General features: G+C 69.7%; 49 protein-coding genes and 1 tRNA gene (1 of these 50 cut by a window edge). 27 read left to right on the top strand and 23 right to left on the bottom strand.

What is annotated here, in order from left to right; translation table 11 throughout:
- Positions 1-562: 562 nt before the first annotated feature.
- The gene (locus AHOG_RS22345; protein ID WP_093943095.1) at positions 563-979 is read left to right on the top strand and encodes a very short patch repair endonuclease; all 417 of its coding nucleotides are present in this window, start codon (positions 563-565) and stop codon (positions 977-979) included.
- On the opposite strand, the gene AHOG_RS28860 is transcribed toward AHOG_RS22345, so the two are convergent.
- The 4 genes from AHOG_RS28860 to AHOG_RS22330 are packed head-to-tail and all read right to left on the bottom strand — an operon-like array spanning position 945 to position 6,788.
- Positions 945-1,550, bottom strand: coding sequence for a hypothetical protein (locus AHOG_RS28860; protein ID WP_157736998.1), 606 nt, complete (start codon positions 1,548-1,550; stop codon positions 945-947). The two genes, AHOG_RS22345 and AHOG_RS28860, sit on opposite strands and share 35 nt — an antisense overlap.
- A complete protein-coding gene (locus AHOG_RS22340; protein ID WP_093943094.1) occupies positions 1,550-3,202 on the bottom strand; it encodes a helicase-related protein in 1,653 nt (550 codons plus the stop codon). Before AHOG_RS22340 ends, AHOG_RS28860 begins: the two co-directional genes overlap by 1 nt.
- Complete coding sequence (locus AHOG_RS22335) at positions 3,199-5,490, bottom strand: ATP-binding protein (RefSeq protein WP_157736997.1); 2,292 nt, start codon at positions 5,488-5,490, stop codon at positions 3,199-3,201. The genes AHOG_RS22340 and AHOG_RS22335 overlap by 4 nt, the downstream gene beginning before the upstream one ends.
- 53 nt (positions 5,491-5,543) lie before the next feature.
- Entirely contained in the window at positions 5,544-6,788 is a 1,245-nt protein-coding gene (locus AHOG_RS22330; RefSeq protein ID WP_093943092.1) for a DNA cytosine methyltransferase, read from the bottom strand.
- Positions 6,789-7,636: 848 nt separating this feature from the next.
- Between AHOG_RS22330 and AHOG_RS22325 the strand changes: the two genes are divergently transcribed.
- Both AHOG_RS22325 and AHOG_RS22320 read left to right on the top strand, forming a co-directional pair.
- A tRNA-Ile gene (locus AHOG_RS22325) sits at positions 7,637-7,710 on the top strand.
- A 151-nt stretch (positions 7,711-7,861) separates the two neighbouring features.
- Entirely contained in the window at positions 7,862-9,121 is a 1,260-nt protein-coding gene (locus tag AHOG_RS22320) for a site-specific integrase (protein WP_245856388.1), read from the top strand.
- Here the strand turns inward: AHOG_RS22320 and AHOG_RS22315 are convergent.
- Positions 9,095-10,339, bottom strand: coding sequence for a helix-turn-helix transcriptional regulator (locus AHOG_RS22315; protein WP_093943090.1), 1,245 nt, complete (start codon positions 10,337-10,339; stop codon positions 9,095-9,097). The genes AHOG_RS22320 and AHOG_RS22315 overlap by 27 nt on opposite strands.
- A gap of 236 nt (positions 10,340-10,575) precedes the next feature.
- Between AHOG_RS22315 and AHOG_RS22310 the strand changes: the two genes are divergently transcribed.
- Genes AHOG_RS22310 through AHOG_RS22300 form a run of 3 tightly spaced genes read left to right on the top strand, consistent with a single transcriptional unit; the run spans position 10,576 to position 11,679 of the window.
- Entirely contained in the window at positions 10,576-11,118 is a 543-nt protein-coding gene (locus AHOG_RS22310) for a bifunctional DNA primase/polymerase (protein WP_157736996.1), read from the top strand.
- Positions 11,118-11,303 carry a hypothetical protein gene (locus AHOG_RS22305; RefSeq protein WP_211290479.1) on the top strand — a complete coding sequence of 62 codons (186 nt, stop codon included), beginning with the start codon at positions 11,118-11,120 and terminating at the stop codon, positions 11,301-11,303. Before AHOG_RS22310 ends, AHOG_RS22305 begins: the two co-directional genes overlap by 1 nt.
- Positions 11,304-11,313: 10 nt before the next feature.
- Positions 11,314-11,679, top strand: coding sequence for a hypothetical protein (locus AHOG_RS22300; RefSeq protein ID WP_093943088.1), 366 nt, complete (start codon positions 11,314-11,316; stop codon positions 11,677-11,679).
- A gap of 273 nt (positions 11,680-11,952) precedes the next feature.
- Here the strand turns inward: AHOG_RS22300 and AHOG_RS22295 are convergent, their stop codons facing one another.
- The 6 genes from AHOG_RS22295 to AHOG_RS22270 form a co-directional block, all read right to left on the bottom strand.
- Positions 11,953-13,593 carry an FtsK/SpoIIIE domain-containing protein gene (locus tag AHOG_RS22295; RefSeq protein WP_245857054.1) on the bottom strand — a complete coding sequence of 547 codons (1,641 nt, stop codon included), beginning with the start codon at positions 13,591-13,593 and terminating at the stop codon, positions 11,953-11,955.
- A 258-nt stretch (positions 13,594-13,851) separates the two neighbouring features.
- Positions 13,852-14,466: a hypothetical protein gene (locus AHOG_RS22290; protein ID WP_157736994.1), complete on the bottom strand. Its 615-nt coding sequence runs from the start codon at positions 14,464-14,466 to the stop codon at positions 13,852-13,854.
- Positions 14,463-15,158: a DUF2637 domain-containing protein gene (locus AHOG_RS22285; protein ID WP_093943085.1), complete on the bottom strand. Its 696-nt coding sequence runs from the start codon at positions 15,156-15,158 to the stop codon at positions 14,463-14,465. Before AHOG_RS22285 ends, AHOG_RS22290 begins: the two co-directional genes overlap by 4 nt.
- A gap of 2 nt (positions 15,159-15,160) precedes the next feature.
- On the bottom strand, positions 15,161-15,367 hold the full coding sequence (locus AHOG_RS22280; RefSeq protein ID WP_093943084.1) for a hypothetical protein: 207 nt from the start codon (positions 15,365-15,367) through the stop codon (positions 15,161-15,163).
- Positions 15,364-15,717: a WhiB family transcriptional regulator gene (locus tag AHOG_RS22275; RefSeq protein ID WP_093943083.1), complete on the bottom strand. Its 354-nt coding sequence runs from the start codon at positions 15,715-15,717 to the stop codon at positions 15,364-15,366. Before AHOG_RS22275 ends, AHOG_RS22280 begins: the two co-directional genes overlap by 4 nt.
- Positions 15,714-15,962, bottom strand: a complete 249-nt coding sequence (locus tag AHOG_RS22270; protein WP_245856387.1) for a helix-turn-helix domain-containing protein — start codon at positions 15,960-15,962, stop codon at positions 15,714-15,716. Before AHOG_RS22270 ends, AHOG_RS22275 begins: the two co-directional genes overlap by 4 nt.
- Before the next feature lie 205 nt (positions 15,963-16,167).
- Between AHOG_RS22270 and AHOG_RS22265 the strand changes: the two genes are divergently transcribed.
- Both AHOG_RS22265 and AHOG_RS22260 read left to right on the top strand, forming a co-directional pair.
- Complete coding sequence (locus AHOG_RS22265) at positions 16,168-16,554, top strand: transcriptional regulator (RefSeq protein ID WP_093943081.1); 387 nt, start codon at positions 16,168-16,170, stop codon at positions 16,552-16,554.
- Between the two features lie 143 nt (positions 16,555-16,697).
- Positions 16,698-17,837 carry an NsdA family TPR-like regulatory protein gene (locus tag AHOG_RS22260; protein ID WP_093943080.1) on the top strand — a complete coding sequence of 380 codons (1,140 nt, stop codon included), beginning with the start codon at positions 16,698-16,700 and terminating at the stop codon, positions 17,835-17,837.
- On the opposite strand, the gene AHOG_RS22255 is transcribed toward AHOG_RS22260, so the two are convergent.
- Positions 17,820-18,374: an NUDIX hydrolase gene (locus tag AHOG_RS22255; RefSeq protein WP_093943079.1), complete on the bottom strand. Its 555-nt coding sequence runs from the start codon at positions 18,372-18,374 to the stop codon at positions 17,820-17,822. The two genes, AHOG_RS22260 and AHOG_RS22255, sit on opposite strands and share 18 nt — an antisense overlap.
- An 83-nt stretch (positions 18,375-18,457) precedes the next feature.
- Between AHOG_RS22255 and AHOG_RS28855 the strand changes: the two genes are divergently transcribed.
- The 8 genes from AHOG_RS28855 to AHOG_RS22220 all read left to right on the top strand — a co-directional run bounded on the left by AHOG_RS28855 (position 18,458) and on the right by AHOG_RS22220 (position 30,609).
- Positions 18,458-19,645 (top strand): hypothetical protein, encoded by a 1,188-nt coding sequence (locus AHOG_RS28855; RefSeq protein WP_157736993.1) that lies wholly within the window; start codon positions 18,458-18,460, stop codon positions 19,643-19,645.
- Positions 19,646-20,504: 859 nt separating this feature from the next.
- Positions 20,505-22,334, top strand: coding sequence for a gamma-glutamyltransferase (ggt, locus tag AHOG_RS22250; RefSeq protein ID WP_093943078.1), 1,830 nt, complete (start codon positions 20,505-20,507; stop codon positions 22,332-22,334).
- 213 nt (positions 22,335-22,547) lie between these two features.
- A complete protein-coding gene (locus tag AHOG_RS28850) occupies positions 22,548-22,718 on the top strand; it encodes a hypothetical protein (RefSeq protein ID WP_157736992.1) in 171 nt (56 codons plus the stop codon).
- A 180-nt stretch (positions 22,719-22,898) separates the two neighbouring features.
- Complete coding sequence (locus tag AHOG_RS22240) at positions 22,899-23,732, top strand: carbohydrate ABC transporter permease (protein ID WP_245856386.1); 834 nt, start codon at positions 22,899-22,901, stop codon at positions 23,730-23,732.
- Positions 23,733-23,736: 4 nt separating this feature from the next.
- Positions 23,737-24,666 (top strand): carbohydrate ABC transporter permease, encoded by a 930-nt coding sequence (locus AHOG_RS22235; RefSeq protein WP_093943075.1) that lies wholly within the window; start codon positions 23,737-23,739, stop codon positions 24,664-24,666.
- Positions 24,663-26,069: an ABC transporter substrate-binding protein gene (locus AHOG_RS22230; RefSeq protein ID WP_211290478.1), complete on the top strand. Its 1,407-nt coding sequence runs from the start codon at positions 24,663-24,665 to the stop codon at positions 26,067-26,069. The genes AHOG_RS22235 and AHOG_RS22230 overlap by 4 nt, the downstream gene beginning before the upstream one ends.
- 306 nt (positions 26,070-26,375) lie before the next feature.
- Positions 26,376-28,460: a beta-galactosidase gene (locus tag AHOG_RS22225; RefSeq protein ID WP_093943073.1), complete on the top strand. Its 2,085-nt coding sequence runs from the start codon at positions 26,376-26,378 to the stop codon at positions 28,458-28,460.
- A gap of 97 nt (positions 28,461-28,557) precedes the next feature.
- On the top strand, positions 28,558-30,609 hold the full coding sequence (locus AHOG_RS22220) for a glycoside hydrolase (protein ID WP_093943072.1): 2,052 nt from the start codon (positions 28,558-28,560) through the stop codon (positions 30,607-30,609).
- A 772-nt stretch (positions 30,610-31,381) separates the two neighbouring features.
- Here AHOG_RS22220 and AHOG_RS22215 read toward each other — a convergent pair.
- From AHOG_RS22215 to AHOG_RS22195, 5 genes are read right to left on the bottom strand one after another with little or no spacing between them, the layout of a single operon-like run.
- Positions 31,382-33,559: a DUF2264 domain-containing protein gene (locus AHOG_RS22215; protein WP_093943071.1), complete on the bottom strand. Its 2,178-nt coding sequence runs from the start codon at positions 33,557-33,559 to the stop codon at positions 31,382-31,384.
- Positions 33,556-34,572, bottom strand: coding sequence for a hydroxyacid dehydrogenase (locus tag AHOG_RS22210; RefSeq protein WP_093943070.1), 1,017 nt, complete (start codon positions 34,570-34,572; stop codon positions 33,556-33,558). The genes AHOG_RS22215 and AHOG_RS22210 overlap by 4 nt, the downstream gene beginning before the upstream one ends.
- The gene (locus AHOG_RS22205; RefSeq protein WP_093943069.1) at positions 34,569-35,423 is read right to left on the bottom strand and encodes a carbohydrate ABC transporter permease; all 855 of its coding nucleotides are present in this window, start codon (positions 35,421-35,423) and stop codon (positions 34,569-34,571) included. Before AHOG_RS22205 ends, AHOG_RS22210 begins: the two co-directional genes overlap by 4 nt.
- The gene (locus tag AHOG_RS22200; RefSeq protein ID WP_093943068.1) at positions 35,420-36,340 is read right to left on the bottom strand and encodes a carbohydrate ABC transporter permease; all 921 of its coding nucleotides are present in this window, start codon (positions 36,338-36,340) and stop codon (positions 35,420-35,422) included. The genes AHOG_RS22205 and AHOG_RS22200 overlap by 4 nt, the downstream gene beginning before the upstream one ends.
- A complete protein-coding gene (locus tag AHOG_RS22195) occupies positions 36,337-37,662 on the bottom strand; it encodes an ABC transporter substrate-binding protein (protein WP_093943067.1) in 1,326 nt (441 codons plus the stop codon). Before AHOG_RS22195 ends, AHOG_RS22200 begins: the two co-directional genes overlap by 4 nt.
- Before the next feature lie 102 nt (positions 37,663-37,764).
- Between AHOG_RS22195 and AHOG_RS30115 the strand changes: the two genes are divergently transcribed.
- Both AHOG_RS30115 and AHOG_RS22185 read left to right on the top strand, forming a co-directional pair.
- A complete protein-coding gene (locus AHOG_RS30115) occupies positions 37,765-40,092 on the top strand; it encodes a heparinase II/III domain-containing protein (protein ID WP_245856385.1) in 2,328 nt (775 codons plus the stop codon).
- Complete coding sequence (locus tag AHOG_RS22185; protein WP_093943066.1) at positions 40,089-41,180, top strand: substrate-binding domain-containing protein; 1,092 nt, start codon at positions 40,089-40,091, stop codon at positions 41,178-41,180. The genes AHOG_RS30115 and AHOG_RS22185 overlap by 4 nt, the downstream gene beginning before the upstream one ends.
- 250 nt (positions 41,181-41,430) lie before the next feature.
- On the opposite strand, the gene AHOG_RS22175 is transcribed toward AHOG_RS22185, so the two are convergent.
- Both AHOG_RS22175 and AHOG_RS22170 read right to left on the bottom strand, forming a co-directional pair.
- Positions 41,431-42,450 (bottom strand): LacI family DNA-binding transcriptional regulator, encoded by a 1,020-nt coding sequence (locus AHOG_RS22175; protein ID WP_245856384.1) that lies wholly within the window; start codon positions 42,448-42,450, stop codon positions 41,431-41,433.
- Between the two features lie 219 nt (positions 42,451-42,669).
- On the bottom strand, positions 42,670-43,098 hold the full coding sequence (locus tag AHOG_RS22170; RefSeq protein ID WP_211290477.1) for a PPOX class F420-dependent oxidoreductase: 429 nt from the start codon (positions 43,096-43,098) through the stop codon (positions 42,670-42,672).
- A 271-nt stretch (positions 43,099-43,369) separates the two neighbouring features.
- Between AHOG_RS22170 and AHOG_RS22165 the strand changes: the two genes are divergently transcribed.
- From AHOG_RS22165 to AHOG_RS22140, 5 genes are all read left to right on the top strand, one after another.
- The gene (locus tag AHOG_RS22165) at positions 43,370-44,068 is read left to right on the top strand and encodes a TetR/AcrR family transcriptional regulator (protein ID WP_093943064.1); all 699 of its coding nucleotides are present in this window, start codon (positions 43,370-43,372) and stop codon (positions 44,066-44,068) included.
- Positions 44,065-44,955 carry an alpha/beta fold hydrolase gene (locus AHOG_RS22160; protein WP_093943063.1) on the top strand — a complete coding sequence of 297 codons (891 nt, stop codon included), beginning with the start codon at positions 44,065-44,067 and terminating at the stop codon, positions 44,953-44,955. The genes AHOG_RS22165 and AHOG_RS22160 overlap by 4 nt, the downstream gene beginning before the upstream one ends.
- 815 nt (positions 44,956-45,770) lie before the next feature.
- Positions 45,771-46,172, top strand: coding sequence for a VOC family protein (locus AHOG_RS22150; protein ID WP_245856383.1), 402 nt, complete (start codon positions 45,771-45,773; stop codon positions 46,170-46,172).
- A 274-nt stretch (positions 46,173-46,446) separates the two neighbouring features.
- Positions 46,447-47,433 carry an SDR family NAD(P)-dependent oxidoreductase gene (locus AHOG_RS22145; protein ID WP_157736991.1) on the top strand — a complete coding sequence of 329 codons (987 nt, stop codon included), beginning with the start codon at positions 46,447-46,449 and terminating at the stop codon, positions 47,431-47,433.
- 182 nt (positions 47,434-47,615) lie between these two features.
- Positions 47,616-48,437, top strand: a complete 822-nt coding sequence (locus AHOG_RS22140; protein WP_093944698.1) for a tryptophan-rich sensory protein — start codon at positions 47,616-47,618, stop codon at positions 48,435-48,437.
- A gap of 89 nt (positions 48,438-48,526) precedes the next feature.
- Here AHOG_RS22140 and AHOG_RS22135 read toward each other — a convergent pair whose 3' ends face one another.
- Together AHOG_RS22135 and AHOG_RS22130 are read right to left on the bottom strand one after the other, a co-directional pair.
- Positions 48,527-49,276 (bottom strand): SDR family NAD(P)-dependent oxidoreductase, encoded by a 750-nt coding sequence (locus AHOG_RS22135; protein WP_093944697.1) that lies wholly within the window; start codon positions 49,274-49,276, stop codon positions 48,527-48,529.
- A 232-nt stretch (positions 49,277-49,508) separates the two neighbouring features.
- The gene (locus tag AHOG_RS22130) at positions 49,509-50,411 is read right to left on the bottom strand and encodes a LysR family transcriptional regulator (RefSeq protein WP_093943059.1); all 903 of its coding nucleotides are present in this window, start codon (positions 50,409-50,411) and stop codon (positions 49,509-49,511) included.
- A 167-nt stretch (positions 50,412-50,578) separates the two neighbouring features.
- Here AHOG_RS22130 and AHOG_RS22125 point away from each other — a divergent pair, with 167 nt between their 5' ends.
- The 4 genes from AHOG_RS22125 to AHOG_RS22110 all read left to right on the top strand — a co-directional run bounded on the left by AHOG_RS22125 (position 50,579) and on the right by AHOG_RS22110 (position 55,850).
- Positions 50,579-51,829 (top strand): serine hydrolase domain-containing protein, encoded by a 1,251-nt coding sequence (locus AHOG_RS22125; RefSeq protein WP_093943058.1) that lies wholly within the window; start codon positions 50,579-50,581, stop codon positions 51,827-51,829.
- Between the two features lie 80 nt (positions 51,830-51,909).
- The gene (locus tag AHOG_RS22120; protein ID WP_093943057.1) at positions 51,910-52,509 is read left to right on the top strand and encodes a TetR/AcrR family transcriptional regulator; all 600 of its coding nucleotides are present in this window, start codon (positions 51,910-51,912) and stop codon (positions 52,507-52,509) included.
- A gap of 566 nt (positions 52,510-53,075) precedes the next feature.
- Positions 53,076-54,386, top strand: coding sequence for a cytochrome P450 (locus AHOG_RS22115; RefSeq protein ID WP_093943056.1), 1,311 nt, complete (start codon positions 53,076-53,078; stop codon positions 54,384-54,386).
- A gap of 1,098 nt (positions 54,387-55,484) precedes the next feature.
- Positions 55,485-55,850, top strand: coding sequence for a hypothetical protein (locus AHOG_RS22110; protein WP_157736990.1), 366 nt, complete (start codon positions 55,485-55,487; stop codon positions 55,848-55,850).
- 65 nt (positions 55,851-55,915) lie between these two features.
- Here AHOG_RS22110 and AHOG_RS22105 read toward each other — a convergent pair whose 3' ends face one another.
- Positions 55,916-57,370 (bottom strand): WGR domain-containing protein, encoded by a 1,455-nt coding sequence (locus AHOG_RS22105; RefSeq protein ID WP_093943054.1) that lies wholly within the window; start codon positions 57,368-57,370, stop codon positions 55,916-55,918.
- 46 nt (positions 57,371-57,416) lie between these two features.
- On the bottom strand, positions 57,417-57,494 hold the end of the coding sequence (locus AHOG_RS22100) for a hypothetical protein (protein WP_157736989.1). Its footprint extends 1,026 nt past the window's final position; the window shows 78 of its 1,104 coding nt (coding positions 1,027-1,104); the start codon falls outside the window, past its right edge; it ends in the stop codon at positions 57,417-57,419.

Here is a 57,494-nt window from a genome sequence, read left to right as displayed (position 1 = left end):
GGCGGCCAGGCTGTCTTCGATGGCGGCGAGGCGTTTCGTCCACGGTGCGCGGCCCCGCCGTGTCGTCGACCTGCGGCGGGGGTGCCTAGGAGCACGACGGCCAGGCGACGCGGATGCCATTCCAGGCGGTAGAGAGGCCCTCTAGAGTGCGGGCCGCCGTGCCCGCGGCGGATGGTGTCGTAGTGGGGGTTCGCGGATGATCGCCTGTGAGATTCGCTGACGCTCGGCGACCCCGCGTTGCCTTTCCAACTCGTGCATGCGGTCATCGGGGCCCAAGCGACCGCCGCCCAGTCTTCGGCCGTGCGCTTCTCCGCGTTCCGGGCTTGAAAGCTGACACCGGCGTCGGGAGCCGAGGTGCGTAGGACCACGAACAACGTGGCAGTCGTTCCATGGTGACAGAGCACATCCGCCCGCCTTCCATGAAGACGAGCATGGACTCAGGTGGATCAAGTACTGGTAGTCATGACCTACAACACGAGTCTGCTGAGCCCGTGTCGGTGCGGTGGTGCACCATGGCCTGGTGAGTGTGCCGCCAGTCATCGACCCCGCCGTGAGCGCACGGATGTCCAACACTCGCGGGCGCGACACCGCTGCGGAGATGGCGATCCGTCGCGAACTTCATAGGATAGGGATGCGGTACAGGGTGCACTACCGTCCGATCCCAGGGCTTCGGCGGACAGCTGACATCGCGTTCACCAGGCAGCGGATCGTGGTACTGATCGACGGATGCTTCTGGCATGCGTGCCCTGAGCACTACCGCCCAGCTACGGGCAGTCGGAGTCGATTCTGGGCGGACAAGATCGAGCAGAATAAGCGCAGAGATCTCGAAACGTCAATGGCTTTCGGTGCCGCTGGCTGGTCAGTACTTAGGTTCTGGGAACATGAAGATCCTGCCGTAGTGGTTGGTCGGATATCTTCGGCGGTCAACGAAGCCTCCTGTCGGACTACAAGACAGGCTTCCGGCTCGCCGCGTAGGTGATCTGTTTGCATTCAGCCCCGACGATGTGGCTCAGTGCCACCACTAGATCCCATTCGTTGGCGGGCAGCGGTGCGCTGTTCGGCTTTGTGATGACCACGGTAATTGGCTTCGATGAGTCCTCGGCGCGGACAAGGCACGAGTTCCAAATCAGCCCCTGAAGGGCGCTCAGTGGGCCCCAGATCACGAACATCGACGCGCCTTCGGGGCCTTCGGCGAAGCACCTCATGGGCTTCTCCTTGATGGTATTTGTTTTAGTTATCCATCGATCTCCGAGCGCTAGACGCACCACGGACTCGGGTCCGGGATATGCACGCCTTGTATAGGGCGCGATCGGACCAATTCCTTCTAGTGCTCGGCGATATTCCTTTGCGGGGCCGTCCTTAATCCAGACCCTGATCTTCTCCGCTGCCATGTACGGTGAAAGTCGGCCGCCGATCTTCGGGTCCTTCACGAAGCGGTCGTACATCTCGCTGGCGGTGCTCGGGGATGTTTCCTCCCATCGCGCCACGTCTAGCCTCCGTACCACTTCCTCGATGACTGCGGTACGCACGTCGGCCGGGATATTGCCCACTAAGCCCCCTTGATCGGTGGAAACTCAAGTCGTACGCTGTCGTCGGCGTTGCCTAGATCACCGATGTCAGCCATCCATTGTTCGAGAAGATCGCGCACGTGGAGATCCTCGAAAAGAAACTGGTTGCGGCCGATAGACAACTGTTCGATCTCACGTTCCGGCACCTGTTTATGCATATCGTAGACTTCTGCGAGTCGTCTTATGTCGCTCACGAAGTCAAGTACCTCTACGTGAGTCTTCCCCTTTCGGAGGCGTAGGCCGCGCCCGAGTTGCTGGACGAAGATCCGTCGGCTGTGGGTGACTCGTGCGAAGCACAAGATATTCACGTCAGGGACGTCGACACCCTCATTGAGGATGTCCACCGCCACGAGGATAGGTACCTCACCAGAGCGAAATTTGAGAAGCCTCTCTCGCCGGTCTCGACCTTTCAAGTCCGCGTGCAGAGTCGCGGCACTCTCCCAGCCGGGGCGCCGTGCGATGAGATCGCGCATCCGCTCGGCGTGCTCGATGGTTTGGCAGAATATGATCGCCCTCGGTGCGGTCGTCTTATCCCAGGTCTCCTCTAGGCGCCTTTGGATGGCATCGTCCCGCTCGGCGATGAATAAGCGTTTGTTCAGGTCCTTGATGGAATAGCCATGCTCCGATGCGTGCCGGACGAAATCCCAGTCGATGTTGTCTGCGAACACCCGATACTTTACATCCACTAGGTAGCCGAGTTTCATGCCTTGTGATATCGATACTCGGACAACCGGCTCGCCGAACGTCTGCTCGATGTCATACTTGTCTCCTCGCCATGGCGTCGCGGTCACACCAAGTCGCTTCGCACCCGGCAGGAGATCAAGCATCGTGGCGTAGTTGCCGGTCTCACCCACGTGGTGCGCCTCATCGACGATCACCAGTTTGGGGGAATAACCGGTCTCGATGTAGTCGCGAGAGGTCGGGGCGACACCGAAGGTCACTCCCGGGAGCGCATTTGGCTTAGAGGCTCCGTGCAGGAGTCGGGTGGGGACGTGCTTCGGAATGTCACGCCACATGGCGCGTTCGAGTTGTTCGACAAGCTCAACCATGTGCGCTGTGACCAGCACCTGAGCACCTGGGTTGGCCAGTAGGAACCGCCTGAGCACGCGCCCTGCGACGACCGTCTTACCGAGCCCGGTAGCGAGGTAGACTAACGCCTCGCCCGTGTCACCGAGCGCTTTCCATGACGCGTCGACCGCGTTTTCCTGATACAGATGGAGATTGAAAGGATCGGCGCTGTCCGGGACACGTTCGTAGAGCGCGGACAATTGGCTGCCGCCCCAGAGCGTGATATTTACCCCAGTGTCCCGCAACGCACTGGCGCGTTCTTGCGCCTTCCGGGTGTGGACTCGATTCGTGACCACCACCGCTCGATGGATGCCGTAGTAGTTCATCGCCGTGTGAGCCTGATCGACCGCGTCTACGTCGACGGCACCCGACTTCTTCCATTTCGCCTGGAAGATCCAATCCACGCCCGCAAGTCGGCCGATCACATCGGCCCCCTTGTCGCCGGGACCGTCGATGTTGACCACATCGGTAAAGGCCATCAGACCAAGCAACCGCTCCAACTGCCGTGTGAACCCCTTCGGTCCCTCCTCGATCAAGAAGGTGGGGTCGAGAAACGAAGTCGTCACGTGGCTGCGATCTCAGCTTCGAGTAGGTCAGCCGTCAGTAGTAGTCGGGACAGCTCCAGAGTCTGGAACACCGGTGTGCCTCCGGTCATTCGCCGTAGGTCGGCGAGAAGCGCTCCAAGTCGTGCAACCTGGTCCGCCCGTGTGTCCTCGCCGAGGGACGTGTAGGTAGTCTTGAACAGGGCTCCATCCAGAACGAGATCAGGGCTGTCCGTCACCAGGTCCAGGATGCCCTGAGCGCTCAGATACCGTGCGTACTCCCCGTTCTCGACGGCGCCGCTCCAGTCGACATATGGTGCGATGCTCACCGCGTTGGCTTCAGCAGCTCGCCGGGACTCACTAGACAGCGTGTTCCAGTACGTGCTCGGATCCTTTGCGGTCAGGTCGGCGAGACGCTCACGGATGTCGTCAAGCAGTGAGTCTGCGCGTGCACGCACCGCAGTAGCGTCGACACGACGGTCGGGGAACTGTCCGAGAATCATTGTGATGAGTTGATCGATCGGCTCTTCGACGCGGTACACGTTCTTCAACTGAGGTGCCGCGCATACCAAAGCGACGTTCATCGGTGACCAGCCATAGCGGGCGATCAGGGTAGCGCTTCGATCCACGTATATCTCGATCTCGCCAGCGACGATTCGGACCACGTATGCTTGCTTCTGGCCGTCCTTGGTCAATTCGACGCCGGATGTGACGTAAACGCGTAGGACTGGCTGCGCGTCTCCGATCCGCACGTGGCGGTCGGTGTCGGACAGCAGGGTCGCGGCCGACTGGTACCGCGTGAAACGCTCTTGTTCTGTCTCCGGTCTGATCAGCTCGGGTTCATCAGATTTATCGTCCTTGTCGGACATGTCAAGGGATCCCATGCCCCTTTCGCTCAGATGGGACAGCCCTTCGTCCTGCAGCCAGGCGTCATCATCCTGCAGTTTGGCAGCTGGGGTAGGTCCGCTTTGAAACCGATCATGATCCACTGCGGCTTGATACCATTTTTCGTCGGTCAGGTAATCGGGATCTCCATTCCGAAACTTTGCGCCCCACGCCTTGGTCGCCTCATGTATCGACGACTCGCCGTTTCCCGGCACGAGGTACCGAAGTCCAGCCTTGTTTTCGCGGTAGGCATTGAAGAAACGGCTCATTGGCGAGGTGTTTTCGTGTCCGACTAAACGCTTCGCGTGCTGGGGCCGGAGGGGCTCCGGGCCGCGGACCTTATCAACCATGAAGCGCCATTCGTGCGAAGATGTATCGAAGTTGCTCTTCCGCACGTTGACTGGTGCGTGGTCGAGGTGTATCTCGCCGACGATTCTCCCCATTCCGAGTTCGATCGGGTACTCGAGCTCGTAGTCGCCGTCTGGGGTCTCCCAGCTGAACAGTGATTTGTCCTGATAGGTGATCGCTCGGCCATGTCGTAAGAACGTCAATCCAAAGTCTGATTTGTCCGCGTAGCGTTGGATTCCGAGCCAGCCCAAAATCCGTCGTTCGCGCTCTTCAATATCTGTGCTCTCGCACTCGATGCAAACATTGTAGGCCGAGGTGTACCAACGGCCGCAATTCATGCAGGCATGTGCATTAGTAAGCGGAATGTTGATTCTGGTAGCAGCTTGTGTCGCACTGCCCTTGTAGGTGACCGAGCGATTTGGATCCCAGATGCACGGAAGGTGAGGACTCACGGCGCGTTTATTAACGTACAGGCGTTGGTTGGCGCCGCCCATCAGCTCTGCGCCTGAATGGCCGCCCTGGGGATCGCGGAGCATATATGTATAGATCCGGCCGAGATGGCCCGATGTCTCCTTGATCGCTCGCGTGGACTTTAGTCGTATGACCATATCCTCACGAAGTCCGGTGACTGTCACGAGCGTGCCATGTTCCTCGCGTGCCTTGCGTTCGTAACGCAGTGGAACCTCATAGGTGGACTGACGTCGCATCGCCGTGAGGTCGAGCGTCGCGATGACCCACCGATCGTCGCCGCTCCGGCCTGTCCGGACCTCCGTGATGGTCCCCAAGCGCGCGGTGGCGATATTGAAACCCATGCCGAAGAGACCGAGGCTGCCGAAGCGCTGCTTGCCCGATGTGCCGGCACTCAGCGCTTCTTGTAGTTGGGTTGGAGACATACCCCGCCCATTGTCCTCGACCGAGATCGCCGAGGACCTTCCGACGGTGCGGGAGACTGGCAGTGTGATATCGATGCGGGGTTCTAGTGTCCGATCTTCAGTGGACGCCTCGACCAGCTCGTCTAGGGCATTGTCGATCAATTCGCCGAGGCACTGATGCAGTTGCAAGTCAACCTCGGCGATCATCTCCAAGATTCGTGGAGACGGCATGACGTTAATCGTGCTAGGTCGAGCGCCGATCACGGCTTGATCCCCTCTCTGATCAACGCCTTGTATACGCTCTCCGCGACGACTTGTCCTAAGAGCACAGGGACGGCATTGCCAAGCTGGCGCATCGCTTCTCCCCAGGAACCGTGAAGTTCGTAGTCATCGGGGAATGTCTGGAGACGAGCGCTCTCGCGGACAGTGAAGTATCGAATCGAGCCGTCGACGTTCCGAAGCATGTTTTCACCGCCGGGGACGCCGTGACCGCCTGCCTTGAGCGCCTTGGCAGGCATGTCTAACGGGCTGCCGGTGTGACCGGGGTATGACCGCGCGCCCGGTTGAAACTCGTGGTTGAGGACCTTCCGTGACGGTCGGACCATTGGTTCGGGTAGGCCTGCGAAAGCATCGCGAACTGTACGCCAGCGTTGCTGCGGTTCATCGGTGATGAGGTATTCAGGGATTCGCTGCTTAGGCTGTTCCGGCCTTTTACTCGATGGAACCTCATGCTCTTCCCAATAATCGCCTGTGACCCATTGTGAATGAAGAAGCGCATGTTTCGAGTGGCTGGTGGCAGGGAAGCTCCACTCGATATCGAGGTCCCCTCGGAAGCCCACGATGAACACCCGATGCCTTTGCTGGGGCACGCCGTAGTCCGCCGCGTTCACTAGTGTTGGCACAACCCGATAGTTCAGTTCGTGATGTTGTCGGTCTCCGATCGCCGCCCGAAGCCTTTCTAGGTGATCGAACCATTTCTCGCCTGGATTGCTTGTCAATCTCGGAAGCGCGAGCCTGTGCTGAATATACTCGTAATAGTCGGAGAAGGCCGTCCGCGTGAGTCCGCGCACGTTTTCGATGATGAATGCCTGCGGCGCCAGTCCGGAAATGATCTCAGCCGTCACCGGAAACATGTCCCGAGGGTCGTCAGATGCTTTGGCGAGACCTCCTGTGGAGAACGGCTGGCAAGGAGGGCCCCCCGCTACTAGAGTGACGTCTTCTGTGACCTTTGACCATTCGAATTTTCGTACATCGCATTCGTGGACATTCCAGTTGGCGACCAGCTCGTGACCGCGGTGCTTGTTCTGTCTGACCGTGTCGCACGCCCACTTGTCGCGTTCCACCGTGGCCAGCGACTCGAACCCGGCCATCTGGCATCCAAGAGCCAGTCCGCCAGCACCAGCGAAGAGCTCCACGCTGGTGAGTCGCGTTGCCGTATCCCCGATGACAGGTAACTTGGGCGGGTCTGCGGACAGGACGCCGGAGGCGACCGCAGTCTTGGACATGCGCTTCCTTCATTCCTGGGTGTGGCTGCGGACATCATGCCCGACTTGACCGCCACTCTGGTAGCGATCACGGGTGAACTTCGAGCCTGATCGCGCCGACGAACGATCCTACTGGCGATGGAACTAGCCTTCGGCGTGCTTGAACAATACGGTGCGCGAGCAGCGCGGGCTCTCAGGGCCGTTGAGCCATGATGCGTGGTGTCGGCGTACAACCGCCTTCATGGGGTCTCGAGTTGGTACCTGTCCACCCCGTCACGGCCGCTACCAGCGCGGTTACGCTTCTGATCGCTCCGCACGAGCCTTAAGTTTTTGCATAATGGGCGCTCACCGCGCCGCGGTCGGGCCTGACGTCCAGCACGGCTTTTACGCCGCCGAAGTCACGCGGTGAGCTCACGGGGCGCGGAACTCCTCGGTCGCGGGCGGCTCCTGAGTCCTGAGGAGCAGGTCGCGGGCCTGACGAGTCCAGAGTCTTGGGGGATGTTGAGCGGACCGCTCTGGCGAAGACGGACGATAAGACCGACGTTATCGTCAATGACAGGCGACTGAGTCGATCGAGCTGATCGCGCCGGGTCCCTCGACCGTATGAATGTCGAGGTGGACACGGCGTGACGTGGACGCATGTCACCAGACTGGATCGGGTCTCTCTGTCTGAGGAGATGCACGCAGCCTCCTGCTGGACACGCTGCAGTCAGCCAGGATCCCGACGGCTGCTCGGGTCAGTCGACGAACCAGGGTCGCCAGCCGCTCTGTCCGGGCGCCGAAAACCGTTGCTCAGGGACTCGCTAGGATCACGACTGCCTGATCCGCGCGCCGGTGCCGCCGTCGGAACGCAGCGGACGACGGCACCGGGGGCGGTAGCTCAGTCGGTTAGAGCAGGGGACTCATAATCCCTTGGCCGTGGGTTCGAGCCCCACCCGCCCCACCGAGCCTGACCAGCCAAAACAGCCCGACCACGTTCCAGATGTTGATTTATGGGTGCCGTTGCGGGTGCGAGTAGCGTCGCTGACATGGCTACCGCACGGACCGACGGCCGGGCTCGCGGCCGAATCGAGACCAGGGGCGACACGCTTCGCGTGGTCGTCTACGCCGGGCTGGACCCTGTCACGGGCCGACGCACCTACCTCCGCGAGAAGATCGAGGGAACCGACAAAGCCGCGCACCGCCGTGCACAGAAGGCGTTGACCCGCCTCGCCGCCGAAGTCGACCGCGCTCGAACGCCCACCACGGCAGTGAGCTTCGCCCACACCCTCGACGAATGGATGCGCACGGCGGACTTAGAGCAGAGCACCAGAGACGGCTACCAGGGCTATATCGACCGCACCATCAAACCCGCGCTCGGGGACGTCGCGGTCAACAAGCTGAACGCCCGGAACCTGGAGACGCTCTACTCGGAACTGCGGCGCTGCCGGAAGCGATGTGACGGCTCGCCGTCGATCGATCACCGCCGGAAGGCCGAACACGACTGCCAGAAGGCAAAGTGCAGGCAACATGAATGCACTCCGATGGCGGCATCGACCATCCGACAGGTGCACTCCATCATCGCTCGCGCACTGAACACCGCCGTCCGATGGGACTGGATCGCCACGAACCCCGCCGCCGTCGCTGCCAAACCACGCCAGACGGCACCCGAACCCAAGCCGCCGTCGCCAGCAGAGGCAGCGAAGCTGATCGATCGGGCGTTCGAGCTTGACTCGGCCTGGGGCGTGCTCGTCTGGCTCGTCATGACCACCGGTATGCGACGTGCCGAGGTGGCCGCGCTCCGGTGGTCCCGCATCGACTTCAACGGAGAAATGATCGAGATTCGGCGAAGCTACGTCATGAGCAAGGGCGAAGGGCGGGAGAAAGACACCAAGACACACCAGATTCGCCGTCTGGCCCTGGACAGCGAGACCGTGGCGGTATTGCGCGAGCACCTCGCGGCCTGCGAAGCACGGTACGCGGAGCTGGGAATCGAGTTCGACCCCGAACACTTCGTCTTCAACAGCGCCCGCAACCCTGACCCGCGACGGCCCTACTCACCCGACGCGATCTCGCATCGCTACAAGAAGATGGCTGCCGGTCTGGGTATCGACACCCATATTCACGCGCTGCGGCACTACTCCGCGACAGAGCTTCTGACAGCGGGGATCGACCTGCGGACCGTCGCGGGCCGACTCGGACACGGCGGCGGGGGAGCAACGACCCTGCGGGTCTACGCGGCCTGGGTCGCTGCCGCCGATCGGAAGGCGGCGGAGTTGTTGGGCAGCCGGATGCCGAAGCGGGTCCGGAAGCCGGCCGGTGCGAACACGGCGGCTCGTAAGCCCAAGTCAGCCGGAAAGCGCAAGGCGAGCTAGCCGCCGTCGCTGCCGCACCGAGCCGACCTGCCCGGCGAGCGTCCGTGCCTGTGCGGCCTGTTCGACGGCTGAGTCTCGTTCTCCGGCGTGCAGCAGCGCGTGAGTGAGATCGACCCGCAGGGCGGTCTCCGCGCGGGTGAACGAGGGGTCGAGGGCCTGGAGCGCGTCGCTGAGGACGGTGACGGCGGAGCGTTCGCCGCAGCGGGCCAGTGCGTGGCCGCGCCACCGGGTCAGGTGGACGTCGTTCATCGCGACGTAGGGCGTCTCGGCGTGGACGGTCTCGGCGGGCAGTGCGCGTCCCGCGCGATCGAAGGCGCGCAGGCTCTGGGCGGGCCGCTCATCGGCGGCGAGTGCCTCACCGTGGGCTGCGGCGAGCCAGGCGAGCAGGATCGCGGGTGCCGACTGGCGGGCCGCTGCCAGTGCGTGGCCGGTGACCTCGGCGGCGTCGACGGTGCGGCCGATGTCGATGAGCACGAAGGCCTGTTCGGCGATCACGTGGGCGAACAGCGCCGCGTTGCCGGACTCGCGGGCTGCGGTCTTGGCGTTCTCATAGTGCTGCCACGCTTCGCCGAGCAGGCCGTTGTCCAGGCATTGCCACCCGGCGAGGGTGCAGTACTCCGTGAGGACGGTGGCGAGGCTGCGCCGGGTCGCCGGGTCGACGCTGTGACGCAGCAACGGTTCGATCTGGCCGATCTTGGCACGGACCTCGTCGCGCACCAGCCCGCCGCCGAGTCGACGGTCCAGCGTTCGGATCTGCGCGAGTTGAGCGGCGAACAACGCGACGACGTCGGGGCCGACCCGCCGGGCGGAGTGCAGGGCGGCGGCGAGTTCCTGTGCCTCGTCGTCCGAGGTGGACTCGGACTCGGCGCCGGTGACCGCCATGCCGTCGGCGTATCCGGAGTGATCACGCCGCGCACGCCTGCGAAAGGCCGTCTGCTCACGTTCCCGTTGCACGCGCTCGGACTCGCCGATGGCGCGGCGCACTTGGTCGAAGTGATCCAGCAACGCGCCGTCGGCGTCTACGGCGTCGTCGGCATCCGCCCAGAATCGGCGTGTGGGGAGGTGGCGGCCTGCTTCGGCGTGGCTGACGGCGGTGCGCGTGTAGTGAACGCGGTGGGCGATCTCCCGTTGAGAGAGCCCGGCGGCTCGGCGGTGATCCGCCAACGCTCGGCCGAGTGCTCGCTTGCGTTCCCGTATGGCATCCGTCTCGTGTGCCATCGCCCGTGTCACCTCGGTTCCCCGTGGCCGGATACGCACGATCAGGCCTATATCAGCGTACCGCCTACGTTATCGACAAGATTTCACCTCCTTTCTCACCTGCGGCCTCACCCCTTCTGCTGTGTCCCACACCCGGAACGACATGCGGGTGTCGGTCACGGAGGGAGCCTGAGGTGCCGCGCCGAGGTAGGAGACGTCGGAAGACGCCGGTCGCCATCGCGTTGAAGCGTGCCGCCGTGGCGTATGCCGGATATGGATGGCGCGTGCTGCCCGGCGCACGGTGGAATGGGACGAAGTACTTCCGGCCGGACAGCGGTCTACGGGTGCCTGGCCTGCTTCCTGTCGTGCCCCGTACCGAGGCGACCAGCCGGCACAGTCAGATCGAACGGTGGTGGACGGCTGCGCCGTTCTCCGTGTTGCTGGCCGCCGGGTGCGGTTTCGCGGCGATCTCGGTTCCCGCCGAGCTGGGAGTGGCGGCAGCCAGGTTCTCGGTGTTCCGGGACGCGCCTACGCCGACACTGGTTCATCCCGAGGGTCGGATTCTGTTCCTGATCGAGCCGATCCCCGCTCTTCGTCTGGAGCTGCGGAGTTTCCGAAGCGTGTTCCTCCTGAAGCCGGGCGCGGTGTTTCCTGCTCCGCCGACGACGACCGGGGTCGGTCCGGTGCGGTGGTGGTTTCCGCCGGACGCCTGCCCGATCATGTTGGGAAGTTCTCGGGTGGTTCAAGAGGCACTGTGTCAGGCGATCTCCGCCGTCCGCTGGTCGCGGGCTTCGACGTGATGACGCCGTCTGGGATGGACGCCTATGACGTCGCATGGTCGCTGTTATCGGGCGCGGTGATCGCCGAAGCGATCATCGTCCTTCGTCTTCTTCCGGCGCTGGATCTGTTCTGGTTGTTGTTCGCCGAATGGTGTTGGCGTCGGTGGTGGCGAATAAAGAGGGTCATCATTCGACGACGACATTAGCGGGTGGGCAATGAATTCCGTCGATCGCATGTACTCGGCTCTGCTGCGCCGAGGATTCACGTTCAGTCTCGCGCCCGGTGATCGCGAGGTGCGTTACACGGTGCTCGCCTCCTACGGGTGGCCCGGACACGTCGACTCGCTCCATATCCGCGCGGAGGACGACGCGACCGCGAGTCGGGTGCGGGACCGCGACGAAGGGCAGGGGCTGTTCTCGGATCAACGGGCGGTCTGGAGCTATGAGGGCACATTCCTGGCTGCGGCGGCGGAGCTGTTGCATCTGCCCGCACCGGGTGAGCGGGGGGCACCGGACCTCACCGGTCGGACGCCGAGTGGGCTGTGGCTGCCGCGCTCGCTGCGATTGATCCGGCCCGCGTGAGGGACATCGAACGAGAGGAGGTGAGGCCGTGGCACAAGGCTGACGAATGCCTCTTCCGCGTCTGATTCGTCAGCCCGTCTCATCGTTCATCATCTCGGCGCGGCCGGCCCTGGGCTGTCACCCACGGACCGGCCGCGCTGTGGTGTCCGGACTGTTCCGCGCGGCGCTGATCGGCGGCCCGACGCGCAGGCGCGCGCGTGCGCGCGTAAGGGAAGTTCCGCACGGGTCGCGGAACCTCCCCCGGAACGCACCCCCGCCGCGCCCCCTCCGTGCCTACTCGGCAGGCTCGTTCCGCAGGCGCGGGGTCCCTCGGTAGTAGCCGTGTCGGCCGGTGCGCTCGACCAGCCGCGCGGACTCCAGCGCATCCAGCTCGCGGTAGATCCACGTCTTGCGGCGATCACACGCCGCGCCGAGCGCCTCCACCGTCGTGCCCTCCTCCCCCACGCCAGACAGCGCTGCTCGCAGTGCCGCACGGGCCTGCTCGTTGTCGAGTCGCTTCTTGGCGGGCGAGCGGGTCGCCGGTCCAGGCTCGGCGAGTGCGGCCAGCGGCACGGCGGCTTCCTCGGCAACCGAGTCGGTCTGCCGTGCTGCCGGGATGCTCGGCGGGGCGTCCCGTTCGTCGTCCCCGTCTGCCGGGAACGTCGAGACGACGTCGGCGGTCGCGGGATCGAGCGCCGGTTGCCTGCCGCGCCACGTCTCGACGACATGGGAGACGAGGTCGTCGGTGACCCAGTAGCAACGGACGAGGGCGGGACGCTCGGCCCCGGCGGCTTCCACGTAGCCGCAGCCGGGCCGGTCCTTGCGGATCACCGCCGGATCGGTCCCGCTGGTGTCCCGGAGCACGGTGGACGCCTCGCCGGTCTTCAAGAACCGGAACGCCACCCGCGTGCGGAGCTGGGCACGGACCTGTGCGGAGCCGACCGCGTTGACCGTCGGGTACTGGGTGGCGAGCACCAGGGCGACGCCGAGCGCCCGACCGCGTCGGGCGACCGACTCCAGGTCGGGCACGCACTCCACGGGCAGTTCGGCGGCCTCGTCGATCAGGACCACGATCACCGGCTGTTCCGGGCTCGCCTGCCACACCCGGTTCGTCGCAACGCTTCCGCGCACGTCGATGACCTCTCGTAACGCGGCCAGCATCGTGCGCGCGGAGTCCGCCGTAGTGGACAGCCAGTCGGTCACCGGCCACCAGGGACGCAGCTCGATCCCACCCTTGAGGTCGATCGCCCACAGCACCGCGTCGGGTGCTGTGACGGCGTGGCAGGCCATGAGGTTGAGCAGGCCCGACTTGCCGGACCCGTTCGTGCCGGCGATCAGCGCGTGGTGCGTCCCGCTCTGCCGGTCGTACAGCGGGACGCGGCAGACGTCGCCGTCGTCGTAGGGACCGACCGGCATCGGGTCGGCGATCGAGGTCGCCGGGCTGCCCGCCCAGTGCACCGGGTCGGAGTGCGGGTCGGACTCGATCACCCGCATGACGGCGACGTCCGCCCGCTCGGGCCAGGGTTCGGCGCGGACCGATCCGACCGGGAGCCGCAGCGCGCTCTCGACGGTGCGGAGTCTCCCGGTGACGTCCCGCGCGGTCTGCCCGGCGGCCAGCCGCAGCCGCCCGGTCCATCCCCACGTGGTGACGAGAACCCCGGTCAACCGGGACCGGGCGAGCCCGGCCGTCTCGGCGACACGCGGCCACGCCGCGATGGTGCGTTCGACACGGACCTGTGCGCGGACTCGGCGGTGCAACCACCACGGAAGGGCACCCAGCAGGCCGCCGACGGCGAGCACCCGCAGCAGCACGGGATGATCCGCGCCGAGCACCGACGCCGCCACGATCCAGGCTGCGACGGTGCCGCCGACCGCACGGGCATAGGCGCGCTCGATCGTGCGATCGAGAACCTGTCCCGTCCAGATCGCGACCACCGCCAAGACGAACAGGCAGATCGATACCGTCGTGATCGGCGTGAGCCAGTGGAAGGCGAGTCCGCCGGCCGCCCAAGTGGCTGACAGGACGTAGAATGGGGCGAGCCGGTGCCGATGTCGCCAGAGAACGACGAACGGCGATTCTCGGTGCTGCGTTCGTCGACGTCGTCTGAAATCGACCATGATGATTCCCTTCCGAATCCGGGCGTGCGGCATCGCCACACGCCCGGCAGACGTGAGTGAGGGTATTTCGGAGGATCAGTTCTCGGTGAAGAATTCCGGCCGCGGGACCGCCGTTCCGGATTCGATCAGTTCGAGGTAGGCGCGGTACACGACCTTGAGTTGCTGCTGTGCGTCACGGAAGCATTCACTGCTCTCCGCGAATCGGTCGCCCGCCTCGGCGAACTGCGCGGTGATGCGTTGGTCGATCTGATGATCGGCCGTCCATCGCTCGCCGAGATCGGCGAGGTGATTTCCCGCGAGGACCACGGCGCGTTGAAAAGCGGTCAGGATGCGCTCGAATTCGGCGACGTTCGAGGGTTCGAGCCCGATGAGCGCTTCGGTCGCGGACACCCAGGCATCGATGTGACCGACTCCGGTCCCCGGCCGGGCAGGCCGGTTGCCTGCGGTCGGCTCCCGGCGGATGGGGCGGGCCGTGCGAGTGCGACGGATCGGCACTCGCGCGGCCTGCTTGCGGTGTTCCGTGCGGTGCGTGGCGAAGTGCCGGGCGGCTTGGCCCGCCGGGTAGCTGTCTCCGCAGGAACACCGCACCTGCCGAACAACGGACCGGCGTCGTGTGGTGTCCCGCAGCCACCGAGTTCCCCGCCGAAGGGCGGTGCGCGTGGCCAGGCTGCGTCGTCGTGGTGTGCTCATCGGTTCCCCTCCTCTCGCTTGAGCGCGCGAACCACACGCCTGCCGTACTCGCGGGTGCCGAAGTGCCGGTCAAGCTCGGCACCGGAGAGCACGCGGCCCTGTTCCCGTTCGGCGAGCCAATGCGCGGCCATGCGTTCCTTCACCTCACTCGGCGATTCCGCGTCGGCCGGCTCGTCGACCGACTCCGCAGCCTCGTTCGGTTCGGGCATCAAGTCGGGTGCGTCGGCGGCGGTGCGGTCGACGGCCACCCGTGCCGCGAGATGCGCGACGGAGGCCAACAGCACGGGCAGCACCACCGACAACGCGACGGCCGCACCCACCGCCAACCAGCTCCCGTCACGGTGGGCATCGACGGCGTGATAGACGCCGTTGAACACCACCGACAGCCCCACCGCCCCGTAGGCCTGTCTGCGGGCGGTGTCGCGGGTGGCCGCGCTCGCGTGGGGCGAGCGCAGCCACACCCGCGTGGCCACCACGGCGTAGGCGTCCAGGGCCACCGGCAGCAGCCACGCCAACGGAAGCCCCTCGGTGAGGAACGGCAGCGGCAACGACTGCCGGAATCCGGCCAACTCGGCGAACCCGGTCAGCCCGTCGAAGGACAGCACCGCGACCGCCCCGCCGACCGCGAGCAGCCCGGCCGTGGTCGCACCGTCCTGCCGGGGTGCCGCCTCGCTCTTCGCTGTGGTGGCCATGCTCAGCCCACCACCTGGGAGACCGCGTTGATCAGACCGTGGACGACGTCGGTGGTGATGTCGATCAACGCGACGCCCCACGACGTGCCGCCGAGGAACAGCCCGGCAAGCAGGATCGGCAGCCCGTAGACCAACGGCATCTCCCGCCGGACGAGCAGCCACCCGCCCCACACCACGAAGATCACGGTCAATGACAAGGTGACGTTCATCGGTCCGACTCCTCTCCGTCCACGGCGGACCGCCGAGCGACCCACAGCGGCAGCAGCGCCCGCCGGTCGTCCTCGGCGAGCCCGCCCCACACGCCGGCGGTCCGGTCACCGGCGGTACGCAGCTCCAGTTCGAGACAGGGACCGGCCACCGGACAGCCCGCGCAGAGCCGCCGGGCAAGCTCCCGATCCGCGTCCTCATCCCCGCTCGGTGCGGGCGCGTCTCCCTCGGTGAAGACCCACACGCATCGGCCGTCGCGGATCACCGCGTCGGCCAGGACGTCATCCGGGGTGTCCCGCCACCGGTCCAACCCGGCGACAAGCTCCGCAAGGTGCTCACGATCGACGCTCATCGGAGACCACCGCCGAGCGCCCGCGCCACGTCGCGTTCCTGTCGCCGTCGCGTCGCCATGGCCGCGACGTCGACACAGCCGCCGTGCTCGGCGGCCTCGTCGATCAGCTCCTCCAGTGCCGCGACCGGCACCACGTACCGGGTCCGCACCTTCACCGAGGGGAAGGCGTCCTCCCGGATCGCCCGGTAGATCGTCGCCGTGTCGACTCGGAGGATTTCGGCGGTCTCCCGCACTGTGAAGAACAACGGGGCCGGTTCCGTACTTCGCCGTGCTCGCATGAGTTGTGCCCTTCCGCGCACACACCACCGGCCGATATCTCGCCCATTGTGCGCCAGTATTGGCGCAATCAAAGGCATAGTGAGCCGATATAGGCGTGCACGCTGTGAGTGGTCCTGCGTATTTCCGGGTCCGCGCTAATCTCGGCGCTCAAGGCGGAGCGCGGAGGAGTACGTGGCGGAAGACTGGGCGGCAGTCGCGCGAGCGATCGACGACCGCATTCACGAACTGGGCATCAAACAACGCGAGGTCGCCGAGCGGTCGCGGGTCTCGCAGGCGATCGTCCGCGAACTCCAGTACGACACCACCCGCCGTAAGCGCAGTGCCCGCACCCTCGAAGCCCTGTCCGTCGCCTTGGAGTGGCATCCCCACCACCTGGCCGCCGTGCTCGCGGGAACCCGCCCGCCAGACGTCAACGACGCAGGTAGACCGCTCACCGTGGACGAACGACTTGCCGCCATCGAAGACGGTCTGACCGCCATCGCCGAGCGACTGGACACCCTGGACGATCGCCTTGCCCGAGCGTTCGACCAGCCCGGCGGACGGGACGACTCCCGCTAGCCGGTGGCTGTTGTTCAGTGCTGCGCTCATGTGACCAAGAAACGGCAGAAATCCGCTGCTCAACAGTTGTCACCGGTTAACGGGGGGACCGATAACCCCCGATAACCGCGCAGGTCGGCGGGCTATCGCTATGGTGGTCGACGATGGCGAAAACCTTGTTGGCGCGGGTGCGTCAAGAGTTGGGACACAGCCAAGACGCCGTGATCCGGCTGCTATTGGCGCGTGCCGACGCGACGAATGCCGCCATCGCCACCGGCCGCAGCCTCAAGACCAAACTCTCTCGCTGGGAGAACGGACACGAGACACCGGCGCCGTACTACCAGGCGCTGTTCCGCGACGTCTACGGCCGAACCAACGCCGAACTCGGCTTCCCCACCGAGGATGACGGCGTCGACGACGCGGCCACCGAGCTTGCCGATCGGCTGATCGTCGCGCAGCGCCTTGATCCAGAGACGGTGGAGCTGTTCCGTAGACAGGTCGACCACGCCCGCCACATGGATCAACGCTTCGGCTCGGTGGTCCTGCTCGATCAACTTCGCAGCCAGATCGGCCAGATGGAAGACCTGCTGAGTCATGCACTGCTCAGCGCCCAACGCGCACCGTTAGCGGGGACCCTGACCGAGGCGAGCACCCTCGCCGGGTGGACGTCGCTGGACCGGGGATCGACCACCCAGGCATGGCAGCACTACGAACGCGCCAAGGCAGCCGCGCGGGAGGCCGAGTCACCCTCGCTGCTGGCACACGCGCAGGCCGAACAGGCCATGGTGCTTCTGGAGATCGACGAAACCGGTGCCGCCGTCGAGCTGGTCTCCGAAGCGGTCACGCTCGGGCGGCACGGGGTGGCTCCACTTCTGCGGGCATGGCTCGCCGCGACCCTCGGCGAAGTCCTTGCCGCCGACGGCCGCCGAGACGATGCGCTACGCGCGTTCGACGAAGCGGACGCGCTCCTACCCGCCGACCCACGCGATCCCGCGTTACCGTTCGTCTTCCTCGGCGGAACGCACCTTGTCCGCTGGCGCGGGAACGCCATCGCCCGACTCGGCGAACCCGACGCCATCGCCCAGTTGACCGACGCGCTAGACGGCCACCCGGCAACCTTCAGCCGCGCCCGCGCAAGCCTGCTCGTCGACCTCGCTCACGCACACGCCGCGACCGGCGACCGCGACGCGGCCCGCACCTACGCCGGACAAGCCCGCCGCCTCGCCGCTCAACTCTCCTCCGAACGGCAGAAGCGACGCCTCACCCGCCTGATCCTCCCCGGAACCTCATCCCTCGGCGCGTGAGGCCAGGAAGTACAACAACGCCACCAACGTCCCCGAACCCAGCAACTTCCGTTCCTTGGCAAGCTTCGTTGCTCGCTTCAGCGACACCCACTCCACCGTTCCGGCCTCCTCGGTGTCGGTCGGCTCGCCGATCCGCTCCGCACCACGCCAGTGATAGACGTCCATCTCCGACGTCACCATGCCGGGGATCGGCTCGAAGCTGATCAGGTGCTCAGGCTCCCCCGTCGGCAGCCACCCGCACTCCTCCCCGGCCTCCCGAGCCGCCGTCGCGGCCGACTCCTCATCACCGTCGATGATCCCGCCCGGCAGCTCATAGCCCCACGCATCCGTGGCGAACCGGTACCGCCACAGCATCAACACCTCGTCACGGTCGTTGGTGATCAGCGCCACCGCGACCCGGCTAAGATGCACAACGTGATGCTCCCAACGCTCAGCGTTAGGCGCCTCGACCTGTACGAGGCTCAGGTCAACCCATCGACTGCGATAAATCGCACGCCGACGCCCCACCTTCCAAGTTCCCACATCGTCACCTACCACGCCTCGGATTCTACGACAGCAACCGGAAGCACAACCCACCCGGATTCACCTAATTAATCAACGCCGAGACTGGGTCAATCCAAATGGAAGAATTTAGCCAGCACTTCGTAGAGGAATTCATCAAGATAGCCTCACCGTTTCCCGGCCTGGTGATAGCCATGGCCTTCTACTTGATTTACGTCAACAAATCTGTTGAATTATACATAAGAGCCAAATACCCCGAGATGTCAGATGATCGACGTGAGCCAAAAAAACGCAATCCTTTGCGGGTGGCGGTTTTGTGCCACCTACTATTCCCTGCCACAGCGGTGATAGCCTGGTTGATTTTCTTCTTAACCGGGTCGAATGTTGACCCCCCTTTGGCCTTACTCATCGCACCCCCACTTCTCCTTGGAGTTCCATTCCTGATTTCCGTGCGTTCCTTCAAGAAGGATCGACTCGAAGAAAACTGTGATTTGAATGCACATTTTGGCACATCGTACAGCGTTCGCTGGAATTTTTTACTAATGCGCCACCACTCCTGGGAATTGCTCCACCTGTTCTCACTGCTTGCCATCGGCATACCCCTGGGCACGTATCTAGACAGTTTGCCAAATGGATCGGGCCACCCCAGCGGCGAGAATCAAATTTTTACCATTGGCGCGACATCCTGCGCAATAGCGGCCTGGATTGCGGCATCCCTCGTCACGCATAAGGTCGTAGCGGCAATGACGCCGCACGCGTCCATAATCGACTACTACATGCGTCTACGGCGAACAATGCCTCTATCGTCAACGAGCCCAATTAGCGAATCTAATTACAAGGCCTCACGATGGAGAACAGGGTGTCATCAATACTCACATGCAATGGCACGCGAACTGCGTTACTACGCCGCAGGAACGCGCAGCAGGCTCACGCCCGGAGACTTCCAAAAAATCGCCTCTACTTACGACTTACTTGCAACTCGCCTCGCCGAGGCCGGAGCACGGAACGCCGGGAAGGAAGAGGAGAGTCCAGAATTTAGGTTACTTGCACACTCGGCATTTGACCTGATCACGAACCGTGACATTATGCACGCTGCCGAACTAGCAAAAATCAACCTCGGTGCGACCGACCACGAACTAGAAAAACACTCAAAAATTCATAGCCGACGCGAAAGGTTTAGCAATCGAATTAGCGACCTGTCGCAGCGATCCTCCGGACCACTGAAGTTGACAATAATCCTAGGAGCTGCCATTTACCTGATCGCGAACGGAGACATCGAAAGAGTAATCGACTACATCCTTCCTTAGCGTGTTAACCGAAAAACGGACCGTCGCTCAAGGCTTCGCGAGACTGTGACAGCAACCCGCCCCTCGCCGACCTGCCGAGACTCAGGCTCGCCTTGGCAACTCGTCTGGATTCGCCTTCCCCTGGCCGTGCTGACAGGAGGACTATCACATCATGGGTGCGAACCTGGGTGCGAACTGGCGACGAACAGTGCCCCTCACGCCGACTTTGCACCCAACTCCCGCGCACAAAAGCCGAGGTAGACGAGCTGGAGGATGTGACCTGGGACACTCATAATCCCTTGGCCGTGGGTTCGAGCCCCACCCGCCCCACCGGTCTGGTTCCGGCTCGGTCCGGGTGGTTCATGGCCAGCTCCACTGATGAGGTGAGGCGGCTGCGCCGTTGTGGCTGAGTAGCGTACGCTGAGGTTCGAAACGATGGGCTCAGCTCGTTGTTGGTGACCCCTATGCTGAGAACCTCCACCACCACTTCAGACAGCTGGTACCGGACTGTGTGAGCGGCTTTGCCCGCCTTGTCATGCGTTCCATCGATGCGGTCGTGTGCCTGAGCGCCACGTCCGGGACGAATAGCACCACCGGAATTGGCTGCGGCGGCGGGCTTCGCCTGGGCGTGCCGGTCGACCGACCGTTGGTGATCGGGGCGGATGCGGGTGATCGGGATGGCGGCGCGGGAGCCGGGGTCGCCCGTCGAGATCATGGCCGCCGCCAGGTTCTTACGTGACTTCGCTGGTGGCCTGGGTCGTCGGGGAGTCGCCCCCGCCCGCGGCGAGATAACGGGGCGTCTCGAATTCTCGTCAAGGATTCACGGATCGCCCGATCGGACGCATTGCGGACTCCGACGAACTGTCGTGAGACTCGGCTCATGCGTCTTCGTCGCGCTCGTAGGGTCTTGACCATCGCCGCCGCCTCGGTCCTGCTGGGTTCGGCTCTCGCGGTCGTGCCGCCCGCGGCCGGTGACACGTCGGCGACCCGGCCTCCGACGGCGAAGCGGCCTGTGGCGGTCGGGGACTTCGGTGCGGTGGCCAGTGTGGACGCCGATGCCACGGCGATCGGCATCGGCGTGTTGCGCGGCGGCGGCAACGCGGTGGACGCCGCGGTGGCGACGGCCGCCGCCTTGGGGGTCACCGATCCGTTCTCGGCGGGCATCGGGGGCGGCGGCTTCCTCATGTACTACGACGCCGCCACCGGTCGAGTACACACCCTCGACGGCCGGGAGACGGCGCCCGCCGCCGTCGACGAGAACCTGTTCGTGGAGGACGGCGTGCCCCTGCCCTTCTCCGAGGCCGTCACCAGCGGACTCTCGGTCGGGGTGCCCGGTACGCCCGCCACCTGGCGCGATGCCCTCGAACGGTGGGGCACCCGCTCGCTGGCCTCGCTGCTGCGTCCCGCGACGCGGCTCGCGGAGGACGGCTTCGTCGTGGACTCCACTTTTCACGACCAGATCGCGAACAACGCCGATCGGTTCACCGTCTTCCCGGCGACCCGTGACCTCTTCCTGCCCGACGGTCGCCCGCCCGAGGTCGGGTCGACCTTCCGCAATCCCGATCTTGCCGACACCTACCGCCTGCTGGCCCGGACCGGAACGGCGGCGCTGTATCGCGGGGAGATCGGCGCGGACCTCGCCGAGACGGTGCGGCGACCCGCGGTCGATCCCGATGCGGACCGCATCGTGCGGCCAGGGTCGATGACCGTGGACGACCTCGCGGACTATCGGACCGTCGAGCGCGAACCGACGCACGTGGACTACCGGGGCCTGGACGTCTACGGCATGCCCGCGCCCTCCTCCGGCGGGCTCACGGTGGGCCTGGCGTTGAACATGCTGGAGCGCTTCGACCTCTCCGACGCCGCCGAGGTCGACTATCTGCACGGCTACCTGGAGGCGAGTCGGATCTCCTTCGCCGACCGAAACCGGTGGATCGGCGACCCCGCCTTCGTCGACGTGCCCGCCGCCGAGTTCGCGGGACAGGACTTCGCCGACAGCCGGAGCTGCCTGATCGATCTCGCGAACGGGCACGCTCTGACAAGTCCGGTGGCGCCCGGCGACCCGCGAGATCCGCGGCCCTGCGGCACCGTGGGACCGCCCGCGCCGACACCGTACGAGGGAGAGAGCACCACGCATCTGACGGTCGCCGACCGGCAGGGCAACGTGGCGGCGTACACGCTCACCATCGAACAGGAGGGCGGCAGCGGCATGGTGGTTCCCGGCCGCGGCTTCCTGCTGAACAACGAGCTGACGGACTTCTCGTTCACGCCGGTCACCCCCGGCGTCCCCGACCCGAACCTTCCCGACGCGGGCAAGCGGCCGCGATCCTCGATGACGCCGACCATCGTGTTGGCGGACGGCGAGCCGCTGCTGGCTCTCGGGTCTCCCGGCGGCACCACGATCATCACCACGGTCCTCGGGGTGCTCCTGCATCGGCTCGACCGCGGGCTGTCCCTGCCCGAAGCCGTCGCCGCGCCGAGGGCTTCGCAGCGTAACGCCGCGTCGGCCGCTGTCGAGCAGGCGTTCCTCGACCTGCCTGCCGTGGCGGAGCTGCGGGACCGGGGACAGGGTTTCGCCACTCGGCCCTCGTCGATCGGGGCGGTCACCGGGGTGGAGCGACTGCCGGACGGGCGGTGGCTGGCCGCGGCCGAGCCGGTGCGGCGGGGCGGCGGGGCCGCGGCGGTGGTCCGGCCTCGGGCTGGTGAGTGATCCCTCGGTCCGCGCCGGTGCCGTTGGCCCGCGCCGGTGCCGTTCGCGTGGCGCGGGTACCCCTTCGCCCGCTGGTTCCCCCGCTCGGCGCCGGTTCCCCCTCGCTCCGCGCCGGTGTCGTTCGATCCGCAGGCGGCCGGATTCGGCCCTGTCTCCCGCTTCGGTGCGTGCCGGCCTCCGCCCGGCCTGCTGAGGAGGAGCGCGGCGGACCGGGTGAGGAGGTTCGAGGCGGTGACCGGGCCGAGGCCGCCGGTCGGTGCGGGGCGGCGGACACGGCGTCTCGTCGCGGACCTCGGCCCGCGTCGGGAGGCGATGCGGGTGTGGACCGATCCCGATGCGCCGGTGAGCCTGCCCGCATCCCTTGACGGCGTCACGCTGCGGTGACAGCATTTCGCGCACCTCGATGGTTACGTAAACATCGACCCCCGGAGGCGATGGCGCCTTCGGTGGCGGGAGCTAGGGAGCCACATGACAGCGCTGTCATCGCCGCCTGCACGGCGGGCGAGACGCTCGGCCTCCGGAGCGGGTCGGGCCGATCGTCGAGCCTGGGTCGGCTGGGGTTTCATGGGACCGTTCATGGTCGTCTTCGCGCTGGTGTTCCTCGCCCCGATCGCGTACTCGATCTATCTGAGCTTCTTCCGCGACAAGCTGGTCGGCGGGAACTCCTTCGTCGGCCTGGAGAACTACCAGCGGGCCATGGCCGACCCGCAGTTCTGGCAGGCCCTGGGCAGGGTGGGGCTGTTCCTGGTGGTGCAGGTGCCGATCATGCTCGGCATCGCGCTGCTCGTGGCGCTGGCCATCGACAGCGGCAGGCTCTACGGCAGGAGCTTCTTCCGGATCTCGATCTTCCTGCCCTACGCGGTGCCCGCCGTGGTCGCCACCCTGATGTGGGGCTTCATGTACGGCACGCGCTTCGGGCTCGTCGGCAACATCAACGACGCCTTCGGCATCACCCTGCCGAACCCGTTGTCGCCGGAGCTGGTGCTCGCCTCGATCGGCAACATCGTGACCTGGGAGTTCATCGGGTACAACATGCTGATCTTCTACTCGGCGCTGCGAGTGATCCCGCATTCGCTGTACGAGGCGGCCGAGATCGACGGCGCGGGCCAGCTTCGGGTCATCACCTCGGTGAAGCTGCCCGCGATCCGAGGAGCGATGGTGATCGCCACGATCTTCTCGATCATCGGCAGCTTCCAGCTCTTCAACGAGCCCAGCATTCTGCAGAGTCTCGCGCCGAACGCGATCACGACCTATTTCACGCCGAACCTGTACACCTTCTCGCTGTCGTTCGCCGCGCAGCAGCACAACTACGCGGCGACGGTCGCGATCCTCATGGGGCTCGTCACGATGGTCATCGCCTACGCGGTGCAGCTTCGCGGCATGCGAAAGGACGTGTGAGTCGATGAGCACCCCGGTCACCACCGCACCGCGGAGCAGGAACGCGGGCTATGCCCGCCTGCGGACGCCGCGCCGCCCGAGCACCGTGACCCGGCCTCGGCGCAGCGTGCTGCTCACCGTGCTCACCGGCCTGATCCTCGTGTACAGCCTGCTGCCGCTCGGCTGGCTGCTGATCAACGCGACCAAGACCCCCGGTGGTCTGTTCGACTCCTTCGGTCTGTGGTTCGCCGAGGACTTCGCCCTCTGGGACAACATCGTCGCCACCTTCACCTACGACGGCGGCGTCTTCGCCCGCTGGCTGGGCAACACCCTGCTCTACGTGGTGGTCGGCGCGGGCGGCGCGACGTTCCTCGCGGTGCTCGGCGGGTACGCGCTCGCCGTCTTCGACTTTCCCGGCAAGCGCGCCGTCTTCGCCGTCGTCATCGGCGCGGTGGCCGTGCCGGGCACCGCGTTGGCCGTGCCGACGTTCCTCATGTTCAGTCGTATGGGACTGACGAACACGCCGTGGGCGGTGATCATCCCCTCGCTCATCACCCCGTTCGGCCTCTATCTGATGTGGGTGTTCGCGGCCCAGGCCGTCCCGCGCGAGCTGTTGGAGTCGGCGCGGATCGACGGAGCGGGCGAGATCAGGAGCTTCTTCCGCATCAGCCTGCCGCTGCTCGTGCCCGGCACCGTGACCGTCCTGCTGTTCAGCATGGTCGCCACCTGGAACAACTACTTCCTGCCGTTGATCATGATCCGGGACCCCGACTGGTTCCCGCTCACCCTCGGCCTCAACGCCTGGAACGCCCAGGCGGCCACGGCGGGCGGCGAGGTGGTCTTCCACCTCGTGATCACCGGCTCGTTGATCACCATCCTGCCGTTGATCGCGGCCTTCCTGCTGTTGCAGCGCTACTGGCAGTCGGGCCTGGCGGCGGGGAGCGTCAAGGAGTGAGCACACCCGCTGACCCGAGGCCTGCCCTCGTCCGCGTTCGACACCGACAGTTGAAGCGAGCTGAGTCGATCATGAACACCACGCCCCGCCGCCTCACCCGCGGCATCGGAATCGCGCTCGTCGTCGCCCTCGGCCTGACCGCCTGCGGCTCCGGCGGCGAGGACAGCCCCGATTCGGCCTCGCCCGAGGAGATCCGCGCCGCGCTGGAGGAGGGCGGCTCGATCACCGTCTGGGCGTGGGAGCCGACCCTGGCGCAGACGGTCGCCGACTTCCAGGAGCTGCACCCCGCCGTGGAGGTCGAACTCGTCAACGTGGGCACCGGCGACGACCAGTACTCGGCGTTGCAGAACGCGCACTCGGCGGGCAGCGGCGGTCCCGACGTCGCTCAGATCGAGTACTTCGCGCTCGGCCAGTTCTCCGTCTCCGGAGCGGTGTCGGACCTGTCCGGCTTCGGCGCGAGCGAGCTCGAAGACCTGTTCTCGCCCGGCCCGTGGAACGCGGTGGCCGGTGGCGGGGAAGTCCACGCGCTGCCGATGGACTCCGGGCCGATGGCCTTCTTCTACAACCAGGACCTCTTCGACGAGCACGGCATCGAGGTGCCCACCACCTGGGACGAGTATCTCGACGCGGCGCGGGCCCTGCAGGCCGCCGACCCGGACGTCTACATCACCAGCGACAACGGCGACGCCGGGCTGATGACCAGCCTCGTCTGGCAGGCGGGCGGGCGGCCGTTCAGCGTGGACGGCACGAGCGTGGGAATCGACTTCTCCGACGAGGGCACCACTCGTTACCTCGAGATCTGGCAGCAGCTGCTCGACGAGGACCTGCTCTCGCCCATCACGTCCTGGACCGACGAGTGGTACCAGGGCATGGCCGACGGTCGCATCGCCAGCCTCGCCACCGGGGCGTGGATGCCCGCCAATTTGTCCTCCGGGGTCCCCTCCGGCGAGGGCGCGTGGCGGGTGGCGCCGCTGCCGCAGTGGGCGGAGGGCGAGACGGCCGAGGCGGAGAACGGCGGCAGCGGACTGGCCGTGCCGACCGCCAGTGGCGACAAGCTGCTCGCCTACGCCTTCATCGACTACGTGACGACCGGCGAGGGCGTGGGCACCCGCCTGGACGCGGGGGCGTTCCCGGCGACCGTCGCGGATCTGGAGTCCGAGGAGTTCCTCTCCACCGAGCTGCCGTACTTCGGCGGTCAGCAGGCCAACCAGGTCTTCGCCGACGCGGCGGCGGGCGTGGCCGACGACTGGTCCTACCTGCCGTACCAGGCGTACGCGAACTCGATCTTCAACGACACCGTCGGCCAGGCCTACGTCTCCGACCTGCCGCTGACCGATGCCCTGGGCCGGTGGGAGGACGGGCTCAGGTCCTACGGCGTCGATCAGGGCTTCGACGTCGACTGAGCGTGGCGGGGTGCCGAGTCCGAAGGGAGTGCTGAGCGTGACCGAGTCCCGAGCCCGACGGGCGGTGCGGCGCGGCCACCGCGGGGCCTGCCCGAGACGCCCGTCGAGAAGGCCGCCCGAGACGCCCGCCCAGCCGACCCGGAGCCGCCGTGCACCCGGACCGACCGTGAAACCGACACCGTGAACCCGGCCCCGAGAAGCCCGTCGCCCGCCCGGTGACGCGGCAGACCGCCGCCGCCGCCGGACATCCGAGACGACGACATCCGGCCCGCGACCGACCTGACACCCGGTATCGAGAGGATCGACATGCCTTCCCCCACCTCCCCGCGCTGGCTGCGGACGCCGACCGGCTCCCCGCAGGGGCTGGCCTTCGGGGCCGACTACAACCCGGAACAGTGGCCGCGTGAGGTCTGGGACTCCGATGTCGCCCTCATGCTGGAGGCGGGCGTCACGATCGTGTCGCTCGGCATCTTCTCCTGGGCACGCATCCAGCCGCGCCGCGACGAGTGGGACTTCGCCTGGCTCGACGAGTCGATGGACCTGCTGCACGCCAACGGGATCGCCGTCGACCTGGCCACGGCCACCGCGTCGCCGCCGCCGTGGCTGGCCGCCGAGCACCCCGAGATCCTGCCCGTCACCCGCACCGGCGAGGTCCTCTCGCCGGGGGCGCGTCAGCACTGGCGGCCCACGTCACCGGTGTTCCGGGAACACGCCCTGCGGCTGGTGACCGCGCTGGCCGAGCGGTATCGGGACCACCCGGCGCTGGCCGCGTGGCACGTGTCCAACGAGCTGGGCTGCCACAACGTCTACGACTACTCCGACGACGCCGCCCGCGCCTTCCGACGGTGGCTTCAGGCCCGGTACACCACGCTCGACGGGCTCAACCACGCCTGGGGGACGGCCTTCTGGTCGCAGCGGTACTCCGAGTGGGACCAGATCCTGCCGCCCCGACTGGCGGCCTCGCACCCCAACCCGACCCAGCAGCTGGACTTCGCCCGCTTCTCCTCCGATGCGCTCAAGGACTACCTGATCGCCGAGCGGGAGATCCTGCGGCGCATCACCCCCGAGGTGCCGGTCACCACGAACTTCATGGTGATGGGCGGCACGAAGCGCATGGACTACGCGGACTGGGCGAGCGAGGTCGACTTCGTCTCCAACGACCACTACGTCATCCCCGGCCCGCAGGCCCGCGACGAGCTGTCCTTCTCGGCGAACCTCACCAGCGGCATCGCGGGCGGCAGCCCGTGGTTCCTCATGGAGCACTCGACGAGCGCGGTGAACTGGCAGCCGGTGAACGTGGCCAAGCGGCCGGGCGAACTGGCCAGGGACTCGCTGCTGCACGTCGCCCACGGGGCCGACGCGGTCTGCTACTTCCAGTGGCGGCAGTCGGCGGCGGGCGCCGAGAAGTACCACTCGGCGATGGTGCCGCATGCCGGGGCGGACAGCGCGGTGTTCCGCTCGGTGACGCGGCTGGGCGCCCTGCTGCGTGACCTGGCCCCGATCGCGGGGTCGGCCCGCGAACCGGCCCGCGCGGCCATCGTCTTCGACTGGCACTCGTGGTGGGCCAGCGAGCAGGACTCCCACCCGACGTCACTGCTGCGGTATCACCGGGAGGCGCTCGACTGGTACTCGGCCTTCCTCGCCGAGGGCGTGCGGGTCGACGTCGTCCCGGTGGCCGCCGAGCTGAGCGGCTATGACGTCGTCATCGCACCCGTGCTGCACATCGTCACCGCGGAGCTGCGGGACCGGCTGACCGACTACGTCGAGGCAGGCGGGCACCTGGTCACCACCTACTTCTCCGGCATCGTCGACGAGAACGACCACGCCTGGCTGGGCGGCTACCCCGGCGCGCTGCGCGAGCTGCTCGGCATCCGCATCGAGGAGTTCGTGCCGCTGTTGGAGGGGCAGCAGGCCGTGCTGGACGACGGCGCCGTCGGCACCCTGTGGTCCGACCGCATCGACACGGTCGAGCCGGACGTGGACGTGCTGTCCCGTTACGCGGAGGGCGACCTGGCGGGTCTGCCCGCCGTGACCCGCCGCCCGGTGGGGGCGGGCTCGGCGTCCTACGTGTCGACCCGGCTGGGCCCCGACGGCCTGCGCGGCGTGCTGGCCCGGTTCCTCGACGCGGCGGGGGTGGCCGGTGAGCTGCCCGAGACGGCCCGAGGTCGCGTCGAGCTGACGGTGCGGCGTGCCGAGGACGCCGTCTACTGGTTCCTGATCAACCGCACCGACGAGACCGTGGAACTCCCCGGTGACCTCGGCGTGGTGTTGGCCGGGACCGGGACGCCGCCTGCCGAGGGACGGCCCGAGTCGGAGCCGCCGGCCCTGGGACCGAGGGACGTGCTGGTGCTGCGTCGCGCCCCGGAGGAGGCCGCCGACCACACCGGCTGATCAGGATCGACCGCCGAGGCCCGGCGCCGCCCGCCGAGGTCGTCTCGGCCACGAGGTTCATCTCCGCACCGCAGGTCAGGACAGAGAGGACATCGGAATGAGACGATCACACCGACATCGTCTGGTCGCCGGACTGGGCGTCGTCGCGATGGCGGCGGGTGCCGCCTCGGCGGGGGCCGGTCCGGCCGTCGCGGAAGAGCCGACCTCGGCGGTCACCATCACCCCCGACCCGTCGTATCAGGGGCAGGAGTTCGAGGGCTGGGGCACCAGCCTCGTCTGGTTCGCCAACGCCACCGGGGACTATCCCGACGAGATCCGGGAGGAGCTCGCCGAGCTGGTATTCGGCGCCGACGGCCTGCGCCTGAACATCGCCCGGTACAACATCGGCGGCGGGAACGCCCCCGACGTGCCGGACTACCTGCGGGCGGGCGCGGCCGTGCAGGGCTGGTGGCAGGCCCCCGAGGGCACGACCCGCGACGACGTCGACTGGTGGTCGGCGGACGAGCCGGCGCACTGGAATCCGGACGCGGACCGGACCCAACGATGGTGGATCGACCGGATCAAGGGACAGGTCGACCACTGGGAGGCGTTCAGCAACTCGCCGCCGTGGTTCATGACCGAGAGCGGGTACGTCTCCGGCGGCTTCGACGCGCGCGAGGAACAGCTCAAGGCCGACGACGTCGAGGACTTCGCTGCCTACCTGGTGGGCGCGGTGGAGCGGCTGGAGACAGCCCACGGCATCCGCTTCGACACCCTCGACCCGTTCAACGAGCCGAACACCGACTACTGGAGCACCACGCTCGGCCCGGACGGCGACCCGATCGGCGGCAGGCAGGAGGGGGCGCACGTCGGGCCTGGACGCCAACAGGAGGTCATCGCGGCGGTGGACCGTCGGCTGGCCGAGTCCGACGTCGACACGGTGATCGCCGCGATGGACGAGACCAACCCGACCACCTTCGCCGCCAATTGGAACGCCTACTCCCCGGCGGCACGGGCCGCGGTCGGACAGCTCAACGTGCACAGTTACGGGACCGGCGGCCGCACCACCGTCCGAGACCTCGCCAAGGGCGCCGACAAGCCGCTGTGGATGAGCGAGGTGGAAGGTGACTGGGGTGACGGCCAGGACTTCGAGGACATCCGGCCGGGGCTGGGCCTGGCCCGGCACATCATCGGCGACCTGCGCGACCTCGAACCGTCGGCCTGGGTGTTCTGGCAGCCCGTCGAGGACTACGACAACATGAAGCCGGGCGGGGAGTCGGACAAGGGCGGCAACTGGGGGAGCATCCAGCTGCCCTTCGACTGCACCGCCGAGGACACGCTGCGGACGTGCCCGATCCGCATGAACACCAAGTTCGACACGGCGCGGAACTTCACCCACCACATCCGGCCGGGCGACCGGCTCGTGCAGGTGGCGGAGCCGTCCAGCGTCGCGGCGATCGCGGCCGACGGCGAGGGCGCGACGATCGTCCACGTCAACGACGCCGCCGAGGCGAGGACCATCACCGTCGACCTGTCGAAGTTCGCCGAGGTCGCCGCCGATGCCACGGTGACTCCGGTGGTGACCAGCGCGGACGGCGGGCTGGTGCCGCAGCCGCCGGTGGCCGCCGCCACGGGCACGGCCTCGGTGACGGTGCCTGCCCACTCGGTCGTGACCCTCGTGGTGGACGGCGTCTCCGGGGCGGCCGAGGACGCCGCGACGATCCGAGACGGCCGGGACTACCGGCTCATCGGGGCCGGCAGCGGCCGGTCCCTGACGGCGGCCGCCGACGGCGGAGGAGCCGAGATCCGCGGCTCCTCCGACGACGCCGCGCAGACGTGGCGGCTGACCAGGGTCGCCGAGGGCGCCCGGGAGTTCGACAACCGGACGCGGTACGTCGTGACCACGGCCGACGGCGACCGACGGCTTGCGCTGCGCGCGGACCGCGCGGTCCTGGAGGACGTCGACGGCCCGGCCGATCCCGCCGCGCAGTGGATCGGCTCCACCACCGGTGACGGGACCTGGACGCTGGTCAACGCCGACGCAGGCCTGCTCCTGGAGGTGAGCGGCGAGGCGACGCACGACGGCGCCGAGGTCTCGGTCTGGACGCCCAACTCCGGCGCGCACCAGCGTTGGCAGGTCGTCGACGAGTCCGAGCAGGCGGGCCCGTGATGTCCTAGTTCGAGCGTCGACCGTGTTCGATCCGGGCGGGCATCGGCCTTCATGGGGCGGTGCCCGCTCGGGGTCTCGTCGGATCGGTGGGCGGTGTTCGTGGGGCGCGTGTTCGTCCCGGTGTTCTCAGGTCGGGCGGGGCGTCCGGGTGGTGTGCTGTCTGCGCGGCGGTGTCGGTTCGGCGCTGTCTATCCGGCGCTGCCTGCACGGTCGGCGGTGTCGACTCGTGCTCCGGCGTTCGTGCTCCGGTGCTCGTTCGGCGGAGTGGTCCTGCGGGGAACACCGCCGCCGCCGGCGGGCCGGGGGCGGACCGGTTCGGTCGGGCTCTCCCTGCTTGTTCGTGCCCTGCCTGCTCGTTCTCGGCCGGATCGAGCCAGGGCCTGTCGTCTCCCGCCCGCTCCGGCGTCGTCCGGTGCGTCCTCGCCCGGTCGGATGCGGCCGGGTCCGCCCGCCGTCCGCCGTCCGTCCGATCGGGCTGGGCCGCTGTCTGATCCGACCCCTCCCGCGGGCCGGACCGGCGCGGGACACAGGCGGGCTCGGCGCGGGGCGGGCTCCCCGAGCTGTGCCGGAGCAGGCAGGCGGTGCGGGATCACCTCGAACGAGGACCGCGGTGCTCGGCCCCGGCCGCGCCGGGGCGCCTGGCTCGCCCGTGTCGCCTGGCCGCGCCGTGGCGTTCTCGGCCTGGCCACGTCGTGATGCCGCCGTCCCGCCCGACGCCCGACGCCGCCCTGCCTGTCGTCCGCACCCTCGGCGGGCAGGGCAGGGCGCGGACTCAGCCGCCCGGTGGTGTGCGCAGGTCCAGGCCGGTCTCCAGCCCGTCGGGCCAGTGGACGACGAGCCGGGTGCCCGCCACGGTCAGCGTCGGATCGACGCCGAGATCCTCGGTGCCGTCGTCGAGCCGCACCACCGCGGCCACCAGCACCGGCTGATCGGGCACCGCTCGATCGTGTACCGGTGTCGCGGCGCCCTCGGATGCCGCCGGGTCGCCGGACCCGTCCCGGCCGCCCGTGGCGGGGGAGAGGTCGAAGGCCAGCCAGGGAGTCGCCGTCCAGGTGCCCAGTGGACTCACGCCTTGCTCCACGGTGACGTCCTCGGCGGCGGGCCGCAGCCGCGTGTCCACCCGCGCAGCCGGGACTCCAGCAGCCGAGCTCCCCGCAGCCGGGACCGCCGCAGCCGCAGCCGCCGTCCCCACCCCCGCGCCGCCGTCCACACCGGCAGCCGAGCCGCCGACCGCCACCGAGACCGCCCGCAGGGAGGAGCGCAGCCCGCCCGTCGAGGCGCAGGCGCCGGGACCGAGGCGCGGCCGCTCGGCCGCCGACAGCGGCCAGCCGCCCAGCCGCAGCGTGCGGGCCCGCGTCGGGCCGCGGTTCGCATCGGCCGCGGGCTCGATCCGCGCGATCCGCACCTCCACGCCGTCGCGGATCACCGAGGCCACGGTGACCGTCGGCCCTTCGACCACCGTCCCGCTGCGGCCGGAGCCGTGGTCGGCCGATCGGTCGGAGCCCGCGTCGATCCAGTGCACCCGCCCGGTGGAGGCTCCGGCGAGCACCCCGTCCGACAGTGGACGGGTGAACAGGGTGGTGAAGCCGCTGCGGTGGGTCGCCCGGCCCTCGGCGTCCAGCAGCACCACGGCGTTGTCCAGCGGATCGGTCACGCCCGAACCGATCAGCGGCGGGACGGTGGCGGTGGAGTAGCCGAGGCGGGCGTACAACGGCGAGTCGGTGAGTCGCGCACCCGGCCGGGCATGGTCGGTGCCGTGGTTGAGCACCACGGCGACGCCGTCGCGACGACGCGCCGAGACCAGCCAGCCCGGTGCCGTGATCACCCGGGACACGTCCCCGGTCTCCACCGGCAGGCCGACCTCCCGGCTGGTCCACACCGGATGGTCGGCGGGCAGCGCCAGGCCGAGCATCCCCTTGGCCGCCCAGTACGGCGATGCCGGGCCGGAGTAGTCCTGTCGCATGGCGGGCCAGGGCCCGTGCCAGCCGAGGGTCAGCAGTCCGTCGCCGGCACGGGCGCCGCGGTCGACGAAGTGGGCGAGGATGCCGCTCGCCGCGCGCCGCACCTGTCCCGGCGGCAGCCCGCCCACGCCCGTGACGGCGCCGGTCCAGAGTGGAGCGGCGGCGGCGAAACGGTAGATCAGGCTCCGTCCCTGCATCAGCGGCGACCCGTCCGCCCCGGTCAGCGCGAGGGCGTCGGCCAGATAGCGTGACAGGTCCTCGGCCCACCGCGTGCGCAGCTCGGCCGGACACAGCGTCCCCGTCACGTCGAACCACTCGGTCCACAGCAGCGGATAGACGTGCAGCGCCCAGCCGGTGTAGTGGTCGTAGGCCCGTTCGTCGGCGCCGTCGGACAGCCAGCCGCCGGGTCGGCGCAGCGCGGCGTGCACGGCGAGGTCCTGCTCGACGTCCTCAGCCGACCACGGGCCGCCCGCCTCCCGGAGGAACGACTCGACGATGATCCGGAACCACACCCAGTTGATCGGCGGATACGGCTGCCCGATCACCCCGGCCAGCCAGTCCAGCGTGCGTTCGCGTACGGCGTCGTCCAGCCGATCCCACAGCCACGGCCTGGTGAGCTGGAGGATCAGCGCGATCGAGGCGGCCTCGACCTTGGCCTGACCGAGTTCGTCGGGTCGCGGCCAGTACTCCGGCGAGGCGGGGTCGGTGCCCGCGCGCAGGCCCTCGGCGTAGCGGTCCAGCAGTCCCGTCGGGTCGGCGCCGCGGTCGCCCGCGATCCGGAATCCGGCCAGCAGGAACGTCCTGGCGAAGCCCTCCAGCCCGTCGGAGATCCGGCCGTTGCGGCTGGCGGGCCCGGGCAGGTCGTATCGGGCGCCGAGCGGAGAGCGGTGTCGGTCCACGGCGGCCAGCATCGAGTCGGCGAGGTCGGTCCAGTGCGCACGGGTCCAGCCCGTGTACGGGGACAGCCCGCGATCCGGCGGCGGGCTCATGCCTGGGCCGCCCTGGTCTCGCGGGTGACCTGGTCCAGCGCGGGCAGACCCGCGCCGAGGCGTTCCAGTTCGGTGAGCGCCGCCGCCGTGAGCAGCCGCGTCTCGGAGTCGAGCGAGCCGGCGATGTGGGGAGTGATCACGACGTTCGGCAGATCGTAGAGCGGGGAGTCGGCGGGCAGCGGCTCCGGCTCGGTGACGTCCAGGATCGCATGCAGACCGTCCCGTTCGCAGGCAGCGGTGAGGGCGGCGGTGTCGACCAGCGCGCCGCGGGCGGTGTTGATCAGCACCGAGCCCGGTGGCAGCGCCGCCAGTTCCTCGGCGCCGATCAGCCTGCGGGTCTCCGGGAGCGACGGCGCGTGCAGGCTGAGCACGTCGGCCCGCGGCAGCGCCTCGGCCAGGCTCGCGGGCTCGGCCCCGGCGGCGGTGATCACGGACGGGTCGACCACCGGGTCCACCACGAGGACTCGCGCCGCGGCCAGCGACACCAGCAGGTCGACGACGCGACGTCCGACGCGGGAGTACCCGACGACCACCACCGTCCGGTCGCGGCCCGACAGCGCCCCGCGCCCCGACCGGTAGCTCCAGTCGGCGCGGTGCACGCGGGCGTCGGCGGCGAGGAACGGCACCTTCTTGAACGCCCACAGCACCGAGGCCAGGGTGAACTGGGCGACCGGCTCGGCGTTGGCCGCGGCGGCCGTGGTCACCAGGATGTCGCGTTCGAAGACCGCGTCGCCGACATGGCCCCGGACGCTGCCCGCCGCGTGCAGGACGGCCCGCAGCCCTGGCGCGGCCGCCAGCACGTCGGCGTCCAGCGGCGGCGCACCCCACGAGGTGATCAGCACCTCGACCTCGGCGAGTCGGCGTCGGACGGCAGGCGAGGCCAGCTCGTCGGTGTGCACCGGATCTCCGAGGCGGGCCAGCGTGCGGAGTCGCTCGTGCTCGGCGGGGCCGAACTGGTCGGCGAACGCCTCGGCGCTCATCACGAGCATCGTCTCGGGCCTGCGTGGCGTCATTTCACGCTCCCCGCGGCCAGACCGGAGCGCCACTGCCGTTGCAGCACGATGAACGCGAGCACCAGAGGCACCACGGCCAAGAGGGACCCGGTGATGACCAGCGGGTTGTAGTGGGGGAACTGCGACACGCGGGAACTCCATTGGAAGAGGCCGAGGGTGACGGGGAACAGCTTCGGGTCGGTGAGCATGACCAGCGGCAGGAAGAAGTTGTTCCAGATGCCGACGAACTGGAACAGCAGGATGGTGACCACCCCCGGCCGCAGCAGCGGCAGCGCGACGGTGACGAAGGTCCGCAGCTCGCCCGCGCCGTCGATGCGCGCGGCCTCCAGCAGCTCGTTCGGCACGGCCGCCTCGGCGTAGGCCCGCGCGAGGTAGACGCCGAACGGATTGGTGAGCAGCGGGATGAAGACCGCCCAGAACGTGTCGACGATGCGCAGTTCCGTGGCCAGCAGGTAGAGCGGCAGGGCCAGCGCGGTGGTGGGGACCAGGACGCCCGCCAGGGTGACGGCGAACAGCAGCCTGCGACCGGGGAAGTCCAGCCGGGCGATCGCGTAGCCGCAGGCCGTGCAGATCAACGCGCCCAGCAGCGCGCCCGCCCCGGCGTAGAGCAGCGAGTTGCGTGCCCAGTCCAGGAAGATGCCGCCCTCCTCGGTGAAGAGGTCGCGCAGATTGCCCGCGAGGTTCCACTCGCCTAGTTCGAACGCGCTGGTGGTGGAGAAGTCGCCGACGTTCTTGGTGGCCGAGGTGAACAGCCACACCAGCGGCAGCACGCTGTACAGGGCGGCCAGCAGCAGCAGCGCGTGGACGGCGCCCCGCGAGGTCCAGCGGGAGGTCTGTCTGGTCGTGGTCATCGAGACCTCCGGGTGGACAGTCGCATGACCAGCGCCGACAGGATCGCCGAGGCGACGGCCAGCACGAGGGAGGCCGCGGCGGCCTTGCCGTAGTCGTTGCTGATGAACGCCGACTCGTACACGTAGAGGCTCGGGGTCCAGGTGCTGGTCACGGAGTTGGTGAACGAGCTGAGGACGAGCGGCTCGGTGAACAGCTGGAGGGAGCCGATGACGGTGAAGACCAGCGCGACGAAGATCGTCGGCCGAATCATCGGCGTCTTGATCGACAACGCGGTGCGGATCGGTCCGGCGCCGTCGACCCTGGCCGCCTCCAGCACGTCGCGGGGCACGGTCTGCAACGCCGTGTAGAAGATGATCATGTTGTAGCCCATCCACTGCCAGGTGGCCATCACGACGATGGAGGGCAGAACGCCGTCGGCGCCGAGCGGGTTCCAGGGCAGGACGTCGTTCAGCGGTCCGATGCCGGGGCTGAACAGGTACGACCAGATGAGCCCCGCGATCACACCGGGCACGGCATACGGCAGGAACACCATCAGCGACCACATCTGCCGCAGCCGCAGCACCGCCCCGTCCAACAGCAGCGCGAGGACCAGCGCGGCGCCCAGCATCAGGGGCACGTGGATCAGAGCGTAGAGCCCGACGTTGACCAGGCTCGTCCGGAACGCCGGGTCGCCGAGGACCTCGGCGTAGTTGGCCAGCCAGACGAAGACGTCCTCGGGGCCCGCGAAGCCCAGGCCGGTGAGGCGCTCGGTGAACAGGCTCAGATAGAGGGCGTAGCCGATCGGGATGAGGACGGTTCCCGTGAGCAGCAGCGCGAACGGCGCGGCCAGCACCAGCGGCGCCGTCCGCAGCCGTCGGCGTCGTGGGCCGGGTGGTCGCGGCTCGGCGGACGTCTCGGACTTGGCGAGCACGGTCATGACCGCCCCCGCTCGCGGACCGACAGGCCCCGGTCGCGCATGCCCGCCACGGCGGCGGCCTGCACGCCCGCCAACGCCTCGGGGATGGTGGTGCGTCCGGTGGTGACTCCGCCGAAGGCGTCGGCCACCGTCGAGAAGAGACCGAGGGCGTTCGGGCCCCACGTCCAGTCGGGCACGCGGGAGTCGGCCTCGTCCAGCACGTCGTACACCGGGTCGCCGACGAAGTAGTCGCCGGGTGCCAAGCCCCTGGCCACCTCGCGGTTGGGCAGGTAGGCGGGGAACGGCGAGGTGAACTCGGACCCGATGCGCGGCACCTCGGGGTCGGTGCTCAGCCACCGCAGGAACGTCATCGCCGCCTCCGGCACCGCGCTCTCGCGGGAGACGCCGAACGCCGTGCCGCCCTGGATGCCGTTGGCGAGGTCGTCGCCCCAGGTGGGCATGGTGGTCACGGCCCAGCGTCCGCGATCGTCGGGGATGGACTTCTGCAGCGTGCCGACGCTCCAGGACGCGCCGAGCAGACCCCAGAGCCGTCCCTCGTGCATGGCCGCGATCCAGTCCTGGGTGCCGGTCGCCCCGCTGCCCACCAGGTCGGCGGTGATGAGGTCCTGCCAGTACGCCCCGGTGCGCAGCGTCCCCTCGCCCGCGACGTCGACCACCCAGGTGTCGCCGTCGATCGACCACCACGGGTCGCCCGCCTGCCAGGACATCCCGGCGAAGAAGGAGCCGTCGTTGAGCGGGAACGTCGTGATGCGTGCGGCGGGGTCGAGCGCGCGGATCGCCTCGGCGGCGTCCCGGAACTCCTCCCAGGTGCGCGGCACGGGCAGACCGGCCTCGTCGAAGAGGTCCTTGCGGTAGTAGAAGGCCATCGGGGCCATGTCCATCGGCACCGCCCAGGTCCGGCCGTCGGGCCGCACGGCCTGCCAGGCGGCGGACGAGTAGCCGTCGGCGAGGTCGGCGACGTCCTCGGTGATGTCGCGCAGGCCGCCGGTAGCCAGGATCTGGATCAAACCCTGGTATTCGACATGCAGGATGTCGGGCGCGTTGTGCGCTCGGATGGCGTTCGTCTGTTGCGCGTACCCGCCGGACAGGCCCGCGGCCAGCACGCTCAGCTCCACGTGCACCTCGCGCTGGGCGGCGTTGAACGCCGCGACGTAGCGGTCCATCCCGGTCAACCAGGACCACAGCCGCACGGTGGTGGCTCCGGGCGGCGCGCTCGTCGAGGTGGCGCAGCCCGCGAGCAGTGACCCGCCCGAGACGGCGACGGCGGTGCGGGCCGAGGCGCGGAGGAAGGCGCGGCGCGACCAGCCGGTATCAAGCCCCATTGCTGATTCCCTTCTGGCAGTTACCTGCGTCACCTCATCGTGTGAAATCGTTCGCGGTCAATCATGGTGGCCAGAACCGATCACGATCGATCAGGAGCGAAAGTGACCGAAGGCCCTCTCACCGGGTTGCTCACCGGCGCGGCGGCGGCCGTCGACGACGGCCGCGGGCAGGCGGTCGGGGATGGTCCCGACCCCGTCGCCCTGGTGCTGCGCGACGCCAAGGCCCGGCTGCCCGTTCCGCCGGTCACCGATCGCGGCGTCTGGGACGCCGTCGACGCGCGGACCCGGGACGGCCTGCTGCGGCTCGCGGCCCGGTGGCGCGCCCGGCCTGCCCCGGTGCTGCGCGCCTCCGACTGGGCCCGATCGTTCCGCGACGGCAACCGCACGGCGCATGAGGACGCGGCACGGGAGCTGCGGACGAGGACGGCGGCGGTCACGCTGGCAGCCGTGCTCTCCGGCGAGCACGCCGCGGCCGACGCGCCGCCCGACGCCGTCCCCGACCTCGATGCCGCGGCGGACGGGATCACGGCCCTGTGCGAGATGAGCACGTGGTGCTGGGCGCCGCACGACGCGCACACCGCGGCCCGCCGGGAGGTGCTGCCCGACCCGGACGACCCGTACCTCGATCTCGGTGCCGCCGAGGTCGGCGGCCTCCTCGCCTGGGCGGATCACGTCCTCGGCCCGCACCTCGACGTCCGCGTGCCGGGCCTGCGTCGCCGCATCCGCCGCGAGGTGCGGTCGCGGCTCCTGACACCCTTCACGACCAGGCGGGACTGGCCGTGGCTGGGACTGGACCGACCCGCCGACAACTGGAACGCCTGGATTCACAGCGCCGTGGTGATCGCCGCCGTCACGGTGATCGACGATCCCGGCGAGCAGGCCGCCGTGCTGCGGCTCGTCCTGTCCGGACTCGACCGGTTCCTCGCCGCGCTGCCGGACGACGGCGGGATCGACGAGGGCGTGGCGTACTGGTGGCACGGGGCGGGGCGACTGTGGGAGTCGCTCGAACTGCTCGCCGCGGTGGGCGGTCCGACGTTGGACGCCAGGAGGCTGCCGATCCTGGGGCGGCTCGCTCGGTTCCCGCATCGCATGCATCTCGGCGGGCTCTGGTACGTCAACGCCGGGGACGGGCCGGCGCTGCTGTCCGGGACACAGCCCTGGCATCTCGCCCACCGATGGGGGCGGACGCTGTCCGACGCAGCCGTCCGGGACCACGCGGCGGCCCGAGGCGGTCGGGACCCGCTCGCGGTCCGTCCGGAGGCGGGTCTGGGCAGCGCGCTGGTCGGGCTCGTCGACGAGGAGTGGCGGGCGGCGCACACGGCCGCGCGGGCGACCGCGGGCCCGGTGGAACCGAGTCGCCGGGCAGTACAGCCCGGCGAGGCGGACCGAACGCCTGTGAGTCGATCGGAGCCGGGGGCGTGGGGACCTGATGCGATAGGGCCTGATGTGGTGGCGCCTGAGGTGGCAGGGCCGGGCGCGGCCGGGGTGGGCGGCGCGGACGTGAGACGGCCGAGTGCCGGCCATGACGCCGTCGGCGCCACCCGGACCGATCTCGCCGGTGCGGATCACCGGGGGACGGATCTCGCGGAGCCGCACCTTCCAGGGGTCGATCTCTCAGGGCTCGACTCCGCCGCAGGTCGGGATCTTCCGGCGTCGAACCTCCCTGGACCCGACCCAGACGGCGATCGGGGCTCCTGGCTGAGCCGAGACGACTGGCTGCCCCGGGTGCAGGTGCTCGTCGCCCGCGAGACGGCGGGTACCACCCGCGGCCTGACGCTGGCCGCGAAGGCGGGCCACAACGGCGAACGGCACAACCACCTCGACGTCGGGTCGTACTGGGTCGCGCTCGACGGAACGCCGCTGATCGTGGACGTCGGGCAGCCCACCTACACCGCGGGCAGCTTCGGCGCGAACCGCTACGACGCCTGGCCCCTGCGCAGCGAATGGCACAACGTCCCCGAGCCCGGTGCCGCCCAGCCGGCCGGGGCCGAGCACGCGGCGCGCGACGTCGCCGTCGAGCGGACCGAGCGGACCACCGCGCTGCACGCCGAACTGGCGGGCGTCTATCCCGCCGGACTGCTCGCCCGCTGGTCGCGGTCGATCCGGCTGATTCGGGCGACCGGTCGGGAAGAGGCCCACGTGGTGATCGACGATTCCTGGGAGTCGGCGGCGGGCGCCCCGGTGCTGCTGCGGCACGTCCTCGCGGGGACCGTCGAGCTCGCCTCCGGGCGGGCGATCGTGACGCCGGCCTCGGGGCGGGCGCTGCTGGTGAGCTGGGACCCGACGCTGCTGGTCGCCGAGGTGGAGCGCAGGCCGCTGGACGATCCGCTGCTGCGTGCCTCGTGGGGTGCACAGCTCACCAGACTGACGCTGGGCGCGGTCTCCTCGACGGTGACCGCCGCGCGTGTTCGGCTGGCGGCGGCGTCATGACGTTGGCGGCTCAGCGGCAGGACGCCGTCCTCGCCTTCGTCCGCCGCCGGGGCGGGGCCCGCCTGGCCGAGCTCGTCACCCTGCTGGGCGTCTCCGCCGTCACGGTGCGGCGCGACGTCACCGCCCTGGCCGATCGCGGTCTGGTGGTCCGGGTGCACGGCGGGATCACCCTGCCTCGGCGCGGCAGCCAGGACAGCGGACATCGCGGCTCGGTCTTCGGCGGCACGGTGCTCCGGACCGCCGTGGGGATGGTCGTGCCCTCGGTGGAGTACTACTGGCCGCACGTCATCCAGGGCGCACAGGCCGCCGTCGCCGCCGCCGACGGCAGGCTGGTGATGCGGGTGACCCACTACCAGCCCGGCGAGGACCGCAGGCAGATCGCCGACCTGCTGGACCGAGGGGTGAAGACGCTGCTGGTCGCCCCGGTCGTCTCCGGCGACGCCGGGCGGGAGCTGCTGCGCTGGCTGGGCGGGCTGGCCGCGTCGATCGTGCTGGTCGAGCGCCGCCCGCCCCCGGAGCTGCCGACGCTGGCGCTCGACGCCGCCACGACCGCGCATGCCATGGGCGCGGGGCTCGCCGTCCGACATCTGGTGACCCTCGGACATCGCTCCGTGGCGCTGGTGACCTCTCGGTCGAGCCCCACCAGTCGTGCGCTGCGCACCGGCTGGCGGGACACCACGGCCGAACTCGGGCTGCCCTGCGCGGAGTCGATCGACGTCGAGGTTCCCGCGTACGGCACGCCCGGCTGGCCCGCCACCTACGACGACGTGTTGCGCGGCTGCCGTCGCGACGACGTCCGCGCCATGCTCGTGCACTCCGATCGTGAGGCGGTCGGAATGCTGGAACGCGCTCGTTTCCTGGGCATCGACGTGCCCGGTGAACTCGCGGTGGTGTCCTATGACGACGAGGTGGCCGCCGCGTCCGACCCGCCGCTGACGGCGGTCCGGCCGCAGAAGCATCGTCTCGGCAGGCTCGCCGCCGAACTGGCGCTGGCGCGGGCGGCCGAGGGTGCGATGCGCCCGGTGCACCGGGTGGAGCTGTGGCCCACGTTGGAGGTGCGGGAGTCCTGCGGGGGACGGGCACCCTAGGTATGCCGTCGGCGGGAACGAAGACGTCACCCGGTCCTGCCGCGGGGGCGCCGGCACCGACCGTGGCGCCCGCCGGCCTGCCGCGCGCCGCACTCGGCCGCGGTGTGTCCCGGCCGGGAGGGGACGGCGCTGCGACGAGGATCCGGGGCGGGCACCTCCGCCGATGGTCGTCGAGCGGCGTCTCGGCCCGAGGGGCGCGTGTCTGCCTGGGCGTCGAGATCGTGCCCGCCGCCCGCGGTCACGGCTCCGATCAGGACTGACCGGCGGGCGGCGCGGTGCTTTGACGCAGCACGAGACGGGTGGGCACCAGTGTCCTGCTGTGCGCGACGGGCTCGCCGCGCATCTGACGCAGCGCGTCCGTGACGAGCCTGCGGCCGACCTCGGTGAAGTCCTGGTGGATCGTGGTCAGCGGCGGGAGGAAGGAGCCGGCGTCGGGGATGTCGTCGAAGCCGACGACGCTGACCGCCGCGGGCACCGGCCGCCCGGCCTCGTGCAGAGCGCGGAGCAGACCGAGCGCCATCTGATCGTTGGCGGCGAAGATCGCGGTGCAGTCGGGTTCCGCCGCCAGCCGCAGCCCGGCCCGATAGCCGGAGTCGGCCGTCCAGTCGCCTCGGACCAGCGGCGGGACGGCGCGGTCCTCTTCACGCAGCGCCTGTTCCCAGGCCGAGGCCCGGCGGCGCGCCGCGAAGGACTCGTCGGGCCCGGCGAGATGCCAGACGGTGCGGTGACCCAGGTCGAGCAGGTGGTGTACCGCGTCTCGTGTCCCGCCGACCTGGTCGGTGTCGACGATGCGGTAGAGGTCGTCCTCGCCCGACTGGGCGACCACGATCGGCACGTCGCGTGGCAGGTCCACCGTCGCCGCGTCCAGCAGGTGGACCTCCATGATGACGATGATCGCGTCCACCGCCAGCTCACCGAGGCGGGTGAAGGCCCCGTGCATCCCGGCCTGCGTCGGCACGCTCACCGGCAGGAGGGTGACGGCGTAGCCCTCCTGCGCGGCGGACGCCGAGATCGCCTCCAGCGTGCGGACGTTGCCGGTGCTGGACAGCGTGAAGAGGATGACCCCGATCGTGCGGAACTCGCCGCGCTTGAGGGCACGGGCGGCGCTGTTGGGCCGATAGCCCAGCTCCTGCATCGCTCGTACCACCTGGCGTCGCGTCGACTCCGTGACACTGGGGTGTCCGTTGGACACTCTCGACACGGTCTGCGAGGACACGCCCGCCAGCCGCGCGACGTCGGCCATCGACACCCGCCGTACGCCCTCGACCAACCGATCCGTCCCTTCGCCGCCGGCATCGTCGCCGTCGAACACTGTAAGCGGCCCGGCCCGCCGGTCGGAATCTCCTCGCCGGTCGGGCGCGCGAACGGCGCCGACCTGCGCCGACGGGCGCTGCCGCGAGATCGCCGGGCACGGCGTCGGCGAGGGGACGGCCCAGGCCGCCGACGGCGTCGGTCTCCGCCCCGGATCGGCGACCGGCGCGCCGCCCGCTCAGACGTTCGTCAGGTCCTTCTCGGCGATGATCTTGGTGGGAGTGAGGCGCACGGTCATCATTCCCTCGCCCGCGTTCAGCCTGCCGTACTGGTCGGCGAGCTCCTCGCCCATGTACCGGGCGGCGTTGCGCGTCGACCAGTGCAGGACGTCGCCGGGCTCGGCGTTGGTGGTGACGGTGCCCTCCACGACGGCGAAGGAGAACGGGGGCTCGTCATCCTCGACGCACACGGCCGCCTGCCCGGTGCGCAGCAGGTCGTGGCCCTTCGCGGAGTGCGCGCTCGTGGTGAACACCAGGTCCGAGTCGTCCAGCACGAACCACACTGGGGTGACGTGCGGGCGACCGTCCGCGCGCACCGTGGCGATCTTCGCCGTCCGGGTGCCCTCCTGGATGAAGTTCTCGTACTCCGCGGTGGTCATCGTGGTCATCGCCGCCTCCTCCTCGGTCCGTCTCGTGTCCTGGTTCGTCGCCCGCGGCCTCGGACGGTGTGCGCCGGCCGCCGGGTGGTGCGGCGGGAGGTCGAGCGGCGGAGTGGGCTCACCTGCGGGCGAGCCGCGATCAAGGCGCCGTCGCCCCGCACAGGGCAGGAGTGCCCGAGTCGGCCGCGGCGAAAACCGGCCCGCTGACCAGGTGTGACGGCCGGCATGGACACTGTAGTGACCAGATAAGCTAATCTGGTCACTACGAAAGGGGGCGCCGATGCCGAGGCCGCTGATTCCGAACCGTTCCGCCGTCATCCTCGACACCGCCGAGGAGTTGATCCGCACTCGCGGCTACGACCGGACGACGGTCGCCGACATCGCCGAGCGCGCGGGGATCGCGAAGGGAGCGATGTATCGGGAGTACCCGAGCAAGGAGGCGGTGCTCGACGCGCTGCTGATCCGCGGTCTCCGCAGGCTCATCGCCGACGTCCGCACCCGGGTCGAGCAGGGCGCCGAGCCGATGGGCCTGGCCGCCGTGTACCGGTACGGCATCGAGGCGCTGCGCGGCGAGCCGCTCGTCCACGCCTTCCTCTACGGCACCACCGACGTCCTGGGCTCCTACGCCCGCGACCGCACCGACGACCGCTATGCCCAGCGCCTGGCCTGGGTCACCGACTACGTCGCGGAGCTGCAGCGGGCGGGGGCGATCCGCCCCGACGTCGACGCCGACGCCGTCGGCCTCGCCCTCAGCGCCGTGACCGTCGGTCTGCTCTCCGTCGGCCCCATGGTCGGCGGACTGGAGCAGCGGCGGCTCGACGGCGCGCTCGACGTCATCGTCGAACTGGTCGGGCGAGGGCTTGACCGGCCCGCGGGCGACACGGAGGACTCGGACGACACGGAGGCGCGCACCGCGCAGCTGCGGCTGCTCGATCGGGTGGAGACCCAGTTGCGGACAGCAGAGAAGGGATCGACATGAACGACAAGCGCGAGCCGTACGACAGCACCTACGTGCCGTTTCCCGAGGGCCGCCTTCGGGTGATCACGGCGGGCGATCACGGTCCGCCGGTGCTGCTGCTCAGCGGCGCCGGGATGGACAACGCGATGCTCAGCTGGCGGCACCTCATCCCGGCCCTGGCCGCCGAACACCGTGTCCTCGCCCTGGACTGGCCGAAGCAGGGCGGCAGCAGACAGTGGGAAGGCGTCGCCGACCACCAGACGATGCTGCGCTGCATCACCGGCGTCCTCGATCACTTCGGGTTGGAGTCGGTGAACCTGGTGGGCATGTCCCAGGGCGGCGGAATGACCCTGGCCTACGCCATCGAGCATCCGGACCGGGTGCGCAACATCGTCCCGATCGCGCCCGGCGGCATCATCTCGTTCCCACCGGGCGTGCACCAGCTGCTGTGGCTGATCGCCAAGATGCCCCGGCTCACCACCGGTGTGTCGACGATGATGTTCCGCAAGCGCGAGGCGGTCGTCTCACTGATCAGGAAGACCCTCGTCCCCGGCCCGGTGGACGACTTCGAGGAGATCGTCGACGAGGTGCATCAGCTGGTGCACGAGGGCGGCGCCGGAGCGTCGGACTGGCAGAACGGCTCGATCGGCTTCTGGAGGATGAGACTCGACCTGCGACCGAGACTGGCCGAGATCTCCTGCCCCACCCTCTTCATCCAGGGCGACAAGGACGTGGGCGTCGCGCCGAAGCACACCGTGGCGGCGGCGGCCGAGGTTCCGGGCGCGCGGCTGGAGATGTTCGAGGGCAACGGACACTGGGTGAACCGGCAGTCACCGGAGCGGGTCAACGCCCTGATCATCGACTTCCTCGCCGCCGACCGGGCGGGGTTCGACAAGGCCGCGGGCTGACCTGCGGCCGCTGATCGACGCACTCGGCGTCCCGCGTGTCCACCGGCGGCCCGGCGTGTCCGGCGGTCGTCGGCGTCCTCCCCGCGGGCCGGTCGAGTCCGGGCACGCGGGGTGTGTGCACGGCCCGCCGTCGTGGCCGGCCGGCCCGTCCGAACCTGGTGACAGGGACGGACACGGTGGGAGGAGACGACCCGGCCGCGGCGGCCCGCTCGCCCCGCCGCCCGTGCCCGCTCCACCGTCGGTCGAGGGCGGAGCCGAGAGCGAGTCCGGGCGACCGCTGACTCCGCCCCGGCGGACCCCCGCTGCGGCTCCTGGCCGGGGCGCCGTGACGACGGCGGTCGGATGGTCGACCGGGTGTCGTGCTCGGCGGTGCGGGAACGCGGCGGCGGGGTCACGGCGGCGGAAGGGGCGGGCGGAGACACGATGACCGCGCCGCGCACCCTGCGGATCACCCGGCCGACCCGCCGATCCGGTCCTCTCAGGGAGGCGGCGACCGGCCGGCCGGCGTCGAGAAGGGCGGGGCGGAAGCGGGGGCACGCACGCCCCGAAGGGCGGACGGGACGCGACGCGGCCGAGAGGGCGGCGCGCCTGACGGCGTGAGCGGCGGCGGACCTCCGAGCGCCCGCTCTCGCGGAGGTGCCTGCGGCGACCGAGGCCGCGGAACCACCAGACCGACCCGCCGAGAAAGGCACTCCACCGGGGTAGGCGCGTCGCGTCGGCTTCGTGCCCCGGAGCTGCCAGGGTGAGCAGCGAGGCGTGCCGATCCCGCCCGTCACCCTGTCCGAGCGCGCCGGTCGAGAGAGATGAGTCTGTCCATGAGCCCGTTGTTCTTCGTGAACCTGCCCGTCAAGGAACTCGGGCGGGCGACCGCCTTCTACGAGGCACTCGGATTCACCAAGAACCCGCGGTACTCCGATGAGAACGCCTCCTGCATGGTCGTCAGTGAGACCGTCTACCTGATGCTGCTCGTCGAGCCGTTCTTCGCGACCTTCACCGGCAAGCCCGTCGCGGACGCCGCCCTGAGTACCGAGGTGATCCTGACGTTGACCGCCGAGGGCCGGTCCGGGGTGGATCGCCTCGTCGAGGCGGCGCTGTCGGCGGGCGGGGGAGCCGAGCCCGACCTCACCGAGCCCAACCCCATGTACCTGCGCCGTTTCCAGGACGTCGACGGCCACCAGTGGGAGGTCACCTCGATGGATTCCGACGCGGCGCCGTGACGATGCGGCATCGCGCCCTCCCGATGTCGCGCCGGTCGCCGTCGAACCCCGGCGCGGGGGCCGGCTCCCGAGATCGGGGCGGCCGTGGGACCGGAGAACCGGATCGCCGCCGGGCACGACCAGAAGCGGCCCTGCCCCCGATACGGGCGGCCGGGACTCCGACGGAGCGCCGGGAGGGCGGATCGAGGGGAGACGGCGAGATGACCGTGGCGGCGCGTGGCGGCCTGCTGCTGGACACGTCGCTGGACCGGACCGCTCTCGGCCGGTACCCCTGGTGGAGTCCCCTGCTGCGCGGCAGGCTGCGGGCCGGCCCGCCGACCCCGCCCCGCAGGCGTTGGCGGGGGCCTCCGCGCTCGACACCGGGGCGAACTCCGGTCTCGGCCGGTCCGCCGTCGCCGCCGGACTGGCACGGCTCGGCGCGCGAGTGCATCCGGTGATCCGGGACCCGGCCGAGGGAGAACGGACCCGTGCCGAACTCCGCGCCGCCTGCCTCGCCGCCCGGTTGCGCGCCCGGCGGTGCGACGTCAGCGAGATCGACGCCGTCCGCCGGTTCGCCGCCGAGTTCCTGCGAGCCGAGTCGACGCTGGACGCGCTGGTGCGTGACGCGGGCGTGCCGGCCGCGCATCGACGCACCACCACCGGGGGCGGTGAGTCGAGGCCGGCCATGCGTGTCCTCGGTCCGGTGCGCATGACCGAGTCACTGCGGCCCGCGTTGCGTGCGGCGGGCGCGGCACGGGTGATCCGGGCGTCCAGCGGCGGCATGTTCGCCCAGCCGCCGGTGGCGGCCCCGGAGTACCGCTCCGGTCGCTATCGGGGAGCCGTCGCCTACGCGCACGGCAAACGGATGCAGGTCGCTCCGCTGCCGGAGCCGGTGCGTCGCCGGGCTCCGGACGGCATCGCCTGCCACGCGATGCATCCGGGCCGGGTCGACACGCCCGGCATCGCCTCGGCACCGCCGGGCTTCCACCGGATCGCCGCTCGGCAGCCGCGCACCGGCGAGCAGGGCGCCGACACGAAGGTCTTGATCACCGCCGTGGAACCCCGGCCGGTCGTCGGTCGCTTCTGGCGCGACCGGCGGGCCCGGCCGCCCGTGCTGCCGCCATGGAGGGCGGGAAGCACGCCGCACGGCGACGGGGCCTGTGGGAGTCCTGCGCGCGGGCGGCGGACGTCGAGCCCTGACCTGCCGGAGCACGGGTCGCCGCCGGCATTCGTCGTCCTGAGTCGACTTCCTGAACCTGCGCCCGTCCAGCCGGCGCCCTGACGCGGCTGTCTCCCGCCCCGAGGGACTCGACGGCGGGGATGGATTCGCGGCAGCCGGCCGGCACCGACGGTCGCCACGACCGGCCGGGCCGGGCGGCTCCGTCGGGGGAGCCGACGAAGCACGAGACCGTGAGCGGGCCGCCGCCGACCCGGGACGAACCCGCCGAACGACAGGAGCGGTTCATGAGCGAGACGAGCACGACGCGGCCGATCGACGACCCCGTGCCCACGGCGGCGGACACGGTGCGCACGGTGGCGCTGCTGATCGCGATGCTCGGCCAGATCGTGGCCGGGGCGGTCGGCGGCATCGGGCTGTGGGGCGAGCGGATCGGCGCGGTCGCGAACTCCTATCCCACCGCGCTGCTGCCGGGCGGCGGCGCCTTCACGATCTGGTCGCTGATCTACGTCGCGACCCTGGCCCTGGCCGTGCGGGCGGCGCTGCCGGGGCAACGCGGCAGGCGGGTGCACCGCCGGTCCGGCTGGTGGCTGGTGGCGGCGGGCGTGCTCAACGCGGGCTGGGTCCTCGTCTTCGGACAGCGCTGGATCGTGTTCGCCGAGGTCGTGATCCTCGCCCTGCTGGGTTGCCTGATCCTGGCGTGGATCCGGATCGCCGAGACGCAGGCGCGGGGCTGGGGCGACCGACTGCTGCTGTACCTCCCGGTCACCCTCTACACCGGCTGGGTGACGATGGCGACGGTGGTGGGGGCCGCCACCACGGCGTCGGCGCTGGGACTGCGGTTGTCCGAGGGGCTCACGGCGTCGGTGGCGGTGGCCGCCGTGCTGGTGACCGTCGCGGTCGTCGTGCTCGTGGTGATCAACTCCGTCGCGATCGTCGGCTTCGTGACCTCGGTGATCTGGGCGCTGGCCTGGATCGCGCTCGGCACGTCGATCGGGCTGGTCGCGGTGGCGGCGCTGCTCGGCATCGTGGTGACGCTGTCGGCGGCCGTCGTCCGATGCCGGGATCGCGACGCGGCCGGGGGACGCACGCGACTGGGCTGGGGCTGACGGCGTCGGTCCCGCCCGCCCGCGCGGGGCGGACAGCCCGGCGCGGCTCTCTGCCGCCCGACCGACCCGGCCGCCCCGGCGCGCGGCCGTCAGTCCACGATCGCCCCGCAGGACATGTTGACCGCGGCCGACGTGATGGTCCTGGCCGCGTCGGAGGCGACGAAGGCGGCGACCTCGCCGACGTCGGACAGCGTCGCGGCCCGGCCGAGCAGCCCGGACCGCGCGATGCCCTCGGTGATCTGCTGCCGGGTCGCGAAGTCGGCGGGGATCGACTCGGGCACGCCGCCCGTGGTCAGGGTGACGACGCGAATGCCGTGTCCGCCGAGTTCGCAGGCCCACTGTCGGCGAAGCCCCTCCAGGGCGTCCAGAGCGATCTTGAAACCGCCGAGGCCGGGCATGGTCTGCGGCCCGGAGCCGCCGAAGGCCAGGACGACACCGGAGCCCTGCGGGATCATGTGGCGCGCGGCGGCCCTGGTGGTGAGGAAGTGAGAGCGCATCGCGGTGGTGATCGGGGTGAGGAAGTCGTCCACCGAGATCTCGGTCAGCGGCTGCTGGACGTCGCCCAGTCCGATGAGGTTGAAGGACACGTCGATCCGACCGGCCTTGCCGGCCACGTCGTCGACGAAGGCGTCGACCGCGGCCTCGTCGAGCGCGTCCAGGACGGTCGACTCGGCCACGGCGCCCGCCGCCTCGATCTCGGCGACCACCCGCTCCATCGGCTCGCCGGATCGACCCGCCAGGAACACCCTGGCCCCGTGCCGCGCGAACGCGCGGGCCACCGCGCCGCCGATCGCGCCCCCGCCGCCGTAGACCGCGGCGACCTTGTCCTCCAACGACATCCGTTGCCCCTCTCCCCTGAGCACCGGCTGCGCCGGCCCGGCGACGGGCGCGGACACGGCGGCGCGGCGGGCGCACTCGCGCCCGCCACGGGGAACCTAGCGGCGGTGGCCGTCAGTCTCGGGTCCGGCGCGCGCGGTGACGACGTCCCGGCTGCTCGACCGGGGCCGACCGCGTCCGGGTGTCCGCCGATCGCGGCCGTCGCCCGGTGCCCGCGCCGGTCCGGCCGCGCCGTCAGCTCGGTGCGGTCTCGTCGATGCCGCACTCCGCGACGAGCAGGGTGCGTACGGCCTCGACGGCGGGGGAGGCCCAGCGGTTCGTCTGACGCACCAGCCAGAGTCGCCGATCCGCCATCGGCGGCGGTGTCAGCTCGACGAGCCTGCCCTGCTCGGCCTCGGCCTCGACCGTGAGGGCGGGCAGCAGGGCCACCCCCAGTCCCGCCTCCACGCACCGCTTCACGGTCTCGACGCTGCCGTAGCGGGGTGGGCTGGTGGCCGGGTCGACGGCGGCGAGCAGCGCGGCGAGTTCGTCGCTGTATCCGCAGCCGTCCTCCAGCAGCAGCACGCCCGCCGCGGCGAGTTCGGCGACCGTCGGCGCGCGGTCCCGCGGCAGGGCGGTGTCCGGCGGCGCGACCACCGAGAGGCGCTGCGGCGCGAGGTCGACGACGTCGAGCCCCGCCGTCGCCACGGAGGGCTCCAGGATCAGGGCGAGGTCGGCGCGGCGGTCCAGGACCGCCGTCAACGCGGCCTTGGTGGTCGCGGGCACCAGCGAGAGCCGGACGTCCGGATGGCGCCTGCCGAGCCGCCGCAGCACGGGCGGCAGACAGTAGGCGCAGATCGACTCGGGCGCGTGCAGCCGCACGATCCCGGCGGGTCGGTGCCCCTCGGGTCCGAACTCGGCCAGCATCCGGTCCTCGCGATCGAGGAGGTCGGCGGCGTGTCCGGCGAGGCGGCGGCCCGCGTCGGTCGGCACCGTTCCGCCGGGGAGACGTTCGAACAGCGGCACGCCGACGAGTCGTTCCAGCGACTGCACATGGGCGGTGACGGTGGACTGCACGAAGCTCAGCTCGGCGGCCGCCGTCGTGATGCCTCCGGTGCGGACGACGGCGAGGAAGCTGCGCAACAGTCGCGTCTCCATCGAAAATCCCGATTCAGTCGATCGACATCCATCGTTGGACATGATGCCACGGCGGGCCGCAGCATGGGTGCCGAAGGAGCGCGGACTCCGGGCGCGATTCGGCGTCGCCGCAGGGCGACCCCGCGGGCGACCCCGTCCGCCGCCGTCCGACCACGAGAGGATCGGCCATGACACCGCGACCGAGCGGCACGCCCGTCGACGCTCCCCGGCTCGACCCGGCCTCGGCGGGCTTCGACCCTGCGCGGCTGCGACGAATCGAGGACTTCCTGACCGCCGAGGTGGCCGCGGGCCGGATTCCCGGCGCCGTCGTCGGTATCGCCCGCGGCGACGGGACGGTCTTCTCCACGGCGATCGGTCACCGCGACCCCGTCCGGCGCGTCCCTCTGACGACCGATTCGCTGTTCTGGATCGCCTCGATGACCAAGCCGCTCACCACGGTGGCCGCCCTGACCCTCGTCGAGCAGGGCAGGCTCGACCTGGACGCCGAGGTCGCGGCGTATCTGCCTGAATTCGCGGATCGGCGGGTCGCCGACCTCGACGTCGCCGCGCCGTCGAGCGGCGCCGACGTGGTCGCGGGGATCGCGACCCGCCCGGCCCGCCGACAGCCGACCGTGCGCGACCTGCTCCGCCACACCGCGGGAATCCCGGAGGGATTCCTCGGCGACACGCCGGTGCATGCGGCCTATGCCGAGGCGGTGGGCGGCGGGATGACGGACCTCACCGGAGCGGAGTTCGCCGGCCGGCTGGCCGCGCTGCCCCTGCTGCACGAGCCGGGGAGCCGGTGGCACTACGGATGGGGGCTCGACCTGACGGGCTTCGTCATCGAGTCGATCACCGGGATGTCGCTGGGTGCCTACCTGCACGAGAGCGTCCTGGCGCCGTCGGGGATGCGGTCGACGACCTTCGGCGTGCCCGCCGGGCAGGGCGAGCGCTATGCGGCGGCCGCGCCGACGGACCCGCTGACGGGAGCACCGCAGGAGCTTCCCGACCTGACGATCGCGCGCTTCGACTCCGGCGGCGCGGGCCTGGTCGGCTCCGCCGAGGACTACCTGCGGTTCATCCGGCTGCTGCTCGGCGGCGGCCGACTCGACGGACGACGGCTGCTGGGCCGCAAGACCGTCGAGCACATGCTCGCCGATCAGCTCGACGAGGCGGCCGACGTCGGGCAGCTCCAGCAGCCGGGATGGAGCCCGGGACACCGGTTCGGCCTGGGGCTGGCGGTACGGACCTCCTCGGGCGGCGCCGAGGGCCCCGGCTCGATCGGCGAGGTCAGCTGGCCGGGCGCGGCGGGCACCACCTGGTGGGCCGATCCTCGGGAGGATCTGGGCGTGGTCTTCTTCACCCACACCCTGTCGGAGCCGGTGCAGGTCCGGTGTCATCGGGCGATCAGGAACCTCGTCCTGGCCGCGCTGAACTGACCGGACTCGCCTCGGCCGATCGTCGGTGCGGCCGCGTCGGGCTTGCTCCCGACGGGTGCCCGGCAGCATCGTGATCCCTCGTGACGATCCCTGCGAGCAAGAAGCGACCACGACGACAGCGGGCCGCCGACGCGGCGATCGAGGTGATCGCCGAAGACGGGCTTCGCGGATTGACGCACCGGGCGGTCGACGCCAAGGCCGGGCTGCCTCCCGGCAGCACCAGCAGCTGCTTCCGCACCCGACTCGCCCTGCTGTCCGGCGTCCTGGACCGCCTGGTCGAACTGGACGAGGCCTGGGCCGACCAGATCCCGTCCACCGGGTGGAGCGTCGCCACGGCCGAGGATCTGGCCCGCATCGTCGACGTCTACACCGACCTGCTCGCGCACTGGCTCGGCCCGGCGCGGTCCCGCACCCTCGCCAGGATGGAGCTGTATCTGGACGCTATGCGGCGCAGCGAACTCGCGCCGGAGCTGGAGGCGGCCAGCCGCCGCTTCGTCGTCCGCGCCGCCGCGGGCATGCGAGAGGTCGGAGTCGCCGAGCCGGAGGAGGCGGCACGCGTGCTGCTCGCGGGCCTGGACGGAATCCTGTACTCGGCGCTGGCGCGGCCGTTCCTGGGCGGCGCGGAACGGGCCGGACTGCGCCGCTCGGTGGAGGTGATGCTTCGCGGGTTCGTGCCCTGACTCCGGCTCGTGGCTTCGTCCGCGTCGGGGCGTCGCCTTCGGCGAGACCGCGCACGTCGTGGAGTGCCCTGTCGGGTGCGGGCCTCCGGCCGGGCGGGCGTGTCGCTCCCGGCCCCTGCCCGTCGGCAGCGTGGATCACCGGTACCGAGCGCGCCCTCGGGCCATGACGCGCCGAGGCGGACGCCGTCACCAGCGCACACGCGACTGGGCGCCGCTCGACGCACCTGGGCGGACCACGCGGCGGCGATCGCTCCGCCGCCGTCCGATCCCCGCTGGTCTCGCCGCGTCGGGTCTGGGCCGGCCTGCACAGCGATCGGTCCACGCGTCGATCGATCGCCGCGAGCGTGGCGCCCGGCGGGTGCGGCGGGCGGGGGAGCGACCCGCCTGCCGTAGCCGACGACCCGTGTGGGGCGACCGGTCGCCGAGGCGCCCGCCGCCGGGCGGGCGGGCAGGCGTCGACCGGTTCCCCTCCGCCGCCGACGAGTCGCGGGTTCGCGTTCCGGTCGGGAGGCTCTCCCGTATCGTGTTTGCTACATGTGTAGCGGATATGAGCTGGGGGATGAGTGATGTCGAAGAACGCGGGTGGCGCCGGGCCGGCGATCGGCTATCGACCGGGGGACGCGCTGTACGCCATGCACCGGCGCTTCGGGCCGCTGATGCGGGCGGGCCTCGGACGTCGGGGTTTCGTGTATCTGATGGGGCCTGCGGCGAACTCCTTCGTCTTCGCCAACGCGGAGCTGTTCCGCACCCGGGAGGCGTTCGAAGTCCTCGTGCCCGTCAGCGGCGAGAGCGCGCTGCTGCTCAGCGACGGCGACGAGCACCGCCGCCGTCGCAGGCTGGTGGCCCCCGCGCTGCACCACCGGCAGATCGACGGCTACCTGGCGATCATGACGGCGCAGGCCGACGCGACGCTGGACGCCTGGCGGCCCGGTCGGACCGTGGACGTCTACCAGGAGTTCCGCGCGGCGATCCGACGGACCACGATCGAGTCGTTGTTCGGGCGCAGGCTGGCCGCCGATGCCGACTTCTTCGGCCGACACCTCCAGTCGCTGCTGTCTCTCATGAACGACCTGCCGACCGTCCTCGAGTTCCGCAGGCGGTTCGACACGGCGGCCTGGCGGCGGGCGGTTCGTGATCGAGCGGTGGTCGACGAGCGCGTCTACGCCGAGATCGCCCGTACCCGACGCGGTGAGATCGACGACGACGACAACGTACTGGCCGCACTCGTCAACGGCCGGGACGACGACGGCGACGCCCTGAGCGACCGGGAGATCCGCGATCAGGCGGCCTCGCTGATCGTGGCGGGCTACGAGACCACCAGCGGCGTGTTCGGCTGGGCGGTGCACGCCATGCTGACCGTGCCCGGTGTCTGGGAACGGGCCGCCGAGGAGGTGCGCTCCGTGCTCGCCGACCGCGTCGCCACCCGCGACGACCTGCGACGACTGACCTACCTCAACGGCGTGGTGCAGGAGACGCTGCGCTTGTGGCCGCCCGCCGTCATCTCGGCCCGCAAGATCGTCCGGGACTTCGAGTTCGCGGGGCGCACGGTGCCCGCGGGTCCGATGATGATCTTCAGTCCGTATGTGACGCACCGGCTCCCCGAGGTGTGGGCCGATCCGCTGAGCTTCCGTCCGCAGCGCTGGGACCCCGCCGAGCCGGGATACCGCAAGCCCGGACCGCACGAGTTCCTGCCGTTCGGCGGCGGCGCGCACCGCTGCCTCGGCTCCACCATGGCGACCACCGAGTTGACGGTCATGCTCGCTCGGCTGCTGGCCAGGACGACGCTGCGCCCCGTCGCGGGCCGGGTGCGTCCTGTCAGCTTCGCGGCCCTGCGGCCCAGGGACGGCATCGCGGTCGAAGTGGTCGCCAGAGACTGACCGGCGAACGAGGTGAACAAGGCGAACAAGGTGGCCGAGCGGGCGGGGGGCCGATGGGCGACGTCGGTCCGGGCCCGCCCGCCCGGCGGCGGTCGGCGGAGACGGCGCGTCGAGCGGCCCAGAGCGCTGCACGCCGGCGGGCGGCCTCGGACCGCGTCCGGGCCGCCGCGGCCCCACGGCGTGGGCTCGGACAGCGATCCGCCACCCCGGTCCGCCGATGCGAATACGCGCGATCGCGATTGTGTTCACCACGTCGACGGTGAACGACGGCGCTGGCAACCCGCTGGAGCGCGGCTTCGAGGAGCAGCCGCCAGACGTGATCACGTACCGTTATTCGCAGGTGAAGGGCCTTCGTGACCAGTGCGGGACCGGCCGCCGGCCGGCTCGGTGATCTTATCGGCGTGCCCTGCACCCGCTGCGCGACAATCGGCCGAAGGCTCCTCTCCGCGATTGCAATGGAAACGCTCCAGGCCCCGATTTCGCCGATGTGCCTGCTCCCGTCGGCGGGAGAATCCGCTGGTGAACCGCGAATTCGGTGCATTTCACTTCGCAGGTGTAGACCACCGGCCGGTTGATAGGGCATACTCGTGGTGCTCGTTTCCGGTCAGACTTTCGAGCGCTCTCTGGTGTCCCCTTCCTCGCGTGCACGTCGTGGCGATGAAGAGCGATCCCGTCGAGAGTGGTCTCTCGCCGGGTGATCGTCGTAGGTCCTCCTCAGCTTTGTGACACCGCCGCATTGTCGGCATCTCGAGGGCCGGACGTCCCGGTGCCCGGCCGCCCTCGTCCAGGATCGCTGCTTGCTGCCCCGTTCTCGCCAGCGTCGCGGGTACTCCGGCGCTGAGTGCCGCCGTTTTCTCGGTAAAGTCTTCTCCGGTCGTCGAGTAGTGTTCCGGGGTAGTCCCGACCGAGTCGCCCTGACTTTCATCGGCGCGTCGGTCACGTCTGTGACCTGCGGTGATGTGGTATCGAAACGACTGGATGGCCGATGTCGGGGCCACCGAGGAGCACCCGCCGCGATTCATCGTGCCCGCGTGTGCGCACTCGGTCGATGGCCGTGGCGGCTTATCCGACCCCGCGCCACGATATTCAGGAGTTCCCATGGCTCCGGTAGACGATCTTCTCGATCAACTCATGAAACGCGGTTTCCAGTTCTCGCGGGCACCGGGGGACGCCGCCGTTCCCTTCACATTGGTCGCCACCTTCGGCTGGCCCGGCCATATCGACGCACTCCATGTCCGATCAGAGGATGATGCCACCGCCTGGCGATCCGAGGACGCCGCGCAGGGCGGAATCGGACGGGTGATCTGGAGTTTCGACGGCACTTTCGAAGACGCCGTGCTGGAACTGCTCTCGCTGCCCGATCCGCGGACCAGGGGCGCGCCGCGCCAACCGGCGGCTCGGGTGCAGGACGGCGTCTACGTGCCCAGGCAGTATCGGCCGCGCAGTCGACGAGGCCTGTGGTGAGGCCTCGTCGACCCGCCCGGTGGTCCCCGGTGCGGGCACGAGACGATCCGTGCCCGCACCGCGGCTCAGAGCAGCCGCCGGATCTCGCCCCTGGCGCGGTAGAAGCCGCCGCGCTCCGAGGGCAGCACCTCGGTGACCAGGTAACGGGCGCCGGGAACACGGATGTGCTTGGGGAACTGCACCCGCCACGTCGGATCGAAGCCGGGCGAGGTCACCCGGATGCGGGTGCGCCCGTTCTCCTGCACGCATTCGACCTCGACACCGCTCGAGCTGCCTGCCTGGGACACGGTCACCGTCTCGATCCGCGCTGTCGGGGTGACCCGTTCCCAGCCGGTGGCCTTGACGTCGGCGGCCGTCGGCAGGCGGCCCTCCTCGGCGTCGCGCACGGCGCTCTCACCGGCGTCGATGCAGGCCAGCGTGCCTTGGGTGGTGACGACGTAGAGCCGCTCCCGGTGGTACTGCATGGAGAACGCCGACCCGCAGCCGGTGCCCAGCTTCCACAGCCGAGTGCCGTCGGCGGCGAAACAGTAGACGGAGGAGTGATTGTCGCCCGCGAAGACGAAACGGCCGTCCGGCGAGGTCGCACAGGAGAAGACGGCGGCGTCGCAGCGGTAGCGGGCCCGCTCGGCGCCGTCGTGCTTGCCGATGGCGTGCACCCAGCCTCGGGAGGTGCCCGCGAACACCTCGCTGTCCTCCTGCCAGCCGAACAGCACCTGGCCGACCGTCGAGGTGTGCCAGATCTGCTCGCCGTCGCGTGATCCGTAGCGGGTGACGCCCTGGTCATGACCGTGGTAGACGCCGTCGTCGTCGCACCGGACCATCCAGCCGCCGCCGCCGAGGCTCTTGCGGCGCCACTGGAACTCGTCCTCGTGGTCGACGGTGGTGATCCCGCCGCGCGCGTCGGACACGCCGAGCACGCCGTCGTTGATGTCGAGCCAGTAGATGTCGACATCGTCGGCGATCTCGTAGGCGACGTGCGGGATCTTCCCGCCGAGGTCGTAGACACGGCCGTCGTCGCAGCCCGCGTAGATCCAGAAGTCGTCGGAGACGATGCACCTCACGCCGTCCGGCAGCCCGAACCGGCCGGTCACGGTGCCGTCGTGGGCGAGGGTGTAGACGTCGCCGGACTGGTTGCCCACCCAGGCGTGATCGTCGTCGACGTAGATGCCGAAGGCCGCCGCCCCGGAGTCGAACCGCCACAGCACCGGGGCCTGACTGGCCGACGATCGGGTGCTGACGATCTCGCGCCGGGTGACCGCGCGCCGCTTGCGGACGCCGCGCACGGCGGGGGCGTAGCCCTTCCGCCGCTTCTCGGCCAGCTTGCGGTCCGCAGCGGCGAGCGCCTTCTCGTGGGTGGCGAAGGAGCTGGACCGGACCTGGCCCGCGTCGCCGATGCGTCCGTAGGTGATCGTCACCTCGGTGCCCACGACTCGGACCTCGTAGAACTTGTGCGCGCCGCCCCCGTCCTCGGATAACTCCAGGTAGGTGACCTGGTCGGCCTGCGCGGCGTAGTCGGACATGGTGGCTGCTCCCTCGCTGATCCCGTTCCGGCGAGGTCTGCTGGCTTCACACCCTCGCGGTCGATGTGGGCCGAGAGTAGGTCTGGTCACCGACAGCGGTGATCCGTTCGGGGGCACTCGAACG

The organism is Actinoalloteichus hoggarensis, from assembly GCF_002234535.1.
GTDB classification, from domain to species: Bacteria; Actinomycetota; Actinomycetes; order Mycobacteriales; family Pseudonocardiaceae; genus Actinoalloteichus_A; species Actinoalloteichus_A hoggarensis.
The sequence above is the reverse complement of the archived record's forward strand: the minus strand, read 5'-3'. Positions and strand labels throughout refer to the sequence as shown.

Excerpts from the sequence above, each read along its gene's own strand:
- AHOG_RS22345 (WP_093943095.1), top strand. The coding sequence starts at position 563 with ATGTCCAACACTCGCGGGCGCGACACCGCTGCGGAGATGGCGATCCGT.
- AHOG_RS22335 (WP_157736997.1), bottom strand. The coding sequence starts at position 5,490 with ATGATCGCCGAGGTTGACTTGCAACTGCATCAGTGCCTCGGCGAATTG.
- AHOG_RS22330 (WP_093943092.1), bottom strand. The coding sequence starts at position 6,788 with ATGTCCAAGACTGCGGTCGCCTCCGGCGTCCTGTCCGCAGACCCGCCC.
- AHOG_RS22315 (WP_093943090.1), bottom strand. The coding sequence starts at position 10,339 with ATGGCACACGAGACGGATGCCATACGGGAACGCAAGCGAGCACTCGGC.
- AHOG_RS22305 (WP_211290479.1), top strand. The coding sequence starts at position 11,118 with ATGACGCCGTCTGGGATGGACGCCTATGACGTCGCATGGTCGCTGTTA.
- AHOG_RS22300 (WP_093943088.1), top strand. The coding sequence starts at position 11,314 with ATGAATTCCGTCGATCGCATGTACTCGGCTCTGCTGCGCCGAGGATTC.
- AHOG_RS22290 (WP_157736994.1), bottom strand. The coding sequence starts at position 14,466 with ATGAGCACACCACGACGACGCAGCCTGGCCACGCGCACCGCCCTTCGG.
- AHOG_RS22285 (WP_093943085.1), bottom strand. The coding sequence starts at position 15,158 with ATGGCCACCACAGCGAAGAGCGAGGCGGCACCCCGGCAGGACGGTGCG.
- AHOG_RS22280 (WP_093943084.1), bottom strand. The coding sequence starts at position 15,367 with ATGAACGTCACCTTGTCATTGACCGTGATCTTCGTGGTGTGGGGCGGG.
- AHOG_RS22275 (WP_093943083.1), bottom strand. The coding sequence starts at position 15,717 with ATGAGCGTCGATCGTGAGCACCTTGCGGAGCTTGTCGCCGGGTTGGAC.
- AHOG_RS22260 (WP_093943080.1), top strand. The coding sequence starts at position 16,698 with ATGGCGAAAACCTTGTTGGCGCGGGTGCGTCAAGAGTTGGGACACAGC.
- AHOG_RS28855 (WP_157736993.1), top strand. The coding sequence starts at position 18,458 with ATGGAAGAATTTAGCCAGCACTTCGTAGAGGAATTCATCAAGATAGCC.
- ggt (WP_093943078.1), top strand. The coding sequence starts at position 20,505 with ATGCGTCTTCGTCGCGCTCGTAGGGTCTTGACCATCGCCGCCGCCTCG.
- AHOG_RS22240 (WP_245856386.1), top strand. The coding sequence starts at position 22,899 with ATGGGACCGTTCATGGTCGTCTTCGCGCTGGTGTTCCTCGCCCCGATC.
- AHOG_RS22235 (WP_093943075.1), top strand. The coding sequence starts at position 23,737 with ATGAGCACCCCGGTCACCACCGCACCGCGGAGCAGGAACGCGGGCTAT.
- AHOG_RS22225 (WP_093943073.1), top strand. The coding sequence starts at position 26,376 with ATGCCTTCCCCCACCTCCCCGCGCTGGCTGCGGACGCCGACCGGCTCC.
- AHOG_RS22220 (WP_093943072.1), top strand. The coding sequence starts at position 28,558 with ATGAGACGATCACACCGACATCGTCTGGTCGCCGGACTGGGCGTCGTC.
- AHOG_RS22215 (WP_093943071.1), bottom strand. The coding sequence starts at position 33,559 with ATGAGCCCGCCGCCGGATCGCGGGCTGTCCCCGTACACGGGCTGGACC.
- AHOG_RS22210 (WP_093943070.1), bottom strand. The coding sequence starts at position 34,572 with ATGACGCCACGCAGGCCCGAGACGATGCTCGTGATGAGCGCCGAGGCG.
- AHOG_RS22205 (WP_093943069.1), bottom strand. The coding sequence starts at position 35,423 with ATGACCACGACCAGACAGACCTCCCGCTGGACCTCGCGGGGCGCCGTC.
- AHOG_RS22200 (WP_093943068.1), bottom strand. The coding sequence starts at position 36,340 with ATGACCGTGCTCGCCAAGTCCGAGACGTCCGCCGAGCCGCGACCACCC.
- AHOG_RS22195 (WP_093943067.1), bottom strand. The coding sequence starts at position 37,662 with ATGGGGCTTGATACCGGCTGGTCGCGCCGCGCCTTCCTCCGCGCCTCG.
- AHOG_RS22185 (WP_093943066.1), top strand. The coding sequence starts at position 40,089 with ATGACGTTGGCGGCTCAGCGGCAGGACGCCGTCCTCGCCTTCGTCCGC.
- AHOG_RS22170 (WP_211290477.1), bottom strand. The coding sequence starts at position 43,098 with ATGACCACGATGACCACCGCGGAGTACGAGAACTTCATCCAGGAGGGC.
- AHOG_RS22165 (WP_093943064.1), top strand. The coding sequence starts at position 43,370 with ATGCCGAGGCCGCTGATTCCGAACCGTTCCGCCGTCATCCTCGACACC.
- AHOG_RS22160 (WP_093943063.1), top strand. The coding sequence starts at position 44,065 with ATGAACGACAAGCGCGAGCCGTACGACAGCACCTACGTGCCGTTTCCC.
- AHOG_RS22150 (WP_245856383.1), top strand. The coding sequence starts at position 45,771 with ATGAGCCCGTTGTTCTTCGTGAACCTGCCCGTCAAGGAACTCGGGCGG.
- AHOG_RS22140 (WP_093944698.1), top strand. The coding sequence starts at position 47,616 with ATGAGCGAGACGAGCACGACGCGGCCGATCGACGACCCCGTGCCCACG.
- AHOG_RS22135 (WP_093944697.1), bottom strand. The coding sequence starts at position 49,276 with ATGTCGTTGGAGGACAAGGTCGCCGCGGTCTACGGCGGCGGGGGCGCG.
- AHOG_RS22130 (WP_093943059.1), bottom strand. The coding sequence starts at position 50,411 with ATGGAGACGCGACTGTTGCGCAGCTTCCTCGCCGTCGTCCGCACCGGA.
- AHOG_RS22125 (WP_093943058.1), top strand. The coding sequence starts at position 50,579 with ATGACACCGCGACCGAGCGGCACGCCCGTCGACGCTCCCCGGCTCGAC.
- AHOG_RS22115 (WP_093943056.1), top strand. The coding sequence starts at position 53,076 with ATGTCGAAGAACGCGGGTGGCGCCGGGCCGGCGATCGGCTATCGACCG.
- AHOG_RS22110 (WP_157736990.1), top strand. The coding sequence starts at position 55,485 with ATGGCTCCGGTAGACGATCTTCTCGATCAACTCATGAAACGCGGTTTC.
- AHOG_RS22105 (WP_093943054.1), bottom strand. The coding sequence starts at position 57,370 with ATGTCCGACTACGCCGCGCAGGCCGACCAGGTCACCTACCTGGAGTTA.